This is a genomic window from Dechloromonas sp. ZS-1 (assembly GCF_039649255.1).
GTDB lineage: Bacteria > Pseudomonadota > Gammaproteobacteria > Burkholderiales > Rhodocyclaceae > Azonexus.
Window position 1 is genome coordinate 1 of record NZ_JBDIYD010000016.1, and the last position, 56,833, is coordinate 56,833.

Annotated in this window: 51 protein-coding genes and 1 tRNA gene (1 of these 52 cut by a window edge); 25 read left to right on the forward strand and 27 right to left on the reverse strand. The window is 62.7% G+C overall.

Going from position 1 to position 56,833, the window contains the following annotated elements; all coding sequences use genetic code 11:
* Window positions 1-364: 364 nt before the first annotated feature.
* The 5 genes from AACO21_RS14780 to aspA form a co-directional block, all read right to left on the reverse strand.
* Entirely contained in the window at window positions 365-1,693 is a 1,329-nt protein-coding gene (locus tag AACO21_RS14780; RefSeq protein ID WP_346193293.1) for a sigma-54 dependent transcriptional regulator, read from the reverse strand.
* Window positions 1,686-3,611, reverse strand: coding sequence for an ATP-binding protein (locus AACO21_RS14785; RefSeq protein ID WP_346193294.1), 1,926 nt, complete (start codon window positions 3,609-3,611; stop codon window positions 1,686-1,688). Before AACO21_RS14785 ends, AACO21_RS14780 begins: the two co-directional genes overlap by 8 nt.
* Entirely contained in the window at window positions 3,580-4,335 is a 756-nt protein-coding gene (locus tag AACO21_RS14790; RefSeq protein WP_346193295.1) for a sulfite exporter TauE/SafE family protein, read from the reverse strand. Before AACO21_RS14790 ends, AACO21_RS14785 begins: the two co-directional genes overlap by 32 nt.
* Before the next feature lie 113 nt (window positions 4,336-4,448).
* The gene (locus AACO21_RS14795) at window positions 4,449-5,816 is read right to left on the reverse strand and encodes a dicarboxylate/amino acid:cation symporter (protein WP_346193296.1); all 1,368 of its coding nucleotides are present in this window, start codon (window positions 5,814-5,816) and stop codon (window positions 4,449-4,451) included.
* Window positions 5,817-5,857: 41 nt separating this feature from the next.
* The gene (gene aspA, locus AACO21_RS14800; protein WP_346193297.1) at window positions 5,858-7,282 is read right to left on the reverse strand and encodes an aspartate ammonia-lyase; all 1,425 of its coding nucleotides are present in this window, start codon (window positions 7,280-7,282) and stop codon (window positions 5,858-5,860) included.
* A gap of 273 nt (window positions 7,283-7,555) precedes the next feature.
* Here aspA and AACO21_RS14805 point away from each other — a divergent pair, with 273 nt between their 5' ends.
* The 4 genes from AACO21_RS14805 to AACO21_RS14820 all read left to right on the forward strand — a co-directional run bounded on the left by AACO21_RS14805 (window position 7,556) and on the right by AACO21_RS14820 (window position 12,127).
* Complete coding sequence (locus tag AACO21_RS14805) at window positions 7,556-8,770, forward strand: MFS transporter (RefSeq protein ID WP_346193298.1); 1,215 nt, start codon at window positions 7,556-7,558, stop codon at window positions 8,768-8,770.
* A 6-nt stretch (window positions 8,771-8,776) separates the two neighbouring features.
* Window positions 8,777-9,262 (forward strand): single-stranded DNA-binding protein, encoded by a 486-nt coding sequence (gene ssb, locus AACO21_RS14810; protein ID WP_346193299.1) that lies wholly within the window; start codon window positions 8,777-8,779, stop codon window positions 9,260-9,262.
* A gap of 64 nt (window positions 9,263-9,326) precedes the next feature.
* Entirely contained in the window at window positions 9,327-10,175 is an 849-nt protein-coding gene (locus AACO21_RS14815; RefSeq protein ID WP_346193300.1) for an HDOD domain-containing protein, read from the forward strand.
* A 56-nt stretch (window positions 10,176-10,231) separates the two neighbouring features.
* Window positions 10,232-12,127 (forward strand): potassium transporter Kup, encoded by a 1,896-nt coding sequence (locus AACO21_RS14820; RefSeq protein WP_346193301.1) that lies wholly within the window; start codon window positions 10,232-10,234, stop codon window positions 12,125-12,127.
* A 148-nt stretch (window positions 12,128-12,275) separates the two neighbouring features.
* On the opposite strand, the gene gap is transcribed toward AACO21_RS14820, so the two are convergent.
* From gap to AACO21_RS14850, 6 genes are all read right to left on the reverse strand, one after another.
* Entirely contained in the window at window positions 12,276-13,304 is a 1,029-nt protein-coding gene (gene gap / locus AACO21_RS14825; RefSeq protein WP_346193302.1) for a type I glyceraldehyde-3-phosphate dehydrogenase, read from the reverse strand.
* A 32-nt stretch (window positions 13,305-13,336) separates the two neighbouring features.
* A complete protein-coding gene (gene tkt, locus AACO21_RS14830) occupies window positions 13,337-15,340 on the reverse strand; it encodes a transketolase (RefSeq protein WP_346193303.1) in 2,004 nt (667 codons plus the stop codon).
* Between the two features lie 138 nt (window positions 15,341-15,478).
* Complete coding sequence (locus AACO21_RS14835) at window positions 15,479-16,345, reverse strand: CsgG/HfaB family protein (RefSeq protein WP_346193304.1); 867 nt, start codon at window positions 16,343-16,345, stop codon at window positions 15,479-15,481.
* A 63-nt stretch (window positions 16,346-16,408) separates the two neighbouring features.
* Complete coding sequence (locus AACO21_RS14840) at window positions 16,409-17,422, reverse strand: class 1 fructose-bisphosphatase (protein ID WP_346193305.1); 1,014 nt, start codon at window positions 17,420-17,422, stop codon at window positions 16,409-16,411.
* Between the two features lie 36 nt (window positions 17,423-17,458).
* Entirely contained in the window at window positions 17,459-19,948 is a 2,490-nt protein-coding gene (locus AACO21_RS14845; RefSeq protein WP_346193306.1) for an EAL domain-containing protein, read from the reverse strand.
* An 80-nt stretch (window positions 19,949-20,028) separates the two neighbouring features.
* On the reverse strand, window positions 20,029-20,583 hold the full coding sequence (locus tag AACO21_RS14850; RefSeq protein WP_346193307.1) for a thioredoxin family protein: 555 nt from the start codon (window positions 20,581-20,583) through the stop codon (window positions 20,029-20,031).
* A 41-nt stretch (window positions 20,584-20,624) separates the two neighbouring features.
* Between AACO21_RS14850 and AACO21_RS14855 the strand changes: the two genes are divergently transcribed.
* The 5 genes from AACO21_RS14855 (at window position 20,625) to chrA (ending at window position 25,849) form a co-directional block, all read left to right on the forward strand.
* On the forward strand, window positions 20,625-21,362 hold the full coding sequence (locus AACO21_RS14855; protein ID WP_346193308.1) for a 16S rRNA (uracil(1498)-N(3))-methyltransferase: 738 nt from the start codon (window positions 20,625-20,627) through the stop codon (window positions 21,360-21,362).
* Window positions 21,363-21,366: 4 nt separating this feature from the next.
* On the forward strand, window positions 21,367-22,872 hold the full coding sequence (gene pap, locus AACO21_RS14860; RefSeq protein ID WP_346193309.1) for a polyphosphate:AMP phosphotransferase: 1,506 nt from the start codon (window positions 21,367-21,369) through the stop codon (window positions 22,870-22,872).
* A complete protein-coding gene (gene argA, locus AACO21_RS14865; protein ID WP_346193310.1) occupies window positions 22,869-24,188 on the forward strand; it encodes an amino-acid N-acetyltransferase in 1,320 nt (439 codons plus the stop codon). Before pap ends, argA begins: the two co-directional genes overlap by 4 nt.
* Window positions 24,189-24,217: 29 nt before the next feature.
* The gene (locus tag AACO21_RS14870) at window positions 24,218-24,490 is read left to right on the forward strand and encodes an oxidative damage protection protein (RefSeq protein WP_346193311.1); all 273 of its coding nucleotides are present in this window, start codon (window positions 24,218-24,220) and stop codon (window positions 24,488-24,490) included.
* 72 nt (window positions 24,491-24,562) lie between these two features.
* Entirely contained in the window at window positions 24,563-25,849 is a 1,287-nt protein-coding gene (gene chrA / locus AACO21_RS14875; RefSeq protein ID WP_346193312.1) for a chromate efflux transporter, read from the forward strand.
* Here the strand turns inward: chrA and AACO21_RS14880 are convergent, their stop codons facing one another.
* The 3 genes from AACO21_RS14880 to AACO21_RS14890 all read right to left on the reverse strand — a co-directional run bounded on the left by AACO21_RS14880 (window position 25,850) and on the right by AACO21_RS14890 (window position 28,268).
* Complete coding sequence (locus AACO21_RS14880; RefSeq protein WP_346193313.1) at window positions 25,850-26,020, reverse strand: hypothetical protein; 171 nt, start codon at window positions 26,018-26,020, stop codon at window positions 25,850-25,852.
* Window positions 26,021-26,041: 21 nt separating this feature from the next.
* A complete protein-coding gene (locus tag AACO21_RS14885) occupies window positions 26,042-27,955 on the reverse strand; it encodes a PhoX family phosphatase (RefSeq protein ID WP_346193314.1) in 1,914 nt (637 codons plus the stop codon).
* Between the two features lie 70 nt (window positions 27,956-28,025).
* Entirely contained in the window at window positions 28,026-28,268 is a 243-nt protein-coding gene (locus AACO21_RS14890) for a hypothetical protein (RefSeq protein WP_346193315.1), read from the reverse strand.
* 165 nt (window positions 28,269-28,433) lie between these two features.
* Between AACO21_RS14890 and AACO21_RS14895 the strand changes: the two genes are divergently transcribed.
* Window positions 28,434-30,272: a GGDEF domain-containing protein gene (locus AACO21_RS14895; protein ID WP_346193316.1), complete on the forward strand. Its 1,839-nt coding sequence runs from the start codon at window positions 28,434-28,436 to the stop codon at window positions 30,270-30,272.
* A gap of 55 nt (window positions 30,273-30,327) precedes the next feature.
* On the opposite strand, the gene rpiA is transcribed toward AACO21_RS14895, so the two are convergent.
* Window positions 30,328-31,002 (reverse strand): ribose-5-phosphate isomerase RpiA, encoded by a 675-nt coding sequence (gene rpiA / locus AACO21_RS14900; RefSeq protein WP_346193351.1) that lies wholly within the window; start codon window positions 31,000-31,002, stop codon window positions 30,328-30,330.
* Window positions 31,003-31,123: 121 nt separating this feature from the next.
* Between rpiA and AACO21_RS14905 the strand changes: the two genes are divergently transcribed.
* From AACO21_RS14905 to phoR, 8 genes are all read left to right on the forward strand, one after another.
* Window positions 31,124-31,720 carry a hypothetical protein gene (locus AACO21_RS14905; protein ID WP_346193317.1) on the forward strand — a complete coding sequence of 199 codons (597 nt, stop codon included), beginning with the start codon at window positions 31,124-31,126 and terminating at the stop codon, window positions 31,718-31,720.
* A gap of 99 nt (window positions 31,721-31,819) precedes the next feature.
* Window positions 31,820-32,821, forward strand: coding sequence for a PstS family phosphate ABC transporter substrate-binding protein (locus AACO21_RS14910; protein ID WP_346193318.1), 1,002 nt, complete (start codon window positions 31,820-31,822; stop codon window positions 32,819-32,821).
* Between the two features lie 85 nt (window positions 32,822-32,906).
* Window positions 32,907-33,842, forward strand: coding sequence for a phosphate ABC transporter permease subunit PstC (gene pstC / locus AACO21_RS14915; protein ID WP_346193319.1), 936 nt, complete (start codon window positions 32,907-32,909; stop codon window positions 33,840-33,842).
* A 2-nt stretch (window positions 33,843-33,844) separates the two neighbouring features.
* Window positions 33,845-34,783, forward strand: a complete 939-nt coding sequence (pstA, locus tag AACO21_RS14920; RefSeq protein ID WP_346193320.1) for a phosphate ABC transporter permease PstA — start codon at window positions 33,845-33,847, stop codon at window positions 34,781-34,783.
* 55 nt (window positions 34,784-34,838) lie between these two features.
* On the forward strand, window positions 34,839-35,618 hold the full coding sequence (pstB, locus tag AACO21_RS14925) for a phosphate ABC transporter ATP-binding protein PstB (RefSeq protein WP_346193321.1): 780 nt from the start codon (window positions 34,839-34,841) through the stop codon (window positions 35,616-35,618).
* Window positions 35,619-35,628: 10 nt separating this feature from the next.
* Window positions 35,629-36,324: a phosphate signaling complex protein PhoU gene (gene phoU, locus AACO21_RS14930; protein WP_346193322.1), complete on the forward strand. Its 696-nt coding sequence runs from the start codon at window positions 35,629-35,631 to the stop codon at window positions 36,322-36,324.
* Entirely contained in the window at window positions 36,321-37,007 is a 687-nt protein-coding gene (phoB, locus tag AACO21_RS14935; RefSeq protein ID WP_346193323.1) for a phosphate regulon transcriptional regulator PhoB, read from the forward strand. The genes phoU and phoB overlap by 4 nt, the downstream gene beginning before the upstream one ends.
* Window positions 37,008-37,009: 2 nt before the next feature.
* Window positions 37,010-38,305, forward strand: coding sequence for a phosphate regulon sensor histidine kinase PhoR (phoR, locus tag AACO21_RS14940; protein WP_346193324.1), 1,296 nt, complete (start codon window positions 37,010-37,012; stop codon window positions 38,303-38,305).
* Between the two features lie 24 nt (window positions 38,306-38,329).
* Here phoR and AACO21_RS14945 read toward each other — a convergent pair whose 3' ends face one another.
* Window positions 38,330-39,100 carry a hypothetical protein gene (locus AACO21_RS14945; RefSeq protein ID WP_346193325.1) on the reverse strand — a complete coding sequence of 257 codons (771 nt, stop codon included), beginning with the start codon at window positions 39,098-39,100 and terminating at the stop codon, window positions 38,330-38,332.
* 124 nt (window positions 39,101-39,224) lie between these two features.
* Here AACO21_RS14945 and AACO21_RS14950 point away from each other — a divergent pair.
* Window positions 39,225-39,300 (forward strand) — tRNA-Met (locus AACO21_RS14950).
* A gap of 75 nt (window positions 39,301-39,375) precedes the next feature.
* On the opposite strand, the gene AACO21_RS14955 is transcribed toward AACO21_RS14950, so the two are convergent.
* Window positions 39,376-40,233, reverse strand: a complete 858-nt coding sequence (locus tag AACO21_RS14955) for a transporter substrate-binding domain-containing protein (protein ID WP_346193326.1) — start codon at window positions 40,231-40,233, stop codon at window positions 39,376-39,378.
* Window positions 40,234-40,378: 145 nt separating this feature from the next.
* Here AACO21_RS14955 and AACO21_RS14960 point away from each other — a divergent pair, with 145 nt between their 5' ends.
* From AACO21_RS14960 to AACO21_RS14975, 4 genes are read left to right on the forward strand one after another with little or no spacing between them, the layout of a single operon-like run.
* A complete protein-coding gene (locus tag AACO21_RS14960) occupies window positions 40,379-41,161 on the forward strand; it encodes a UDP-2,3-diacylglucosamine diphosphatase (protein WP_346193352.1) in 783 nt (260 codons plus the stop codon).
* The gene (locus AACO21_RS14965) at window positions 41,162-42,346 is read left to right on the forward strand and encodes a glycosyltransferase (RefSeq protein WP_346193327.1); all 1,185 of its coding nucleotides are present in this window, start codon (window positions 41,162-41,164) and stop codon (window positions 42,344-42,346) included.
* A gap of 58 nt (window positions 42,347-42,404) precedes the next feature.
* Window positions 42,405-42,824 (forward strand): diacylglycerol kinase, encoded by a 420-nt coding sequence (locus tag AACO21_RS14970; RefSeq protein WP_346193328.1) that lies wholly within the window; start codon window positions 42,405-42,407, stop codon window positions 42,822-42,824.
* Entirely contained in the window at window positions 42,821-44,002 is a 1,182-nt protein-coding gene (locus tag AACO21_RS14975) for a glycosyltransferase family 1 protein (protein ID WP_346193329.1), read from the forward strand. Before AACO21_RS14970 ends, AACO21_RS14975 begins: the two co-directional genes overlap by 4 nt.
* Here AACO21_RS14975 and AACO21_RS14980 read toward each other — a convergent pair.
* Entirely contained in the window at window positions 43,942-45,255 is a 1,314-nt protein-coding gene (locus AACO21_RS14980) for a carbohydrate porin (RefSeq protein WP_346193330.1), read from the reverse strand. The genes AACO21_RS14975 and AACO21_RS14980 overlap by 61 nt on opposite strands.
* A 201-nt stretch (window positions 45,256-45,456) precedes the next feature.
* Here AACO21_RS14980 and AACO21_RS14985 point away from each other — a divergent pair, with 201 nt between their 5' ends.
* Window positions 45,457-47,598, forward strand: a complete 2,142-nt coding sequence (locus tag AACO21_RS14985) for a TonB-dependent receptor (RefSeq protein WP_346193331.1) — start codon at window positions 45,457-45,459, stop codon at window positions 47,596-47,598.
* A gap of 40 nt (window positions 47,599-47,638) precedes the next feature.
* Here AACO21_RS14985 and gloA read toward each other — a convergent pair whose 3' ends face one another.
* The 6 genes from gloA to glyQ are packed head-to-tail and all read right to left on the reverse strand — an operon-like array spanning window position 47,639 to window position 53,141.
* A complete protein-coding gene (gene gloA, locus AACO21_RS14990) occupies window positions 47,639-48,022 on the reverse strand; it encodes a lactoylglutathione lyase (protein ID WP_346193332.1) in 384 nt (127 codons plus the stop codon).
* Window positions 48,023-48,037: 15 nt separating this feature from the next.
* Entirely contained in the window at window positions 48,038-48,757 is a 720-nt protein-coding gene (locus tag AACO21_RS14995; RefSeq protein ID WP_346193333.1) for a SprT family zinc-dependent metalloprotease, read from the reverse strand.
* Window positions 48,738-49,493: a lysophospholipid acyltransferase family protein gene (locus AACO21_RS15000; RefSeq protein WP_346193334.1), complete on the reverse strand. Its 756-nt coding sequence runs from the start codon at window positions 49,491-49,493 to the stop codon at window positions 48,738-48,740. The genes AACO21_RS14995 and AACO21_RS15000 overlap by 20 nt, the downstream gene beginning before the upstream one ends.
* Window positions 49,490-50,041, reverse strand: coding sequence for a D-glycero-beta-D-manno-heptose 1,7-bisphosphate 7-phosphatase (gene gmhB / locus AACO21_RS15005; protein WP_346193335.1), 552 nt, complete (start codon window positions 50,039-50,041; stop codon window positions 49,490-49,492). Before gmhB ends, AACO21_RS15000 begins: the two co-directional genes overlap by 4 nt.
* 15 nt (window positions 50,042-50,056) lie before the next feature.
* On the reverse strand, window positions 50,057-52,183 hold the full coding sequence (glyS, locus tag AACO21_RS15010; RefSeq protein WP_346193336.1) for a glycine--tRNA ligase subunit beta: 2,127 nt from the start codon (window positions 52,181-52,183) through the stop codon (window positions 50,057-50,059).
* Between the two features lies 1 nt (window position 52,184).
* Window positions 52,185-53,141 carry a glycine--tRNA ligase subunit alpha gene (gene glyQ, locus AACO21_RS15015; protein WP_346193337.1) on the reverse strand — a complete coding sequence of 319 codons (957 nt, stop codon included), beginning with the start codon at window positions 53,139-53,141 and terminating at the stop codon, window positions 52,185-52,187.
* Window positions 53,142-53,253: 112 nt separating this feature from the next.
* Here glyQ and msrA point away from each other — a divergent pair, with 112 nt between their 5' ends.
* Window positions 53,254-53,796 (forward strand): peptide-methionine (S)-S-oxide reductase MsrA, encoded by a 543-nt coding sequence (gene msrA, locus AACO21_RS15020; RefSeq protein WP_346193338.1) that lies wholly within the window; start codon window positions 53,254-53,256, stop codon window positions 53,794-53,796.
* Between the two features lie 5 nt (window positions 53,797-53,801).
* Here the strand turns inward: msrA and AACO21_RS15025 are convergent, their stop codons facing one another.
* The 3 genes from AACO21_RS15025 to lnt all read right to left on the reverse strand — a co-directional run.
* Entirely contained in the window at window positions 53,802-55,862 is a 2,061-nt protein-coding gene (locus AACO21_RS15025) for an ATP-binding protein (RefSeq protein WP_346193339.1), read from the reverse strand.
* A 9-nt stretch (window positions 55,863-55,871) separates the two neighbouring features.
* Entirely contained in the window at window positions 55,872-56,654 is a 783-nt protein-coding gene (locus AACO21_RS15030) for a PhnD/SsuA/transferrin family substrate-binding protein (RefSeq protein WP_346193340.1), read from the reverse strand.
* Between the two features lie 85 nt (window positions 56,655-56,739).
* A protein-coding gene (lnt, locus tag AACO21_RS15035) for an apolipoprotein N-acyltransferase (protein WP_346193341.1) crosses the window boundary here: on the reverse strand, window positions 56,740-56,833 show its final stretch. 1,379 nt of this gene lie beyond the right edge of the window; the window shows 94 of its 1,473 coding nt (coding positions 1,380-1,473); its start codon lies off the right edge, out of view; its stop codon occupies window positions 56,740-56,742.

Sequence of the window (56,833 nt, forward strand, 5' to 3'; positions counted from 1 at the left end):
CAACACCTGTCAAACCAGGAAATCCAAAACAAAGCCAACCCATTCAAAGTCCCCGGTGGTGGGTCTGGCCCCTTGGGCGGCGCTGAGCAACGCAGGGCATTCGGGGAGGAGGGCTGGCGTTTGTCTGAGCCGAAGGCGAGTTTAGCCAGCCCCCGAATGACCGAGTAGAGGAAGGGACCCGCGGAGCGGGCGCCAACCCGGGGTCGCGTTTTCTTTGGCGACTTTCTTTTGGCGAGACAAAAGAAAGTCTGCCCGCCGGTCAGCGGCGGAATACAGCGCATCAGCAACATCAGGAACACCCGTGCCACCGGGATGCGTATTGCGCCATGAATGCCCGCCTGCCAGCGGCGAGGCGCTGCCTGTCTCAATCCCCCAGCCCGTATTTCCGAATCTTGTCGTGCAGGGTTGTCTTGGGCAGGGCCAGGGCTTCGGCCGTGCGGGCGAGGGTGCCGTGGCGGCGCAGGGCGTCGGCGATGAGGGCGCGCTCGAAGGCTTCGACCGTTTCGGCAAAGGGCCGCGGGGTGTCGCCCTGGGGTTGGCCGAAGGGCGGCGAGCCGGCTTCGATGCCGAGGACGCAGCGATCGGCGACGTTACGCAGTTCGCGCACATTGCCCGGCCACTGGTAGCCGACCAGTTGCTGGATGCGGCCCGTCGGGGTGGGCGGTACCGGCCGTTCGTGGCGGGCGGCGGCTTGCAGCAGGAAGTGCTCGAAGAGCAGCGGGATGTCTTCGCGCCGTTCGCGCAGCGGCGGCAGCGGGAGCGTGGCGACGGAGAGGCGGTAGTAAAGGTCGGCGCGGAAGCGGCCCTGCTCGGCGAGCACGGTGAGGTCTTCCTTGGTGGCGGCGACGATGCGGATATCGATCGGGATCGGCGTGTTGGAGCCCAGGCGTTCGAGCGTGCGTTCCTGCAGGACGCGCAGCAGCTTGATCTGCATCGGGACCGGCATGGTCTCGATTTCGTCGAGAAAGAGGGTGCCGCCGTTGGCGTGCTCGATCTTGCCGATGCGGCGCTTGCCTGCCCCGGTATAGGCGCCGGCTTCGTGGCCAAAGATTTCGCTGTCGAACAGGGTTTCCGGCAGGCCGCCGCAGTTGATGGCGACGAAGTTGCCTTTGCGGCGCGGGCTGGCTTCATGCAGGCAGCGCGCGACCAGTTCCTTGCCGGTGCCGGTTTCGCCATGAATGAGCACGTCGGCGGCGCTGTTGGCGAGGGCGCCAATCAGGCCACGCACGCGCACCATGGCCGCCGAATTGCCGATCAGGCGGGCGGCGAGCAGGTCGCGTTCTTCCAGTTGGCGGCGCAGGGCGCGGACTTCGAGGACGAGGCGGCGCTTGTCCAGTGCCCGCCGTACGACATCGACCAGGTCTTCCGGGGCGAAGGGCTTTTGCAGGAAGTCGTAGGCGCCGTCCTTCATGGCCTGGACGGCCATCGAGATGTCGCCGTGGCCGGTGATCAGGATGACCGGCAGTTCGGGATCGATGGCGTGCAGGTCGCGCTGGAGGGCCAGGCCATCCTGGCCCGGCAGGCGGATGTCGCTGACGACGATGCCGGGAAAATCGGGCCCGATCTGGCGTCGACCGTGTTCGGCACTGGTCGCACAGGCGGTGCGCAAGCCTTCGAGTTGCAGCGCCTGTTCGCAGCCGAGCGCGACATCGGGGTCGTCTTCGATGATCAGGATGGTCAGGTCGTCAGTCATGGCGGGGAGCGAGCGGAAGTTCGAGGGTGAAGACGGCGCCGCCGTCCGGATGGTTGCTGCCGTGCAGGCTACCACCGAAATCGCGCAGGATGCCGGCGGAAATGGCCAGACCCAGGCCCAGGCCGTCACCGGCCGGTTTGGTCGTGAAGAAAGGCTCGAAAAGGCGTTGCTGGGCTTCGTCGCTGAGGCCGGGGCCATGGTCGCGAACGGCCAGGCGGACGTGGGTGTCGTCGCCGTCCCAGGCCAGTTCGATGCGTGGTTGGGGCTGGTCGTGCATCGCATCGAGGGCATTGCCGATCAGGTTGATCAGCACCTGCTCCAGCCGGTTGGCATCGCAGAGCGCAATCGGCTCTGCGGTCGGGCAGCTGCGTTCAACCGTGGCCCCGCTGCGTCGCAGGCGGGATTCGAGCAGGCCGAGGGCGTTATCGACGGCATGACAGAGCGGGACGGGGGCTGATTGGCCACTCGACTTGCGGGCGAAATTGCGCAGTTGTCCGGTGATGCGGCCCATGCGGTCGACCAGGTCGGCGATGCGGCCGAGGTTGGTGCGCGCCGTGTCGAGATCGCCCCGCGCCAGGAAGCGCGTGGTGTTGCCGGAGAGGGTGCGCAGCGCGGCCAGCGGCTGGTTGAGTTCATGTGCGATGCCGGTCGAGAGTTGCCCGATGACGGCCAGCTTGCCCGCCTGAACCAGTTCGTCCTGGGCCGCACGCAAGGTGCGTTCGGCGCGGATGCGCTCGCCGACTTCGTCCTGGAGTTGCTGGTTGGCGGTCGACAGGTCGGCCGTGCGCTCCTCGACCTTGCGTTCCAGTTCGTCATGCGCGCGTTGCAGGGCCTCGCGGGCGCTGAGCAGGGCACGCAGGTGGCGGCGGCGTTCGTTGATGATGACGGCGCCGAGGCAGAGACAGGCGGCGGCAATGGCGGCCAGCGCGGCGCGGCTCAGGGCCAGGTCGTCGATCTGTTCGAGATGGGAGAGAACGGTCAGCGTCCAGGGCGTGCCGGGAAGCGGGCGGGATTGCGCAAGGAAGCGACCGGCCACCGGATAGACCGAGACCATCTCCGGCCCTTCCCGGGCAATGCGGACGAGGCGGGCGCCATGCTCATACTCGGCCAGTTCGCGGATGCCCAGCGGTTGCAGGGCGCGCCGGTTGTATTGCTGGGTGTGGTCGAAGGCCTTGCGTGTTTCGTCGTCGAGTGGACGCAGGGTGGTGAATTTCCAGTCGCTCACTGCCGACAGGATGACCACCCCGTTCTCATCTGCCACCAGCACGGGCGCTTCGACGGTCGACCAGGATTTTTCGAGCGATTCCAGACTGACCTTGATGACGGCGACGCCGAGCGGGCCGTTTTCGTCGCTCAGGGCGGAGGAGAGGTAATAACCGGGTTCGCCCCGTGTCGTGCCGATGCCGAAGAAACGACCGTTGCCGGTCGCCATGGCGTCCCGGAAATAGGGCCGGAAGGAGAGGTCCTCGCCGAGAAAGCTGTCGGCGCGCCGCCAGTTGCTGGTGGCGCGGACATTCCCTTGCGTGTCGATGACGTAGATCGAGAGCGTGCCGGCCCGCTCGTTGAGCTGTTCCAGGTAGCTGTTGGCGCGACTGGTGGCCGCCTCGCCGGGGCGTTTGGCTGCCAGGAGCGCGAGGATGTCCGGCGTCAGGTTCAGGGTGCCGGGGAGGAAAGCATATTTGCCGATTTCCCGTTCCAGACTCGCCGAATACAGATCGAGACGGTGCAGCCCCGTGGTCTGCAAGTCGGCGACGCCCAGACGCTGGGTGACACGATAGGCCGCAAAGCCCGCCGCCGTGGCGAGAAACAGGCTGAGCAGCAGGAGGGTCAGGGAGCGGGCGCGCATCATGGTCTCGGTCTGGACGACTGCGATGGTAGCAGCCGGCTCAGGCAAGGAGGTCGTGAACTTGTTTGACAATCAGGATCAGCACGACCAGCAGGAAGGCTTTGCGGATGAACGCGGCCCCGTGCTTGATGGCCAGATGGGTGCCGACCCAGGAACCCAGCAGGTTGCAGACCGCCATGACCAGACCGATTTGCCAGAGTAAGGGGCCGTGGCTGGCAAAGAAGGCGATGGCGGAAAGGTTGGTGGCGAAATTGATGACCTTGGCGCTGGCCGAGCCCTGCACGAAATCCATGCCGAAGAGCCGGATGAAGCCAAAGATCAGGAAGCTGCCGGTGCCCGGTCCGAAAAAGCCGTCGTAAAGACCGATGACGCCGCCAAAGAGGGCAGCTTTCCAGCGGTCACCGCCCTCAACGACGCGCGTGACCTGCTGGCCGAAATCCTTCTTCATGAAGGTGTAGACCGCAACCACGATCATCAGGATGACCACCAGCGGGCGCATCGTCTCGCGCGGCAGCCAGGCCACCAGCGCGGCACCGCCCCAGGCGCCGATCAGGGCGGCCGCCGTGGCCGGGAGAACGATGATCCACGGAATGCGCACGCTTTTGGCGTAGCGCCAGAGGGCAGCACCGGTACCGGCAATGCTGGACAGCTTGTTGGTGCCGAACAGGGTGGGGATGGCCGTTTGCGGAAACTGTGACAGCAGGACGGGAATCTGGATGAGACCGCCGCCGCCGACCACGGCATCGACCATGCCGGCGAAGAAGGCCGCAGGCGCAAGGATGTACCAGTCAATCATGACAAATGTGTGTGCTGTTTGGAACGGAAAAAAAGCCCGGTGCACGAAGCACCGGGCCGGCAAATGGGTTCGGCAACCGAGGGCAGGACCGAACCCGGAGGAGATCGGTTGCGTTAGGCGCCCTGGGTCACGGCATTTTCAGGAACCGGTGCGGCGGCAAAGGCGGATGCCTGAGCTTGGCCAGCCGTGCTGATGCCCGTGTACTCGGGTTCCGGCAGGGATTCTTCGGATTCGGCCAGCAGCGGATCGACCGGCTCGATCGCATTTTCCCACTTTGCGACGACGGAAGTGGCGATCGCGTTACCGAGCACGTTGGTCACGGTGCGGCCCATGTCGAGGAAGTGATCGATGCCGAGGACAAGCATGATGCCGGCTTCCGGCAGGTTGAACATCGGCAGCACGGCGGCGACGACGACCAGCGAAGAACGCGGCACACCGGCGATGCCCTTGGAGGACACCATCAGCACCAGCAGCATGGTGATCTGGGCGGTCAGGCTCATCGGGATGTCGTAGGCCTGGGCGATGAACAGGGCCAGGAAGGTCGTGTACATCATCGAGCCATCGAGGTTGAACGAGTAGCCCAGCGGCAGCACGAAGCCGGTGACGCGGTTTTTGATGCCGAACTTTTCCAGCTGTTCCATCAGCTTCGGGTAGACCGATTCGCTGCTGGCGGTCGAGAAACCGACCAGCATCGGGCCGCGCACCAGCTTGAGCAGGCGGAAGATGTCCTTGCCGAGGATCAGATAGCCGGCCAGGATCAGCAGGCCCCACAGCACGGCCAGGGCGATGTAGAAGCTGAGCATGAACTTGCCGAAGATGGCGAGCATGCCAAGGCCGTTGGTGGTGATGGCGCTGGCCACGGCACCAAAAACGCCAAACGGGGCGAAGCGCATCACGTAGTCCGTGACCTTGAGCATCACGTGGACCACTTCATCCATGGTGTTGACCAGGGAGCGGGCAGCCTGGTTGTGCAGGTTGCCCAGCGCCAGGCCAAAGAAGACGGCAAACACCAGAATCTGCAGGATTTCGTTGGCGGCCATCGCTTCCATGATGCTCTTCGGGAAGACGTGGGTGATGAAGTCCTTGAGGTTCAGCGCGCTGGTCTTCAGATTCAGACCGGCGGCGGATTCAGGCAGCGGGACGCTGAGGGCATCGCCCGGACGCAGCACATTGGCGAACACCAGACCGATCAGCAGCGAGCAGAAAGACGCGCCGATGAACCAGGCCAGCGCACGACCGCCGATACGGCCGACCGCCTTGGAGTCGCCCATGTTGGCCAGGCCGGCAACCAGCGTGGCGAAGACCAGCGGGGCGATGATCATCTTGATCATGCGCAGGAAAATGTCGGTCAGGATGCTGAAATAACCGGCGATTTCCTTGGCGGCAGCGGGCGACGGGGCGAGCGTGTTGCAGGCGTAGCCCACGATGACCCCGAGGACCAGCGAGATGCCGATCCAGGTAGTGAGGCGATTCATTTTCATCGGAATGTCTTCCTTCTCTCGATTGGTTTGCTTTTGGGTAATCAGTGGGCGTTGACCGTCGGAATGCGCTGCGGCTTGGTCAGGATTTCCGGTTGCAGCACTTCGGCCAGTTGCTCGGCGCTCATCAGGCCGCGCTCCAGCACGATCTCGGCCACGCCGCGGTCGCTGCGGAAGGCCTCGGCGGCGACATCGGTCGCGTTGGCGTAGCCGATGTAGGGATTCAGGGCGGTGACGATGCCGATCGAACGCTCGACGGAGGCGCGCAGCAGGTCGCGGTTGGCCGTGATGCCGCTGACGCAGTGGTCCGCCAGGACGCGGCAGCCGTTGGTCAGGTGCAGGGCGCTCTTGAACAGGCTGTGCGCGATGATCGGCTCGAAGGCGTTGAGCTGGAGTTGGCCGGCTTCGGCGGCGAAGGTGACGGTGGCGTCGTTGCCGATCACTTCGAAGGCGATCTGGTTCATGACTTCCGGAATCACCGGATTGACCTTGCCCGGCATGATCGACGAACCGGCCTGACGCGGCGGCAGGTTGATTTCGTTGAAACCGGCGCGCGGGCCGGAAGAGAGCAGGCGCAAGTCGTTGCAGACCTTGGAGAGCTTCACGGCGACGCGCTTCAGGACGCCGGAGAGCTGCACGAAGCTGCCGCAATCCTGGGTGGCTTCGATCAGGTTCGGCGCGGTGACGACCGGTACGCCGCTGACTTCAGCGAGGCGGCGGCAAACGAGCGGGGCGTAGTCCGGGTCGGCGTTGATGCCGGTGCCGATGGCGGTCGCGCCCAGGTTGATCTCGCGGATGAGCAGGGCGGCTTCCTTCAGGCGCTCCTCGTCTTCACCGAGCATCACGGCGTAGGTCGAGAATTCCTGGCCGAGGGTCATCGGCACGGCATCCTGCAATTGGGTGCGGCCCATCTTCAGCACATCGGCGAACTCGTCCGCCTTGCGCTCGAAGGATTTGCGCAGGTAGGCCATGGCGTCGACCAGGCGGAAAATGCCGACATAGGTGGCGAGTTTGAGCGCAGTCGGATAGACGTCGTTGGTCGACTGGCTCATGTTGACGTGTTCGTTCGGGTGCAGCGCCTTGTAGTCGCCACGTTGCTTGCCGAGGAGTTCGAGGGCGCGGTTGGCGATCACCTCGTTGGCATTCATGTTGGTCGAGGTGCCGGCACCACCCTGGATGACATCGACGACGAACTGGTCATGCCATTGGCCGTCGATCACTTCGCGACAGGCGGCGACGATGGCGTCGGCGCGCGTGGCATCGAGCAGGCCCAGTTGCTGGTTGGCCTGAGCGGCGGCCTTCTTGATCTGGGCCAGGGCACGGATCAGATCCGGGTACACGGCGATGGGAATGCCGGTGATCGGGAAATTTTCCAGGGCGCGCAGGGTATGGACGCCGTAATACACGGCATTCGGGACTTCGCGGTCGCCCAGCAGATCGTGCTCAAGGCGGAATTCGGTTTTCGGCATGGTGTGTCTCCAGTTCTGATTTATGCGCCGCAGGGTGGGCGGCGGTGCTTTCTTATTGCACGCGGCGTGCCAGCCTGCTGAAAGGAGAAAAATCCAATAAAAACAATTGGGTGTGGTTTTCCTTGCTCGGGTTAGGGTCGGTTTTCCGGACTTGGGGTGTGTGGCGCGTTCGGAAAGCCGAACAAGGGGCGGCGGTGGGCAGTCTCCGGCGGTCAACCCAGGCAAACCTGCTAATATTGCGGGCTTCGCTGCAACGCAACATCCGGAACCCGCATGTCCGTCCCCTCTGATCGCATGAGTCCCGAAGAGCGCCGTGTCGGTGCCTCCCTGGCCTCCATCTTCGCCTTGCGCATGCTGGGCCTCTTCCTCATCCTGCCCGTGTTTTCCGTCTATGCGAAAACGCTGCCGGGTGGGGATGACCTTGCCTTGATCGGTTTTGCGCTGGGGGCTTATGGCCTGACGCAGGCCGTTTTCCAGATTCCGTATGGCGTTGCTTCCGACTATTTCGGGCGCAAGCAGGTCATCGTTTTCGGCCTGATCGTGTTTGCCCTGGGCAGTTTTGTTGCTGCCTGGGCGCCGGATATGACCTGGATCATCGTCGGACGTGTGCTGCAGGGGGCGGGCGCCATTTCCGCTGCCGTGACCGCCCTGGCTGCCGACCTGACGCGTGAAGAGCATCGCACCAAGGTGATGGCCATGATCGGCTCTTCGATTGGGCTGGTGTTCGCGCTTTCCCTGGTGGGGGCGCCGCTGCTCTACGGCTGGATCGGTATGGGTGGCCTGTTCATCCTGACCGGCGTGCTTGCCCTGGCGGCCATCGTGCTGTTGCTCAAGGCCGTGCCGGCTGCACCGCAGCCGGCCGGGCATGTGAAGCTGCCCTTGCGGCGCGTGTTGTTCGACCGCGATCTGTTGCGCCTGAATCTGGGTATTTTTACGCTCCACCTGATCCAGATGGCGATGTTCGTCGTGATCCCGCACGCCCTGATCCAGGAAGGGGGGCTGCCGGCCGCAGCGCATTGGCAGGTATATCTGCCTGCCGTCCTCGTCTCATTTGCCGTCATGGTCCCGGCAATCATCGCAGCCGAACGCAAGGACAAGATGCGTCCGGTGTTTCGCGGTGCGATCGCCTTGCTGGCGGTGGTCCAACTCGGCTTGTGCCTGATGCATGGCAGCCTCTGGGCGCTGGCGCTCTGGCTGCTGTTGTTCTTTGTCGCCTTCAACGTGCTGGAAGCCACCCTGCCGTCGCTGGTTTCCCGGACAGCCCCGCCTTCTGCCAAGGGAGCGGCATTGGGCGTGTACAACACAACCCAGGCGATCGGTCTCTTTCTCGGTGGCACGCTCGGCGGCGCGATTGCCCAACATTTCGGTGATAATGCCGTGTTTGCCGTGTGCACCGTTCTGGCCCTGTTGTGGCTGATGGTCGCCGGTTCCATGAATTTCCCGCTGCGCGCAACGTCGACCGCAGCGAAGCCCAACCTTCAGGAGTAAACCTCAATGGCATCGGTCAACAAGGTCATTCTCGTCGGCAATCTCGGCGCCGACCCGGAAACCCGTTACACCGCAAGCGGTGACGCCGTCTGCAACATCCGTCTGGCCACTACCGAAAGCTGGCGCGACAAGAACAGCGGCGAGAAGCGCGAAATCACCGAATGGCATCGCGTTGTCTTTTACCGCAAGCTGGCAGAGATCGCCGGCCAATACCTGAAGAAGGGTTCTCAGGTTTATCTGGAAGGTCGTATCAAGACCCGCAAGTGGCAGGACAAGGACGGCCAGGATCGTTACACGACCGAAATTGAAGCCGTCGAAATGCAGATGCTGGGCGGCCGTCAGGGCATGGGCGCGCCCGCCGCGCCGCAACAGTCGTCGGGTGGTTTTGGTGGCAATGCCGGTGGCTACGATGAGCCGGATTTCTCGCCGGCCCCGCCGCGCAACAAGCCGAAGCCGTCCTTTGACGATCTGGGCGACGATATCCCGTTCTGATTTCCTGCCGTTTCGGCCGGTCACGCCTCTGTGACCGGCTACGCCTTTGTTCCGAGGTGCGCGCATGACCAAAGCCATTACCTTCCAGATTCTTGAAGACATCGCCAGTGATTTGTCCGGCGACGAAATCACCTTTCCGACCTTCCTCGACATCACCTTCCAGGTACGCACTGCGCTCAAGGACCCGAACCTGAGCGTGGAACAACTGGCCAAACTGGTCGGTGCCGAGCCCTTGATGAGTACCAAGATCATCCGGATGGCGAATTCGGTGGCGTTGAATCCTTCGGGGCGCGAAGTGGCAGACGTCAAGAGCGCGATCATCCGCGTCGGCATGGAGGCGGTGCGCACGGTCTCGTTTGCCGTGGCCATGGAGCAACTTCTGAAGTCCAAGCAGATGCAGGTTTTTGAAGGCATCTCCAAGCGGCTGTGGGAGCATACGGCGCACGTGGCGGCCCTGTGCCGGACGCTGGCCCGCAAGGTGGCCAAGATCAACGGTGACGAAGCCATGTTTGCGGGGTTGGTGCACGATCTGGGCGTCTTTTACCTGATGTCCCGGGCTGTGAACTTCCCAGAACTGGTTGCAGACAAGGCGGAGCTCCACGGTTTGCTGGTCGGGTGGCACGACAATATCGGGCATGCGCTCCTGTCGGCCCTGGGCTCGCCGGAAGTTGTCTTGCAGGCTGTTCAGGAGCATGAGACGGACCGCGAGATCAGCGAGGTCAAGACCTTGTCCGATGTGCTTTACGTGGCCAACAAGATTGCCAATCGGACGGCCTCCTGGCGCGATCCGGTGTTTGACGAGCCGGTGGATACCTCGATGCTGGATTCGGTTTTCGATGCCGAAACGCTGGCCGAAATTGTCGCCGAATCCGAAGAGGAAGTGGCGTCGTTGAAATCGGCACTGGGCGCCTGATCCGGCGTCACCTTGCTCAAGAGCGGCCATAGCCGCCTGGACTCTCAGGGAATAGCATGAGCAGCACACATCATCCGTCGGGCGAAGTCACCGGTAAGCGTCTTGCCGTTCTTGCGCTGGCCGCATTGGGCGTGGTTTATGGCGATATCGGGACCAGCCCCCTGTATGCCATGAAAGAGGTGTTCGCCGGGAACCACCCGATTCCCGTGACGGAGGCCAATATCTTCGGCAGCCTCTCCCTGTTTTTCTGGGCCTTGATCATCGTGGTCTCGGTCAAGTACGTCAGCTTCATCATGCGTGCCGACAACCGTGGCGAAGGCGGCATCATGGCCCTGATCGCCTTGGCCTTGCATGAGGCTCAAGGCAGGCCGCAGCGCATGAAGGCGATCATGATCATCGGCATTCTCGGCGCCGCCATGTTCTATGGTGACGGGATGGTCACGCCTGCGATGTCGGTGCTGTCTGCCGTTGAGGGGCTGGAGGTCATTACGCCGGCTTTCAAGCCCTTTGTGATTCCGATTACCTTGATCGTATTGGCCATCCTCTTCGTCGTGCAGCGTCATGGCACGGCCTTGGTCGGGGCTGCTTTCGGGCCCGTCATGTTGATCTGGTTCAGTACCCTTGCCCTTTTGGGCTTGATCAATATCGTCGATCATCCGGCAATCCTGGCCGCCTTGAATCCTTGGTACGGCATTGAGTTCCTGTTTGCCAACAAGGCCATGGCGCTGGTGGCCATGGGGAACGTCGTGCTGGCGGTGACGGGCGCCGAGGCGCTGTATGCCGACATGGGGCATTTCGGTCGCAAGCCGATTGAGCGCGCCTGGTTCATCTTTGTCCTGCCGACGCTGGTACTCAACTATTTCGGGCAGGGGGCCTTGATCCTTTTCGAGCCGGAGGCGGCGCAGAGCCCCTTCTTCCATATGGCACCCGATTGGGCTCAGGCGCCGCTGGTCGGTCTGGCGACGCTGGCGACGGTGATCGCTTCCCAGGCAGTGATTTCCGGGGCCTTCTCGGTGACGCGTCAAGCGATGCAGCTTGGCTTCGTGCCGCGAATGGAGGTCCAGCACACCTCGGAGAAAGAGGCGGGGCAGATTTATTTGCCCGCCGTGAACTGGGGGCTGATGCTGGCCGTGATGATTCTCGTACTCGGCTTCAAGTCCTCGAATAACCTCGCGGCTGCGTACGGCATCGCGGTGACCGGGGACATGGTGATTACCTCGCTGCTGGCCACCGTGGTCGTGGCCAAAGTGTGGAAATGGGGCTGGATTCGTGCCGGTCTGCTGTTTGCCTGTTTCCTGGTCGTTGAATTGATCTTCCTGGCAGCCAACATCCTGAAAATTCCGGATGGCGGCTGGTTCCCGCTGGTGGCCGGGATGGGCGTTTTTGTCCTGATGACGACCTGGAAGCGTGGTCGCCAGTTGCTCTCCGATCGACTCAAAGGCGAGCGTCTTGAATTGTCGATGTTCCTGGAGTCGCTGGCATCCTCAATGCCGACGCGTGTTTCCGGCACCGCCATCTTTTTGAATGCCGATCCCAAGGGCGTGCCGCATGCCATGCTGCACAACCTGATGCACAATAAGGTGCTGCATGAGCGCGTCGTTCTGGTCTCGGTCCAGTTTTTCGATGTTCCCTATGTGCCGGATATCGATCGTGTTGAAGTGCGTCCGTTGCGCGACAATTTCTGGAGCGTGATCGTCCAGTATGGCTTTATGGATGACCCAGATATTCCCTCCGCCTTGTTGCTGTGTGCCGAGGCCGGGCTTGAGTTCAGCGCGCTGGAAACCTCGTATTTCATCGGGCGCGAAACCCTGATTCCGAGCCTGAATTCAGACATGGCTTTCTGGCGCGAAAAAATCTTCATTGCCATGTTCCGCAACGCGGGCTCGGTGACCGACTTCTTCAAGATTCCGAGTAACCGTGTGGTCGAACTGGGGGCGCAGGTTGTCCTGTGATGGGGCACTGAAGTACGACGCGCCTGCTTCTACGCATTGATTGGATGCACGATACCTAACAAACAGTACCCAACAAAAAGCCCCCGAAATTCGGGGGCTTTTTGTTGGGCAGTCACCGGCGGGTGACTGCGCGTGCTGCATAGGTCGCTTACTTGGCGGCCATCCAGGCGCGGGCGGCATCGAGCATGCGGCAGGAGTAACCCCACTCGTTGTCGTACCAGGCCAGGACCTTGACCAGCACGGAACCGTCTTCACCCTTGATGACGCGGGTTTGGGTCGCGTCGAAGGTGGAGGAAACGGTGGTGTGGTTGAAGTCGGAGGAAACCAGCGGCTCGTTGTTGACGGCCAGGATACCCTTGAGCGGGCCGTTGGCGGCAGCGGTCATCAGGGCGTTGATTTCTTCCTTGGTGGTGGCGCGCTCGGCGGTGAAGGTCAGGTCGACCAGCGAGACGTTGATGGTCGGGACGCGCAGGGCGAAACCATCCACCTTGCCGACGAGTTGCGGCAGCACCAGGCCGACGGCCTTGGCGGCACCAGTCTTGGTCGGGATGATGTTGGCGGCGGCAGCACGGGCGCGACGCAGGTCCTTGTGACGGACGTCCACGGTCACCTGATCGTTGGTGTAGGCGTGGATGGTGGTCATCAGGCCCTGCTTGATGCCGACGTTGTCGGCCAGGATCTTGGCAACCGGCGCCAGGCAGTTGGTCGTGCAGGAAGCGTTGGAAACGACGGTCATGCCGGCGTTCAGGGCGTTTTCGTTCACACCCATGACGATGGTGGTATCGACGTCGTCACCACCCGGGGCGGAGATCAGGACGCGCTTGGCACCCTGGTCGAGCAGGGCCTGGGCCTTGGCCTTGGTGGTGTAGGCGCCGGTGCATTCGAGCAGAACGTCCACGCCGTGATCGGCCCAGTTCACACCCTTCGGATCCTTGGTGGAGTAGAAGGCGATTTTCTTGCCATCGATGATGATGCAGTTTTCACCTTCGGTTTCGACGCTGGTGCCGAAACGGCCGTGCGTGGTGTCGTACTTCAGCAGGTGGGCGTTGGTCGCCAGGTCGCCGGAGGCGTTGATCGCGACGACTTCAAATTCGTTCTGCAGGCCTTGCTCGTAGATGGCGCGCAGCGTGCAGCGACCGATGCGACCGAAACCGTTGATTGCAACCTTGATAGCCATAAATGTTTTCCTCTCTGCGTTGAAGTATCAAATCAGGACAGCAGTGCCTTGGTCGTGGCGACGACGTTGGCAACGTTGAAACCGAACAGGTCGAAGAGCTGGCCGGCCGGGGCGGATTCGCCAAAGCGGTCGATGCCGATCACGGCACCGTGCAGGCCGACGTACTTGCGCCAGAAATCGGAATGGGCCGCTTCGATGGCGACGCGCGGCACATGGGCGCCGAGCACCGCGATACGGTAAGCCTTGTCCTGACGGTCGAAGACATTGGTGCAGGGCATGGAAACCACGCGCACGGCAATGCCTTCGGCGGCCAGGGCAGCCTGGGCGTCGAGCGCCAGCTTGACTTCGGAGCCGGTGGCAATCAGCACTGCCTTCGGCTCGGCGATATCGGACAGGACGTAGCCGCCCTTGGCGATGTCGGCATCGCTGACCTGCTGCGTCACGGTCGGCAGGTTCTGGCGGGAGAGCGCGAGGATGGACGGGCCATCCTGACGGTCGACCGCAGAAATCCAGGCAATTGCTGTTTCGGTGGCATCGGCCGGGCGCCAGACATCCAGGTTCGGGATGATGCGCATCGACGGAATGTGCTCGACCGGCTGGTGCGTCGGGCCGTCTTCGCCGAGACCGATGGAGTCATGGGTGTAAACCATGATCTGGCGCTGCTTCATCAGCGCGGCCATACGGATGGCGTTGCGGGCGTAGTCCGAGAAGACCAGGAAGGTGGCGGTGTAGGGAATCAGGCCACCGTGCAGCGCGATGCCATTGGCGATGGCCGTCATGCCGAATTCGCGGACGCCGTAGTAGCAGTAGTTGCCGCCCTCGGTGCGGGTGACACCCTTGCTGCCCTTGACGAAGGTCAGGTTAGAGCCGGCCAGGTCAGCCGAGCCGCCGAAGATTTCCGGCACGGCCGGGACCAGGGCGGCAATGGCGTTCTGGGAGGCCTTGCGGGTGGCGATGTTCTCGGCCTTCTCGCGGCAGGCCGCGATATAGGCGGCCTTGGTGGCTGTCCAGTTGGCGGGGAGTTCACCCTTCACGACGCGGCGCTCGAATTCGGCGGCTTCGGCCGGGAAGGCTTCACGGTAGGCCGCAAAGCGCTTGTCCCAGTTTTCCTGGAAGACGGCGCCGGCCGGCTTGCGGTTCCAGGCGGCGTAAACGTCGGCCGGAATCTCGAAGGGGGCGTGCGGCCAGCCGATGTATTCGCGTGCGGCGGCGATTTCATCCTTGCCGAGCGGGGCGCCGTGGCAGTCGTGCGAGCCTTGTTTGTTCGGCGAGCCGAGGCCGATCGTGGTCTTGCAGCAGATCAGGCTGGGCTTGTCGGTCACGGCCTTGGCCGCGAGCAGGGCGCGTTCGATTTGCTCGGCATCATGACCGTCGACCGCCGGAATGACGTGCCAGCCATAGGACTCGAAGCGCTTCGGAATGTCTTCGGTGAACCAGCCCTCGACGTGGCCGTCGATGGAGATCCCGTTGTCGTCCCAGAAGGCGATCAGCTTGCCCAGGCCCAAGGTGCCGGCGAGCGAGCAGGCTTCGTGCGAGACGCCTTCCATCAGGCAGCCGTCGCCCATGAAGACATAGGTGTGGTGATCGACGATCTCGTGCCCCGGCTTGTTGAATTCAGCCGCCAGCACCTTTTCGGCGAGCGCAAAGCCCACGGCATTGGTGATGCCCTGGCCGAGCGGGCCGGTCGTGGTTTCGACGCCCGGGGTGTAACCGTATTCCGGATGGCCCGGGGTGCGGGCATGCAACTGGCGGAACTGCTTGATGTCGTCGATCGAGACATCGTAGCCGCTCAGGTGCAGCAGGGAATAGATCAGCATCGAGCCGTGGCCGTTCGACAGCACGAAGCGGTCGCGGTCTGCCCATTGCGGATTGGCCGGGTTGTGGCGCAGGTGGCGACGCCAGAGTACTTCGGCGATTTCCGCCATGCCCATCGGGGCGCCCGGGTGGCCGGAGTTGGCCTGTTGCACGGCATCCATGGCCAGGGCGCGAATCGCCCCCGTCAAAGGATTGAACTTGGGAGGATTGCTGACGCTCATGAGACTGAATCCGGTAACGCTGTCAAAACCGAAATTATCCGGGAAAAGCAGCCAACTGACCAGAGACGACACGGCCCCGGAACGGGATCAGCATCCCGCCGGGGCCGTCAAACAACACAATTGGCCGGTTATCCGGGCTTATTGCGTGGTTTTTTTCTTTTTCGTGGTGGTGGTGGCCTTGGCCGGTGCCGGCTCGCTACCCTGAACCCCGAGTTTGCCACCGGTGCCCGGGCCGCCCTGAATTTCCTGGGCCTTGTAGTTCTTCACGGCGCGCACGATGTTGTTGTAGGAGTCCATGAAGGCGGCCACGATCACCTTGCCTTCGGCCGTATTGGCGTAACCGCCGCCTACGCCACCGAAGCCGGCACCCAGCACGCCGCCCAGGAACCCGAAGTCGAAGTTGCGGGCGCTGCCTTCAGCCGCGGCGACCTGCACGCTCGAACGGTTGTCGACCAGCGTCAGCAGGGTGCTGGCTTCCTTGGCACTGATCGAGCCGCCAACCAGCGCGCCGACCGAGCCGAACAGACCGCCAACCGCCGCACCGGCACCACCGGCATTGTTGTTGCTGAACGTGATGGACGGGCTCAGGGAGTAATCCGCAGAGACCATCTGGCCCTTGCCGAAGTTGGAGTTGCGGCGCAGTTCTCCGGACTGCTCCAGTGCGCGTTCCTGCATCATGTTGTTCATGGCGCGGCCACGCTCAACCACCATGAAGCAGTTGGACTGCTGGATCATCAGCTTGAGTACGGGGGCCGTCGAGCCCAGTTTCATCTGGCCGGTCAGCACGCCATACCAGGGTGCATTGGTGTCTTCAACCACGGCGATGGTGCCGAGCGGCGAGGTGCATTTTTCCAGCTTGTTGTTGGCGTTCTGAGCATTCTGGCCGCCTGCAGAGCCGGTGGCTTCGGTCTTGGCGCCTTCCGAACCCATTTGCATGGAGGAACAGGCGGTCAGGGCGAGCACCAGCGGTGCGAGGGCGAACAGGCGGGAGCGGCGGGTGGACATGGGTTTCCTCCAGAAGGGCGTTATTGATTTGGATGGCGCACAAAGGCGTCATCCTATCAAAACTTAAATGGCATGGTAGCCCGTGACGCGGTCGACCTCGGTTTTCGAGCCGAGAATGACCGGTACGCGCTGATGCAGATGGGTCGGCTGGATGTCGAGGATACGCTGACGGCCGGTTGTGGCAGCACCGCCAGCCTGTTCGACCAGCAGCGCCATCGGATTGGCTTCGTACATCAGGCGCAGTTTGCCGCCCTTGTCGCGGACCTTCTCGTCCATCGGATACATGAAGATACCGCCACGCGTCATGATGCGATGCACATCCGCGACCATGGAGGCAACCCAGCGCATGTTGTAGTCCTTGCCGAGCGGACCGGTCTTGCCGGCGACCATTTCGTCGACATAACGTTGTACCGGGGCTTCCCAGAAGCGCTGGTTGGACATGTTGATGGCGAATTCCTTGGTTTCGGTCGGAATCTGCACATTTTCCTGGGTCAGGATGAATTCACCCTGTTCGCGGTCCAGCGTGAAGACGGCGACGCCATCGCCCACGGTCAGCACCAGCAGCGTGGTCGGGCCATAGACTGCGTAGCCGGCAGCAACCTGTGCGGTGCCCGGTTGCAGGAAGGCCTGTTCGGCGGCTTCCGGCGTGCTCAGGTCAGCCCCGTCCGGGCAGCGCAGCACGGAAAAAATGGTGCCGATGGAGACGTTTACGTCGATATTCGAGGAACCGTCGAGCGGGTCGAAGGTGAGCAGGTATTCACCCTTCGGGAAGCGGTTCGGGACCAGGTGCGGCAGGTCCATTTCCTCGGAGGCCATGGCCGCCAGGTGGCCGCCCCACTCGTTGGCGTCGAGCAGGATGTCGTTGGACAGGACATCCAGTTTCTTCTGGGCTTCGCCCTGGATATTGTCGCTACCGGCCTCGCCGAGCACGCCGCCGAGACCACCCTTGCCGATGGCAATGGAGATCGCCTTGCAGGCGCGGGAAACGATTTCAATCAGAAACTTCAGGTCGGCCGGGGTGCGGCCCTTCTCGCGCTGTGCCTCGATGAGGTAGCGCGCCAGCGTACGCTGCGCCATGGGAACTCCGTTCAGTGCAATTGCAAAGCCGGAATTCTACTCCGCCGGGGCGCAGGCTGCGCTGAGGAATGCGTAAGCGGTATGGCCATCGAGCGGTTTCGAAAACAGATAGCCCTGCACTTCGTCGCAGCCGTTGCTGCGCAGGAGTTCAAGCTGGTCCTCCGTTTCGACGCCTTCGGCGATGACATTCAGGCCGAGCGAGTGGGCGAGGGCGATGGTACCGAAGGCGATGGCGCGATCGTTCAAGTCCTGCTCGATATCGGAGACGAAGGAGCGATCGATCTTCAGATGGTCGATCGGGAAACGTTTCAGATAGGAGAGCGAGGAATAGCCGGTCCCGAAGTCGTCGACCGCCAGCGAGACGCCCATGCGTCCCAGGCGGCTGAGGATGGCGATGGCTTCTTCCGGATTCTCCATCACCGAACTTTCGGTGATTTCAAGTTCCAGCAACTCGGCCGGCAAACCGGATTCAGCCAGGGCGCCGGCGACCATCTCGCAGAAGTCGCGACGCCGCAGCTGGCGGGCCGATACGTTGACGGCAACCCGCAGGGGCGGCAGTCCGCGGTCGATCCAGGCCTGGACCTCGCGACACGCCGTGCGCAAGACCCAGTCGCCAATCTCGACGATGATGCCGGTTTCCTCTGCGACGGGGACGAAGCGGACCGGGGAGATCGGGCCTTCTTCCGGGTGATGCCAGCGAAGCAGGGCTTCGACACCGGTCGGGCGGCTGCCATCGGCCCGGAACTGGGGTTGGTAGGCGAGGTGCAGTTCGTTCCGCGCCAGGGCGTGACGCAATTTGCGCTCGATATTCAGTCGCTCTGCGCTGGCCTCGTTCATGGCCTCGGCGAAGAACTGGTAGTTGTTCCGGCCGGCCGCCTTGGCGTGATACATCGCCGTGTCGGCATTCTTCAGGATGGTGTCCCCATCCGGGCCGTCATCCGGGAAGATGCTGATCCCGATCGAGGGGCTGGTGTGCAGCTCATGCCCCTCCGCTTCGATCGGAATGGCCAGGCTGTTGATGATCTTGTTGGCAACCAGGGCGGCATCCGAGGGCTGATGGATGCCCGGCAGGATGACCACGAATTCGTCACCGCCCAGGCGGGCAACGAAGTCGGTCTCGCGAACCACTTTGCTGAGCCGGCAGGCCACTTCGCGCAGCAATTCGTCACCGATCTGGTGGCCCAGGGTGTCATTGATGATCTTGAAGCGGTCCAGGTCGAGGAACATGATCGCCACTTGCCAGTGGTGGCGCCGGGCCTCTGGCAGCAGCTGGGCGATCCGCATGAGCAGCGAGAGGCGATTGGGCAGGCCGGTCAGGGCGTCGGTCTGCGCAATGTGGCGCATGCGCTCTTCGGCCTGCTTGCGTTCCGTGATGTCGGCCACCATCCAGATGTAATGCGCCGGCAGACCGGTGTGCGGGTCGTCGACCCGGCTGGTTCGCACGCCGGCCGGAAATTCCGTGCCGGCTTTGCGTGTCACCATGAGTTCGCCGTTCCAGTTGGCATTGGCGGCGACGTCGGCGACAAAGTCCTGCGGGCTACTGTCCGGCGGCGGGCTGATCAGGCTGAACACCGTATGGCCGTTCAGCTCGAACGGCTCGTAGCCGGTCATTTGCGAAATCGCCGGGTTGGCAGAGAGAATCCGGTGGGCCTCATCGGTGAAGATGATGCCGGTCGGTGTATGGTTGAACACCTTCTCGGCCAGCTGTTCCCGTTCTGCGCTGGCGCGTTGCTCGGAAACGTCGGTGTAAATGGTGACGAAGCCGCCGCATTCGAGCGGCACACCGCGAACGTCGAGGGTGATGCCATTCGGGCGGGTACGTTCGAAACGGTGTGCTTCGGCACGGCGGGCTTTGTCCAGCAGCGTGCTGACAATCATCTGCTGGTCGCCCGGACCATACTCGCCGCGCCCGGCGTTGAAGGAGAACAGCTTTTCCATGGTGACCGGTTGATCGGTCAGCATCTTGGGCGGAATGTCGAGCAGGCGCAGGAATTCCTGATTGTAGTGCTCCAGCTCCAGCTTGCCGTTGAACAGGCTGATCGCACTCGGAATGCTTTCGATGACGGTGTGCAGCAGGTCGTGCTGCCGGCGCAGGGCATCCTCTACCTTTTTCCGATCGGTGATGTCGGTATAGGTGGTGATGAAACCGGCCAGGGTGCCGTCGATGATCAGCGGTTCCCCTTGAACCAGATGGGTCCGTCCGCTCGGACGGGTGCGCTCGACGTGATGTGGCTCGAAGCGTCTGGCCAGCTCGGTGATGCGCTGAACGTGCACTTCCGGGTCGCCTGGACCGTATTCGCCGCGCAGGGCCGGTACGCGAATCAGGTCGGAAAAAGGGACGCCCGGATAAACAGCCGATTCGGGGAGATCCAGAATGCGTAGCAGGCTGGCATTCCAGAGGCGCAGGCGCAGCTGTTCATCGAATACGCTGATCCCGTGCGGCATGCCGCCGATCACGGCACGCAAATAGGCGTAGCGTTGATCGGTGTCGGCCAGCGAGGGAGGCGTATTGGTGGAGGTATTCACCTGGAATGCACAAAAAAGGGGCAGTGGACAATCATAGCCCATGGCCCGCTTGCGTGCCACTCGCGGCTATGACGTGTGCGTTAGTCCCGCCACTTGATCGAACAGCCAATCGAAGCCTGCTGTTGCAGGGGGCCTTGACCGGTGCGGGCGATCTCGCGCAGGGCGAGCCACAATTCCCGTTCGGCATCCGGAGCTGCGGGCTGGCGGCCGGACGCATCCAGGCGTCCCCGGTACTGGAGTTCGCCCTGTGCGTTGTAGCCGAAAAAGTCCGGTGTGCAGACGGCGCCATAAGCGCGGGCAACGGATTGGTCGGCGTCGTACAGGTAGGGAAAGGGGAAATTCAGTGCGTGCGCCCAGCGGGCCATTTCATCCGGGGCGTCGGCCGGGTAGGCGGCGACGTCGTTGCTCATGATGGCAACGCAGCCGATGCCTTCTGCCTGAAGATCGCGGCAGTCGCGAATCAGGCGGTCGATAATGGCTTGCACATAGGGGCAATGGTTGCAGATGAACATCACCAGCAGCCCGTTCTGGCCGCGACAGCTGGTCAGAGTATGCCGTTGCCCATCGATGCCCGGCAGATCGAAGTCGGGGGCCATGCGGCCGAAGTCACAGACGGGGGGATGCAAAGCGACCATGATTTTCCCTGATATGGCTCATTTGCCCGATAATAGCACCGATGAATCAGCCTCGTTTTTACTGTCGGGAAGCCCTGTCGACCGGGGCGCATGTGGAACTGCCGGAGCCGGTGGCGCGCCATGCCGTGCGCGTCCTGCGTTTGCCGCCCGGGGCGGAAATGACCTTGTTCGATGGCCGTGGCGGCGAGTATCCGGCGCGTATCGAGCGTATCGAGCGGGATCGGGTGTTTGCCGTGCTCGGTGAGTGGCGCGACATCGAGCGGGAATCGCCGTTCTCGGTGACGCTGGTGCAGGCCCTGCAGGCTGGCGACAAGATGGATTTCACGATCCAGAAGGCGGTGGAACTCGGGGTGCATCATGTCGTGCCGGTCGAAAGCCGGCGCAGCGTCTTGCGCCTTGCCGGCGAACGCGCTGCCAAGCGGGTGGCGCACTGGCAAGGGGTCGTGGCTTCCGCCTGCGAGCAGTGCGGGCGCAATCAGGTGCCGCTCGTGGCGCCGGTGGAAAAACTGGAGCACTGGCTGGGTCGACCGTCGGGCAAGGCGGTACGCCTGATGCTGGCACCGGATGGCGCGTGTTCGCTGGCCGAGCTGCCGCCGGCCAGCGAGGTGGAATTGCTGATCGGCGCCGAAGGGGGGCTCGATCCGCAGGAGATGGTTGCTGCGCGCCAGGCCGGTTTCGTGCCGGTACGCATGGGGCCGCGTATCTTGCGGACAGAAACGGCCGGTTTGGCGGCGATTGCCGTCATGCAGGCCATGTGGGGTGATTTGAAGGGGGGATAAAGCGATGTTCGAGTCTGCCGAGCTGGGCCATGCCATTGACAAGGAAACCTTCAAGCGCGAGGTGCCCAAACTGCGCGCCGAATTGCTGGATGTGCAATACGACGTCCTGCAGAAGCGGGAATTTCCCGTTGTCATCCTGATTTCCGGCGTCGATGGTTCCGGCAAAGGCGAGACGATCAATCTGCTGTATTCCTGGATGGACCCCCGCCATATCTCGACCCTGGCCTTTTCCGCGCCCACCGATGAAGAAGCGGCGCGGCCCTACATGTGGCGCTACTGGCGTGCGCTGCCGCCCAAGGGCAAGGTCGGTATCTTTGCCGGCTCCTGGTATTCGCAGCCCATCGCCGACCGGATCGAAGGGCGCATGCGACGCTCCGAACTGGATGACCGCCTGGAAGATATCAACCGTTTCGAGGCCATGCTGGTCAATGAAGGGGCGCTGGTCCTCAAGTTCTGGTTCCATCTCTCCGAGTCCGGCCAGAAAAAACGCCTGAAGGCGCTGGAAAAAGACCCGCGCACCGCCTGGCGGGTGACCAAGGCCAGCTATGACCGCCTGAAGACTTATGACCGTCTGCAGCAGGTGGCGGGCCACGTCCTGCGCGTGACCAATACCGCCAAGGCGCCGTGGATCATCGTCGAAGGGACGGATGATGCCTATCGCTCGCTGACCGTCGGGCATATCGTCCTGGATGCGATGAAGCGCCGCCTGGCCCAGAAGGACATGGCGCAGGTGCCGGTTGCCCCGCCCATCCTGCCGGCCATCGATGGTCGCAATGTGCTGACCGAACTCGATCTGACCCAGTCGCTTGCAAAGAAGGTCTACGCCGACGAACTGGCGAAGTATCAAGCGCGACTGTCGGAATTGGTGCGTGATCCGCGGTTTACCGCCGGACGCTCGCTCGTACTCGTCTTCGAAGGTTCGGATGCGGCCGGCAAGGGGGGCAGTATCCGTCGCGTGGCGGCGGCCATGGATGCCCGGCAGTACCAGATCGTCCCGATTGCCTCGCCGACCGAGGAAGAGCGTGTCCAGCCCTATCTCTGGCGTTTCTGGCGACATCTGCCCCGGACCGGGCGGGCGGCCATTTTTGACCGTTCCTGGTATGGGCGGGTCCTGGTCGAGCGCATCGAAGGCTTCTGTACCGAGGCAGACTGGCTGCGCGCCTATGCCGAGATCAACGATTTCGAACACCAGATGGCCGATGCAGGGGCCATCGTCATCAAGTTCTGGCTGCAGATTTCCGCAGAAGAACAATTGCGTCGCTTCAAGGAGCGTGAGGACACGGAGTTCAAGCGCTTCAAGATCACCGACGAAGACTGGCGTAACCGGGAAAAGTGGGATCAGTACGTGTCTGCCGTGTGCGACATGGTCGACCGTACCTCAACCGGCCTGGCGCCCTGGACCCTGGTCGAGGCAAACGACAAGAATTTCGCCCGGGTCAAGGTGCTGAAAACCATTTGCGAACGCCTGGAAAAGGCGCTGAAGGACGACGGAAAGAACAGCGAACAATGAGCGACACCCCTTACGACGAGCACTTCGTCTCCTGGTTCCGGGCGGTCACGCCCTATATCAACGCCTTCCGGGGCAAGACCTTTGTCATCGCCTTCGGGGGCAAGGCGGCCGAAGGCGAATTTGCCAAGACCCTGGCCTACGATGTGAACCTGCTGGCCAGCCTGGGCATCCGCCTGGTCCTGGTGCATGGCGCGCGGCCACAGATTGAGGAAGAGCTGCGCGAGAAGAACATCGAGTCGCGCTATCACCGCGGCTACCGCGTGACCGATGCGGAGACGCTGGATTGCGTGCTCGACGCCGTGGGCAGCGTTTATCTGGAAATCGAGGCGCTGCTCTCGCAGGGCTTGCCGAATACGCCGATGGCCAACAGCCGGATTCGCGTGATCGGCGGCAATTTCATCACCGGCCAGCCGATTGGCGTGCTGGACGGGATCGACCTGCAATACGCCGGCAAGGTGCGCAAGGTCGATGCCGAGGGGATCAATGCACAGCTGGGCCTGGGCAACATCCTGCTCCTGAACTGCGAAGGGCCGTCGCCGACCGGCGAAATCTTCAACCTGCAGATGGAAGAAGTGGCCGAGGCCGTGGCGGTGTCGATCAAGGCCGACAAGCTGGTCTATCTGAGCGACAGCCGCGGGGTCTTCGAGCGCGATGGCGAACTGATCGATGCCATGACGGCCGATGAAGTCGAAGCCCTGCTCAAGAAAGGCGAATGGTTGTCGCCGGATGTGCGGCGCTATCTGCCCTGCACCATGCGCGCGACCCGTGCCGGGGTGGGCCGGGCACATCTGATCGGCTATGAACACGATGGCGCCCTGCTGCGCGAGTTGTTTACCCACGACGGCGTCGGCACCGTGATCACGCGGGAATCGCTGGAAAACGTGCGCGAAGCCAAGCCGGACGATATCGCGGCGCTGATCGCCCTGATCGAGCCGATGGAAGAAGAGGGCATCCTCGTGCACCGCCCGCGCGAACTGCTCGAACGCGAGATCGAGCATTTCTCGATCATGCTGCACGACGGCATCATCGTCGGCTGCGCCGCGCTCTACCCGCATTCGGAAGAGGAGGCGGAACTCGCCTGCCTGGCCGTCAATCCGGATCATCGCGAATGGGGCTACGGCGAGCAGCTGATGAAGCGCATCGAGCGCCGGGCCCGCCGTATCGGGATCAAGCGGCTGTTTGTGCTGACGACGCGGACCGAACACTGGTTCGTCGAACGCGGCTTCAAGCTGGGTACGGTCGACGACCTGCCGGCAGCCAAAAAGGAAATGTACAACTACCAGCGGCGTTCGAAGGTGCTGTTCAAGCCCTTATAATGCCGACCAGTCATTCCACGGAGTAACCCATGACGCGTACTGTCAATTGCATCAAGCTTGGTCGTGAAGCCGAAGGCCTCGACCGTCCCCCGTACCCGGGCGCGCTCGGTCAGCGCATTTTCGAGAGCGTCTCGAAAGAGGCCTGGCAACAGTGGATCAAGCTGCAGACGATGATCATCAACGAAAATCGCCTGAATCTGGTCGATGCCCGCCATCGCAAGTATCTGGCCGAACAGGTCGAAAAGCACTTCTTCGGCGATGGCGCCGATCAGGTGCAGGGCTACGTCCCGCCGGCCGCCTGATCCCGGCCTTGCTGCTCAAAGCCCGCCTGCCGGCGGGCTTTGTTTTTGGACCGTCCGTTTTTGAGTAAGGGCATGCGTCGACCGTCGGATTCCCCTGTCAGCCTGCGTGAAGCCGTCTGGTTCTGGTTGAAGCTGGGTTGCATCAGTTTTGGTGGCCCGGCCGGGCAGATTGCACTGATGCATCGCGAACTGGTGGAACAGCGCGCCTGGATCGCCGAATCGACTTTTCTGCATGCCCTCAATTACTGCATGCTCTTGCCCGGACCCGAGGCGCAGCAACTGGCGACCTATCTGGGCTGGCGCCTGCATGGCACCTGGGGCGGCATACTGGCCGGCACACTGTTTGTACTGCCGGCGTGCTGCCTGCTGGTGCTCCTTTCCTGGCTCTACCTGGCGCAGGGCCAGCATCCCTGGCTTCTGGCTGCCTTCTACGGGATCAAGCCGGCGGTGACCGTGATCGTGGCGCAGGCCGCCTGGCGCATTGGCCAACGTAGTTTGACAACACCTGCGCTGACGAGCATCGCCGTGGCCGCATGGCTGGCCCTGGCCGCTGTCGGGCTGGGTTTCCCCTGGGTGATCGGCGGGGCGGCACTGTTCGGCCTGTGGGCGGGGCGGTATCGGCCTGCGTTTTTGGGGCTGCAGGACGGGTTGACCGTCGGCGAGGGAATGGGGCTAACCAACTGGCGTCCGCAACTCAAGCACATGCTGCGCATAGGCGGCCTGGGTGTCGGGCTCTGGGCAGCCTCGTTGTTCCTTCTGCACCGGACACAGCCCGCGCTGCTGGGCGAGATGGGCGGCTTTTTCACGCGGGCGGCCTTGCTCACCTTTGGCGGTGCGTATGCCGTCTTGCCTTATGTGCAGCAGGCTGTGGTCGATCAGTTTGGCTGGCTCGATGCCGCCCAGATGATCGACGGACTGGCGTTGGGGGAGAGCACGCCCGGTCCCTTGATCATCATTGTGGCTTTTGTCGGTTTTCTCGCGGCCTGGCAGCAGGCCATCTTCGGGCCGGATGCCCTGCTACTGGCCGGCGTGAGCGGGGCGCTGGTGGCGACCTGGTTTACCTTCCTGCCCTCGTTTGTCTTCATCCTCGTGGGCGGGCCGGTCATTGAAGCGACGCAAGGCCGCCTGGGTGTACGGGCGCCCCTGACCGCGATCACGGCCGCCGTGGTCGGTGTGATCGCCAATCTGGCGCTGTTCTTTGCGCGTGAGGTGTTCTGGACGCAGGGACATGTCGACCTCGGGGCGGTGGGGCTGGCCGCGCTGGCCGCCGTGGCGCTGTTCCGCCTGCGCCTCAGCGTGCTGCCGGTGCTGGCGGGGGCGGCGCTGGGCGGCCTGTTGCTGCGCGGCGCGCTGGCCTGATCAGGGAAACTGCTTCAGGAGCAGGGTACACATCATGCCGGCGCCGCCGAGCATAACGCTGAGGCGTAAGGCTTTGCGCAGCATCCCTGCGGTTTCGACAGCAAAAAATTCATCCATCCCGTCAAACAGCTCGGGGAAGGCGGCCAGATCATCGCGGCGGATGGGATCCATACAGCACTGCTCCTTGTGGGTTTAGCCGGCCACGGGGTGGCCATCCTGTCGGGTAATGATGATGGTGGCGGAACGCGGGCGTCCGCCGGTGGCATGGGGAAACTGGTTGGCCGGCCAGCCTGAACGGGCGGTGGGCAGGCTTGGATCGGTACGCTCGCTGGGCGTTTCGCCCGGGTGCTGGATATTCACGAAAAGGCTGCGCCCATCCGGTGTGGCCGTGATGCCGGTCAATTCGCACCCGAGCGGTCCGGTGAGGACGCGGCGGGTCTGGCCGGTCTTCACATCCGCAACCAGCATCTGGTTGTTGCCGAAGGTTTTGAAATCGCCCTGGTTGAGCACGCCACTGGAGACGTCCGTCTGGATCCAGAGTTGCCCGCTCGGGTCGAACCAGAGGCCATCCGGGCAGGAAAAGGCATCGCCGCGGATCGTGCTGCCCTGGGTCTGGGCCGGGTCGCCGGCCAGCGCAAAAATGTCCCAGTTGAAGCGCAGGGCCGTTGCGTCGCCATCGGCTTCACGCCAGCGGACAATGTGGCCGTGAATGTTGTGGGCGCGGGGATTGGCGGCATCGGGGCCGACGCGATCAGTTTTGCCGCGCTCGCTGTTGTTGGTCAGCGTGACATACACCTCGCCGCTCACCGGATGCACCGCGATCCACTCCGGGCGATCCATCGGTGTGGCGCCGGCGATATCGGCCGCCTGGCGACAGCGAATCACGACGTCACCTTGGTTGTGAAAGCCGGCTTCCGAATTCAAGGCACCTTTGGCAAAGCGCTCGCCATGGCGGAGCGGCAGCCACTGGCCGCTGCCATCTTCCTCGAAGCGGGCAACGTAGAGGGTGCCGTCGTCGAGTAGCTGTGCCGTGTCGCTTTTGCCCGGCTGGTAGCGCGCCTTGCTGACGAACTTATAAACATACTCGAAGCGTTCATCATCGCCCATGTACACCACGATGCGGCCATCCTTGGCTTGGGTGACGGTGGCGCCTTCGTGCTTGAAGCGGCCCAGGGCTGTGCGCTTGACCGGCGGCTGGTCCGGGCGCCAGGGGTCGATTTCGACCACCCAGCCGAAACGGTTGGGCTCGTTCGGGTGGCGATTGGTGTCGAAGCGTTCATCGAACTCGTGCCAGCGGAAACCGAAGCCCTGCTCGGTCAGGCCGTAGCGGCGCTGATCCGGGCTGGGTTGGCGTGGCCCCTTGAAGTAGCCGTTGAAATTCTCTTCGCAGGTCAGGTAAGTCCCCCAAGGGGTCACGCCCATGGCGCAATTGTTGAACGTGCCGAGCACGAATTCGCCGCGTCGGTCCTGCTGCGTCAGCATGGCCGGATGCGCACGGGCCGGGCCGGCCAGGCGGCAGGGCGTGTCTGCCGTGATGCGGCGCGCCCAGCGGGAGGGGCGCACGACCTGCCAGCGCCCCTGCTCAAGCCTGACCTCGATGACCGAGACGCCATGTGCCGCTTTCGATTTGCTGACTTTTTCGGCATTCCAGGTCTGTTGACCGTCGGTGTGCAGCAGGCCGTCGTCGGTGTATTCGTGGTTGATGCAGAGCAGGCCGTGGCTGGAAGAGGGCTTGCCGTGTTCAATAAAGGGGAAGAAGTGCATGCCGTCATGGTGCATGCCGGCCTGGCGCGCCTGGTCGGCGGCGCTGTCGCTGGCGTCCGGTCGGGCATTCGGGCCATCCGAAATCGCATCGCCCCAGGCGTAGAGCAGATCGACCTTGAGACCGGGGGCCACACGCACGGCGTCGGCGGTCGAGGCCGCCAGCGGGGGTAAATCGAAGAGACTGCCTTGCGCCCGTCCGACGCTGGCGGCGAGGCTGCTCAAGGGCAGGCTTGCCGTGCTCAGGCCGAGGGCCCCCGCAGCGAGTAGGCGGCGGCGGAAGGGATTGGCGAGGCCGTCGTGGTCGGCGGACAGATCAAGCGGATCGAAGCAGGTGTTGGACATGGTGCGGGAAACTCAAGAAGTGTTGCCCGCCAATATCCAGCAGAAATGTTGCAGTGCCGTGAAGGTCGCTTCAGGTCGTATTGCGTTCGAATTCCTGTTGCAGACGCTGACGCTGTTCCGCCATGGTGCGGGCTTCCTGGCGGTTCTGCTCGGTCTGGCGACGGCCGAAGGCATCGCGTTCGCAACTGGGGGCGGTGGCCGCCTCGATGCTGCGGATGCAACGCCAGCGATTGCCCATGGCTGTCCGGAAGAGTCGCATCTGCGACTTCGGATGGTGAACACGGCAGCAGTAGCAAAACAGTGTTTCCGTCATCTCGGCCTCGTCAACAAGAAAGGACTTGCAGCGGTCATAGCATGATAAGCCGATATTTCAGCCCCATGACAGTTTTTGAAAGCACCGCGCAGAAAAAGGTCATGGGGCTGAAATATTCCCTTCCTAAACTCGACCGCTCCTTTTTGCCAGAACACAGGTTGCACCATGATTGTCCTGATGGACGACGAAGTCAGCGAATTGAACCGGATCCTCGATGAGGGACTGCTGTATCCCGTATTTCAACCCATCATCGATTTTCGCGTGCGCTCCATCCTGGGCTACGAAGCACTGATCCGGGGGCCGAAGGGCTCGCCGCTGGCCATGCCGAATGCCCTTTTTGCCGCTGCCCAGCGTGCCGGCCGCATGGCAGATCTGGAACATCTCTGCCGCGAAGCCAGCCTGCGCGCCTTTGCCGCCCTGGCCTTGCCCGGGCGCCTGTTTCTCAATGTGACGCCGAGTTGTCTGCTCGACCATCGCCTGATGAACGGACAGACCCGCGAGTTGCTGGCCGAACTGGGCATCGCGCCCAACCGGATCGTCATCGAACTCACCGAGAATCAGCAGATTGCCGAAGTGCCGGGGATTCACGAGGCCTTGCAGCACTATCGCGGACGTGGCTTCCAGATCGCCATCGACGATCTGGGCGAGGGTTTTGCCAACCTGCGCATGTGGTCGGAGCTGCGCCCTGAATTCGTCAAGATCGACCGCCATTTCGTGCATGGCATTGCCGATGACCGGATCAAGTACCACTTTGTCCGGGCCATGCAGGATCTGGCCGAAATCTGCCATGCCTCCCTGGTGGCCGAGGGGATCGAGCGGGTCGAGGATTTTTCCTGTCTGCGTGACATGGGGATTGCGTGCGGGCAGGGCTGGTTCATCGAGCGTCCCGCCACTTCACCGCAACGTGCGCTCTCCTGGAATGTCCAGAATGCCCTCGCGCAGCAGCGTCTGAGCCTCAGCCCGAGCGGTCTGGTGGCGGGCAAGATGCCCACGGCACGCACGCTCTGTCATCCGATCGAAGCGGTGCAGGCCGGGACGTGTAACACCGAGGTGATTGCCCGTTTCGAGGCCGATCCCGAACTGGATGTCCTGCCGGTCGTGTATGGCAACCAGCCGGTCGGCATGATCAACCGGAATTCCATGATTGACCGTTTTGCCCGGCCTTTCCGCAAGGAGTTGTACGGGCGCCGGAGTTGTGAGCTGTTCATGGACCCCGCGCCGCTGGTGGTGGATCAACATGCGACCATTCAGGAACTGGCAATGATGCTGTCCCTGGCCCCCAAGCGTTATCTGCTCGACGGTTTCATCGTGACCGATGAAAACGGCTATCTCGGGGTGGGCTGCAGCCATGATCTGATGGGCACCATTACCGAGATGCAGATCAGTGCCGCCCGTTACGCCAACCCGCTGACCCAGTTGCCGGGCAATGTGCCGATCAACGAGCACATCGACCGCATGCTGGAAACCGGGACGGCCTTCGTGGCCGCGTATGTCGATATCGATAACTTCAAGCCGTTCAACGATACCTTTGGCTATCGCCGGGGGGACGATGTGATCCAGTTGCTGGGCAACCTGATCTGCAAGATGTGCGACACCCGCCTGGATTTTGTCGGCCACATCGGGGGTGACGATTTCTTTGTGATTTTCCAGAGTGCGGACTGGGAAGTGCGCTGCTGGGAACTGGTCGAAGCCTTTTCGGCGCAGGTGGCCAGTTTGTTGTCGCAGGATGAGCGTGCTCAGAGCGGCTACATGGCAGAAAACCGCCGGGGGGAGTTGATGTTCCAGACCTTGCCGAGTTTGTCCGTCGGCGCGGTACGGATCGGGCCGGGTGAGTGCGAATCGCACCGCGAGGTGGCGGCCGCGGCTTCCGTCGCTAAAAAACAGGCCAAGAAACAGGCGAAGGAGCAACCGGGCAAGTTGCCGGGGAGCCTCTTTGTCGAACGGCGCCGGATTGGTGCCGGGGGTGAGCTGACCAGCCTGGCACCGCAGCGTTGCTGGAACTGAAGTCAAAAGCCCGGCCAGTAGCCGGGCTTTTGGATTGTGTCGGGGGTGCTTAAGCTCAGGCAGCCGTCACGCTGTGCACGCCGTCGGGCGTACCGAGCAGCAGCAGGTTGGCCGGGCGGCAGGCAAACAGACCGTTGGTCACGACGCCGGTGATCTGGTTGATCTGTGCTTCCAGCCCCTTCGGGTCGGTGATCGACAGGCCATGCACATCGAGGATCACATTGCCGTTATCGGTGACAAATCCGGCCCGTTCCACCGGTTGACCGCCGAGCTTGGCCAGGGCGCGGGCGACATGGGCCTTGGCCATCGGAATGACTTCGACCGGCAGGGGGAATTTGCCCATCGTGGCAACCTGCTTGGACGCATCGCAAATGCAGACGAAAGTCGTGGCCACGGCCGCGACGATTTTCTCGCGCGTCAGTGCGCCGCCGCCGCCCTTGATCATGTTCAGGCCGGCATCGATTTCATCCGCACCGTCGACATAGATCGGCATCTCGCTCACGTCATTCAGGTCCAAGACCGGAATGCCGTGGCCTTCGAGGCGTTTGCGGGTGGCTTCCGAACTGGCCACGGCACCCCGGAAGTGATGCTTGATCGGGGCCAGCGTATCGATGAAGCAGTTGGCGGTCGAGCCGGTGCCGACGCCGATGATGCAGCCTGCCGGTGTGTTGGCAGCGACATAATCGGCGGCGGCCTGGCCGACGGCTTGTTTGAGTTCGTCCTGGGTCATGCGGAAATGCTCCTGATTGGGGGTTGGGCGCATTTTACAGGCTTCGGTTTGTCAAAAAAATTTCATAAACACACCTATTTGAACGGTATAAACTGTTTATACCGTTTTTTAGGAGAATTGCATGAGCCAGACCAAGAAGCCTGTTGCCGCGAAAGCCCCGTCTGCACCGGTTAAACCGGTTGCCGCCAAGCCGGCGCCGGCCAGCGTGGACAAGCCTGTGGTGACGCCGGCTGTCGAGCAGGTTGCAGAACAAAACCAGGCGACCATTGCGGCCGCGCAGACCGCCGCCAAGCCCGCGAGCCGTGCACCGGCTGCCCGCGCCAAACCGGTGGTGAAGGCAACGGCCAAGCCGACGCCGGCCAAACCGGTCGCGGTGGCGGTTCAGGGCGACAAGCCGGCCAAGGCCGAGAAGGCTGCCAAGCAGGAAAAACCGGCCAAGGCGGATAAGGGGGTCAAGCCTGCCAAAGCAGCCAAGCTTGAAGCCAAACCGGAAAAAACGCGTAAGCCCAAGCTGGTGCGCGATAGTTTCGCCATGCCGGAAACGGAATACGGACGCATTGCCGAGCTCAAGAAGCGCATGCAGGCCTTGGGCAATCCGGTCAAGAAAAGCGAGCTGCTGCGGGGTGGGATTGCTGCGCTGGCTGCCCTCAACGATGCTGAGCTGAAGGCCGTGATGGGCCGTGTGGAGCGCATCAAGACGGGGCGTCCGGCCAAGTAAGGCGGCCGGATTCCGAAATATTACAGTCTGTCACGGCGCTGTAATAAAGCCTGAGTAACCTGCACGGGTCCTCATACCAACCCCGTGCAGGAGTTCCACATGTTCAAGCAATCCAAGCTGTTTTCTGCCCTGACCGTTGCCGGTGTCGCCCTTCTGGGTGCTCAGGCCGCCCACGCTCAGGTCATCAAGATCGACGGTTCTTCGACCGTGTATCCGATCACCGAAGCTGTTGCCGAAGAATTCCAGAAGGCCAAGAAGAACGCCATCAAGGTGACGGTCGGTATTTCCGGTACCGGCGGCGGTTTCAAGAAATTCTGCCGTGACGAGACCGACATCTCCAATGCGTCCCGTCCGATCACCAAGAAAGAAATGGAAGACTGCAAGGCCGCTGGCGTCGAGTACTTCGAAATGCCGGTTGCTTTTGACGCCCTGACCGTCGTCATCAACCCGAAAAACACCTTCCTCAAGGAAGGCAAGCTCGAAGAGCTGAAGGCCATGTGGGAGCCGGCTGCTCAGGGCAAGATCACGCGCTGGAACCAGATCAACCCGGCTTACCCGGATGCGCCGATCAAGCTGTTTGGTGCTGGCGCCGACTCGGGCACCTTCGAATACTTCACCGAAGCCATCGTCGGCAAGGCCAAGTCTTCGCGTGGCGACTATACCGCCTCGGAAGACGATAACGTCCTCGTGCAAGGTGTGTCGCGTGACGTCAATGCCATCGGTTACTTCGGTTACGCCTACTACGCAGAAAACCAGGCCAAGCTGAAGGCGCTGCCGATCGTCTCGCCGAAGGGCGGTGCTGCCGTTGCTCCGTCCGAAGAGGCGGTGATCAAGGGTACCTACCAGCCGCTCTCCCGCCCGATCTTCATTTACGTCAAGGCCAAGTCCCTGCAGAAGCCGGAGGTCAAGGAGTTCGTCGAGTTCTACATGAAGAACGGCGCCAAGCTGACCAAGGAAGTGAAGTATGTACCGCTGCCGGCCGCCGCTTACACCGGCAACCTGGAGCACGTGAAGAAGAACAAGGTCGGGACCGTCTTCGGTGGCCACAATGAAGTGGGCATCACCATCGAAGAGCTGATGAAGCGCGAAGCCAAGATGTAATCTGGCGCTGGCGGAATACCGCCAGGCGCGCGGGGCGGCCGTGTGGTCGCCCCGATCCCGAAAGGACTCTTCTGTGAATCAAACCATGTCTGCCAATACGCCTTCCGATGTGCCGGTCGTCAGTGACCGTCTGGCCAAGAATGCAATGCGCCACACCAGCGAGCGCATCATCGAAATGCTGCTCTTCTCGGCAGCCGCTGTCTCCGTGCTGACGACGGTCGGGATCATCTACGTTCTGGTGACCGAATCGATCCATTTTTTCCAGAATGTCAGCATTGTCGATTTTCTGACCGATACCCAATGGACGCCCCTGTTTGATGATGCCCACTTCGGCATCATGGTGCTGGTCTCGGGTACCGTTGTCTCTTCCTTCGTGGCCCTTGCAGTGGCCATCCCGATGGGCACCGTGATCGCCATCTACCTCTCCGAATTTGCCGGTGGCAAGGTGCGCGAGGTGGCCAAGCCCATTCTCGAACTGCTGGGCGGCATCCCGACCATCGTCTTTGGTTACTTTGCCCTGCTCATGGTGACCCCGCTCTTGCAGAAGGTTTTCCCGGAATTGCCGGGTTTCTCCCTGCTCTCCGCCGGTCTGGTCATGGGCATCATGATCGTGCCTTACATCGCCTCCCTGTCTGAAGATGCCATGCGCGCCGTGCCGATGAGCCTGCGCGAAGGGGCGTATGCGATGGGCGCGACCCGCCTGCACACGGCGATCACCGTGGTCGTCCCGGCCGCTTTCTCCGGTCTGGCTGCTTCCTACATCCTGGCCATTTCCCGCGCCGTGGGCGAGACCATGATTCTGGCTGTGGCCGCCGGGATGCAGCCGAACCTGACCTGGAACCCGGCCGAACCGGCTGCGACCATCACCTCCTTCATCGTGCAGGTGGCCCTGGGTGATTTGCCGCACGGCTCGATCGGCTATCAGACCATCTTCGCTGCCGGACTGACCCTGATCCTGATCACGCTCTGTTTCAACATCCTCGGCCAGTGGCTGCGCCGCAAGTTCCGGGAGAACTATTAATCATGCAACAGACTGCACTGACCACCGACGAAATCCGCGCCCTGATTGCCAAGGGCAAGCTCAAGGACACGCTGTTCAAGGCGCTCGGGATCTTCTTCCTGGGCCTGGGCCTCGTCATCATTTTCCTGCTCGTCGGGGACATGGTGATGCGCGGCTCGGAACGCCTGAATCTCGATTTCTTCATGAATTTTGCGTCGCGACGCGCCACGCAGGCCGGCATCCTGTCCGCCTGGGTGGGCTCCCTGCTGGTCATGACCGTGACCGCCTTTGCGGCCGTTCCGCTGGGCGTGGCGGCGGGGGTGTATCTCGAGGAGTACGCCAAGCGCAATTGGGTGACGGAAATCATCGAGATCAACATCACCAACCTGGCCGCCGTGCCGTCGATTGTGTACGGTCTCCTCTCGCTCGGGATCTTCGTCTACCAGTTCGGCTTCGGGCAAAGCATCCTGACTGCCGGCCTGACCCTGGCGCTCCTGATCCTGCCCATCGTCATCGTGTCGACCCGCGAGGCCATCCGGGCCATTCCCGTCGCCATCCGTGAAGCCTCGATGGGCTGCGGTGCGACCCGCTGGCAAACCTGCCGTTACCACATCATTCCGTATGCCATGCCCGGTATCCTGACCGGCGTCATCATCGGTCTGGCCCGCGCCATCGGGGAAACGGCACCGATCATCACGATTGGCGCGCTGACCTTCATCGCCTTCCTGCCGCCGCTGCCTTTCACTGCGACGGAAATGGGGGCCACCGCAGGCTTGTTTGAGTGGCTGATGTCGCCCTTCACCGTGATGCCGATCCAGATCTTCAACTGGACCTCGCGTCCGGACCCGGCCTTCGAAGTGAATGCCGCCGCTGCAGGTTTTGTCCTGATGGTCATGGTGCTGTCGATGAACGGCATCGCCATCTGGCTGCGCTACAAGATGCGCAAGAACATCAAGTGGTAATCCGACGGTCAACCCCGGAAAACCACCCGAAAACGAATACGATATGGAGTCTCCAATGCAGATTCACGACCAACCGACCCTGAAGGCGGAAGCCCGTAACCTCAACTTCTATTACGGCGAAGCGAAGGCCCTGAAGGGCATCAACATGCCGATCTACGACAAGAAGGTCACCGCCCTGATCGGCCCTTCCGGTTGCGGCAAATCGACCTACCTGCGCAGCTTCAACCGCATGCACGACTTGTACCCGGGCAATCGCTACGAAGGCGAAATCCGCTTCTACCCGGACAACACCAACCTGCTGGCACCGGAGGTCGATCCGATCGAAGTGCGCATGCGCGTCGGCATGGTGTTCCAGAAGCCGAACCCCTTCCCGAAGTCGATCTACGAAAACGTCGCCTACGGTCTGCGTGTGCGTGGCGAAAACAACAAGCGCGTGCTCGACGACAAGGTTGAACATGCCCTGAAGGGCGGCGCCCTCTGGGAAGAAGTGAAAGATCGCCTGCACGACCTGGCATCCAACCTCTCCGGCGGTCAGCAGCAGCGTCTGTGCATCGCCCGCGCCCTGGCCACCGATCCGGAACTGCTCCTGTTCGACGAGCCGACCTCGGCCCTGGACCCGATCGCCACCGGCGCCATCGAAGAACTGGTGCATGAACTCAAGAAGCGCGTCACCATCCTGATCGTGACGCACAACATGCAGCAGGCTGCCCGCGTCTCCGATTACACCGCCTACATGTATCTGGGCGAGTTGATCGAATTCGGCAAGACCGATGAAATCTTCATCAAGCCGAAGGACAAGCGCACCGAGGACTACATTACCGGCCGCATGGGCTGAGGAGAACGACATGAACGAAAGCCAGCATCTGTCCAGCCAGTACGACGAAGAACTCTCCCGCCTGCGCACGCATGTGCTGCAGATGGGCGGCCTGGTCGAGACCCAGGTTTCCGCTGCCATCGAGGCGTATTCCAGCGGTGAAGTGGCGAGCGTGAAAACGATCGTCGAGTCGGACCGCAAGGTCAATGACCTGGAAAAGGCCATCGACGACGATTGCGCCCACATCATCGCCAAGCGCCAGCCGGCGGCCTCCGACCTGCGTCTGGTGTTCGGCATCAGCAAGATCGTGACCGACCTTGAACGGGCCGGTGACGAAGCCAAGAAAATCGCCAAGGGCGTGCGCCGGATTTATGAAGCCGGCCACATGCCGTCGCAGTATGGCGTCGGTGTCCGTCACATTGCAGAAGCCGCCCTGGCAATGATCCGCCAGGCCCTGGATGCCTTTGCCCGTCTTGATGCGGCCCAGGCGGCCTCGGTCATCCGTGCCGATGACGACGTCGATGTCGAATTCAAGTCGATCATGCGCCAGCTGATCACGCACATGATGGAAGACCCGCGCACCATCACCACGGCCATGGACATCATCTGGATTGCCCGTGCAGTCGAGCGCATCGGCGACCATGCCAAGAATGTGGCCGAGCATGTTATTTTCATCGTGGAAGGGCGTGATATCCGCCACATGAAAAACAAAGGGAGTGAAGCGTGACCCCGACGATTCTGGTCGTTGAAGACGAACCGGCCATTCAGGAACTCGTCACCATCAACCTCAAGCACGCCGGCTTTCTGGTCGTGCGTGCCGGCAGCGCCGAAGAAGGCGAGTCCGCCATCCGCGCCGCGTTGCCGGATCTGGTCATCCTCGACTGGATGTTGCCGGGACAGTCCGGTGTGGCGCTGGCCAAGAAGATCCGTGCCGCTGAACGGACGCGCGAACTGCCGATCATCATGCTGACCGCGCGGGTACATGAAGAAGACAAGGTGCAGGGCCTGGAAGCCGGGGCCGATGACTACGTCACCAAGCCTTTCTCGCCGAAGGAACTGGTTGCCCGCGTGCGCGCCGTGCTGCGCCGCCGTGCGCCGCATCTGGCTGGTGAAGCCGTCGAGGTGGGCGATCTGACCCTGAATCCGGCCACGCACCGCGTGCTGGCCGGGGGCATCCCGGTTGAACTGGGGCCGACGGAATTCCGCCTGCTCTTTTTCTTCATGACCCACGCCGAGCGCGTTTACACCCGCGCCCAGCTGCTCGATGAAGTCTGGGGCGACCATGTCTTCATCGAGGAACGGACGGTGGATGTGCATATCCGTCGTCTGCGCGCCGCGCTGGAAGCGAGTGGTCATCACGAACGCGTCGAAACCGTGCGCGGTACCGGTTACCGCTTCCGCGGAGCCTGAGGGTGTCGGGACAACTCGTCCGTTCCCTGTTGATTGCCCTGGCCACCGCCCTCGTGGCGGTGCCGCTCGGCTACTTTGTGGCGCCCTGGCTGGGCTGGGGGGTGTTCTGCCTTGGGCTGGGCCTGCAACTGCTCTTCCACTTCCGGAATTTCGCCCGTCTGGATCGCTGGTCGCGTCATCCGGTGGTGGATGCCAGCCTGGAGGGGGAGGGCGAGTGGGACGGTGTCTTTGGGCGTCTGTATCGCCACGAGAAGGAATTGCGCCAGCAGATCGCCCAGCGCGAGCAGGAAATCGCCATGCTCATCGCTGCCGGTCAGGCCCTGACCGATGGCGTCGTGCTGCTCGATCTGGAGCATCACATCCTCTTCTGCAATCGCACGGCAGAAGCCCAATTGGGGCTCAAAATCGAGGTCGACCGTGGCCAGTCCATCGTCAATCTCGTGCGCCAGCCGGAGTTTGCCCGCTATCTGTCGGACAATGATTTTTCCCGGCCGCTCAGCCTGCGCCCGGAGCGTTACCGCGAGCGGGTCTATGCCATCCATGTGATTCCGTATGCCGGCAGTCGCCGGCTCATGCAGATCAAGGATGTGACGCAGGAAGATCGGCTCGATCAGACCCGCCGCGATTTTGTGGCCAATGTGTCGCATGAGCTGCGTACGCCGCTGACGGTCCTTGCCGGTTTTCTGGAGACTTTGCAGGAAATCGAGCTGGATACGGAGGAGCGCCAGCGTTATCTGCAGATGATGAGCGATCAGGCCGGGCGGATGCAGTCCATCGTGCAGGATCTGCTGACCTTGTCATCCATCGAGTCGGCGCCGCCGCCCGAGGATGAAGTGGTGGACATGAGCCGCCTGCTCGACAAGCTGCGGCGCGATGCCGAGGCCCTCTCCGGCGGTCGACATACCGTGGAGCTCGAAATCGACGGCAAGGCCGACCTGCTGGGGGCGGAGCCCGAACTGGTCAGCGCCTTTGGCAATCTGGTCACCAACGCCATCCGCTACACCCCGCCGGGTGGGCGTGTGCGGATTCTCTGGAACAGGACGCCGCTGGGTGCCGAGTTTGCGGTCGAGGACACCGGGCCCGGTATCGATGCCAAACACATCCCGCGTCTGACCGAGCGCTTCTATCGCGTTGACCGTGGCCGTTCGCGTGATTCGGGCGGGACCGGGCTGGGCCTGGCCATCGTCAAGCACTCGCTGGGCCGTCATCAGGCCCAACTCGATATCCGTAGCGAGGTCGGCAAGGGCAGCCGTTTTGCCGCCCGTTTCCCCTTGCACCGGGTAATCGCCCAAGGTTGAGGTGGGGGCTGCTGAAAACGCTGTCTAGCGCAGCGTTTTTAGCACGTCGCGCAGGGCATCCGTCTGGATGCTGTCGAGCATCTGATAAATCCGTTCGCTGCTGCTGGCCAGATTGCGCTGCGCCCGCGGGTCGTCGATCCGGCCCAGGGCATTGTCGAAAAAGAGCCACTGCTGGCGTGCCAGCATGACGGCCTCCCGCATGCCCGGCATCAGCTCCGGGTTCTTTTCGAGTTGGCCGAGGGTCAGCGCAAATTCCTTGCGCGCCTGTTCGATATCGACCTGACGCCCGACGCTGCGATCCCCTGCGGCCGCTTGCAAGGTAAGGCGAGTGGTGCGCTGGAGCAGCATGTTGAGCCGGGCCACATCGTTGATCAGGCGGGCTGCAGGCTGGTCAACCGATGGTTCAAGCCGCGCCAGCAACTGGCTGGCACTCAGGCTCAGGCTTTCAGCGAGATCCTGCGTTTCCGGCAGGCTGGCGGCCTGGCCGAGCGGACGCTGCATGAGTGCGTCGCCCTGATTGCGCAGGCGCTCCAGGCGTTTATTGCCTTCCTGGCTGCGCCCGATCCGGCTCAGCGCCTCCTGAACCCGCTGCCGGCTTTCCTGGATCAAGGCGGGCGAACTGCTTAGGGTGAGCTGTTGTTGCAGATGCAGCTTGCCCAGCCGCTGGGCTTCGACGCTGAGGACGGCCGCGGCTTGGCGTTCCTGCACCTGTTCGCGTGCGGTGTTGGCGTGCACGGGCAGGGCCAGGCTGATCAACAGGGGCAGGGCACTCAGACGGAAGGGCAGGGCGGGCATGGCGCGGCAAAAAGGGTGTCAAACGGGCCGGCAGCTTAGGTGGTTTTCGTGACAATTCGATGAAATCAGGAATCGTGCTTGACCAAAATGCTGCAATGCACGATAATCTCGCTCCTACGACGGACGCGGGGTGGAGCAGTTGGCAGCTCGTCGGGCTCATAACCCGAAGGTCACAGGTTCAAGTCCTGTCCCCGCAACCAACGCCGTGAAATCAAAGTCGACGCCGAGTCGGCTTTTTTTTCGTCCACGGTACTGGGCCTGGGTCGCGCCCACCTTCAGTGTTTGGGTGCGGGCGGGCTGTACCACAGCTCTTTGCGCTTGAGCGGTGTCTCCGGCGGCAGGTAAGGGTTGTTCAGCTCAATGCGCCGCCGCTCTTCCAGGCGTGCTTGTCGCAGTGCATCCCGGTTGTGGCGCAGGAATAGCCGGTCAAAACTGCCATCCCGGATAGCGGCCTCCAGCCCGCGCTCCAGCAAGGCGGCGAGTTGCGGATTCTGCTTGCTGACGAAAAAATAAAACGCAGTCGGGTAGTGCAGCACCGTGTGTGTTTCTGCAACCAGATTTTCCTGTTTGGCGACCCGCAGCTCCTGCCAGATTTCGACCACACTGCGCGGGAAATACTGAATGCGGCCACGCTCCAGCATCGAAAACAAGGCATCGTATTGCGTCGCGACATGTACGTTGAAATGGTTGGCCTTGAGAATGTCGGTATCCGGCCAGTCGCGTAATTGCCCAGCAACCAGTTGGGCAATCTCCGTATCGCGACGTCCTTTGAAGAGTCCTACCTGTGCTTCCTGAACGATGGCGATGCGCCAGCCCATGAGTCCCTTGTAAAGCGGGATGCGAATGGGCTGGATTGCCTGTTCGCGCTCGCTGGAGGTCATGGCCCAGAGCAGGTCGATACGTCCCGTGCCTGCTTGCAACTCGCGTACGGCCCGGCCTTGGGTCATGACGTCGGCGCTTGAGCGAATATCGAGCGGCTGACCGGTCTTCTCCCCGATCAGTCGCAGGAGATCCAGCATGTAGGGAACGTGCGGATCATCGCCTTGGTGACGCGGATAGCGGAGGATGTATTCCGCCGCGCCGGCCTGTAGGGTCAGCAGGAAGAGCGACAGAGCAAGCCAAAATCGACGCATGAGCACGCTGCTTCGTGGAAATCGACAGTGCCTATTCTGATCTTTTTTCGTGTGAAAAAGGGTGAAAAATGCGGGGGCCGGGCGTGTCATCTCGACGTCATGGGGCGGTCATTTGGCTTTCATCTGCGCGCTCTATCGTTCGCGCATGCCCAAGGTCCGATCCGTCTTCCTCTCCGACATCCACCTCGGAACACGCGCCTGCCAGGCGGAGCGCTTGCTCGATTTTCTCCGCCTGCATCCGGCGGAAAACATTTTCCTGATTGGCGACATCATCGATTTCTGGGCCATGCGCCGGGGCATCTGCTGGACGCCGGCACAAAACACCGTGGTTCAGAAAGTGTTGCGGCGGGCGCGGCACGGCGAGCGTGTGGTGTTCATTCCCGGTAATCACGACGAAGCCCTGCGCGATTATTGCGGGGTGGCGTTCGGTGATATCGAAGTGGCCGATGAACTGATCCATCAGGCCGCCGATGGCAAGCGTTACCTGCTGATCCATGGCGATCAGTTCGATCAGGTGACGCGGCATCACCGCTGGGTCGCCTTGCTGGGCGATCAGGCTTACGAGTTGCTGGTCCGCCTCAATCTCTGGTTGTCCTGGCTGCGCCGCAAGCTCGGCATGCCGGGGTACTGGTCGCTGGCGGGTTACGCCAAGCGCAAGGTCAAGACGGCCCTGAATTTCATTTTCGATTTTGAGGAATCCGCCATCCGGCATGCCCGCGAGCGCGGCCTCGATGGCGTCATCTGCGGCCATATCCACTGGGCTGCGCTGCGCGAGATCGAGGGCCTGCGTTACGTGAATTGTGGGGATTGGGTGGATTCCTGTACGGCGATCGTCGAGCACTTCGACGGGCGTCTTGAGCTGGTTACCTGGGATGCCGCGACGTCGCACCCGGTGTCGCCGACGGTCGACGATGTGGTGGAGGTCTAAATGCGTGTGCTGATGGTGTCCGATGTCTATTTCCCCCGGGTGAATGGGGTGTCTACCTCGATGGAAACCTTTCGTCGCGTGTTGATGGCGCAGGGGATCGAGGTGCAACTGGTTGTGCCGCGTTATGGCGACGAGTCGGATGAGCCCGGGATTCATCGGGTCGCAGGACGTCCCATTCCGGGGGACCGGGAAGATCGTCTGGTGAGCTGGTCGGCCATGCAGCCTGCGGTGCAGGCCGCCGCCCGGACGTGTGATGTCGTGCATATCCAGACGCCGTTTGCCGCGCACTATGCCGGACTCAAAGCCGCCCGTCAGTGGGGCAAGCCGGTACTGGCGACCTATCACACCCTGTTCGAAGCCTATTTCGAACACTATCTGCCCTATCTGCCGAAATCCTGGTTGCAAGGGGCTGCCCGCCGTTTTTCCCGGCAGCAGTGCAATGCACTCGATGCGCTGGTGGTGCCGTCCAGCGCCATGCAGCAGCGTCTGAGCGCGTACGGCGTGCGCACCCAGATGCATGTTTTGCCGACGGGGATTCCGTTGGGGCAGTTTCGGGGCGGGGATGGGGCGGCCTTCCGCACCCGTTTGGGGATTGCGCCGAAGCGGCCGCTCGCCTTGTTTGTCGGGCGGGTAGCGCACGAAAAAAACATCGGCTTTCTCATTGAGGCCATCCGGCATGCGCGTCTGGCCTGTCCAGATGCCTTGCTGCTGATTGCCGGGGAAGGGCCGGCCCTGCCCGCTTTGCAGGTGCAGGTGGCACGCCTGGGCTTGCAGGACGCGGTGCGTTTCGTCGGTTATCTGGATCGGCGTACCGACTTGCCGGCCTGCTATGCCGCCGCCGATGTCTTCGTCTTTGCCTCGCGTACCGAAACGCAGGGTTTGGTGCTGCTGGAGGCCATGGCGGCCGGTCTGCCTGTTCTCGCGCAGGCCGAAATGGGGACCGTCGACATCCTGGCCCCGGGGCGTGGCGCCTGGGTGCTGCCGAATGATCCGATTGCCTTTGGCACCCAGTTGGGCGCCTTCCTGAAGGATCCCGGTCTGTGGCCCGGCATGGCGCGGGAGGCGGAGGCGTATGCGGCAAGCTGGTCGGACGCGGCGATGGGCGTCCGCTTGGCAGGGCTGTATGAACAACTCTGCGGGCGACTCAATCCCGTACCGGACATGCTGGCCGTCGTCCCGAACTGACTTTCTTTTCAACGCAGGCAGGGGCGCCCGGCGCTTGCTGCCGGAAGCTGGAGTTTGCATGCACGATCCTGCCCCGGAGTCTCTGGGTCTTCATCCGGAACACGAGTCCCCGTTCAAGGGAAAGACCGGCTTGCGCCGTGTCTGGAATGCCTTCAACTATTCGCTGGCCGGCCTGCGGGCGGCCTATCTCTGCGAGGATGCCTTTCGTCAGGAGGTCTGGCTGGCGGTTGTCCTGATCCCCCTGGCGTTCTGGCTGCCGGTCGATTGGCAGGGGCGGGCGCTGATGCTGGCCAGTGTGCTGCTTGTCCTCGTCATCGAACTGCTCAATTCTGCGGTGGAGGCGGTGGTTGACCGCGTCAGCCTGGAAAACCACCGCCTGGCAAAGCGGGCCAAGGATATCGGGAGTGCCGCCGTGCTCGTCAGCCTGCTCATCGTGTTGGCCGTCTGGGGCTGTGTCCTCGCGGGGAGTCTGGGATGAGCCTGAATATCGTGTTCGTCACGGAAACCTATCCGCCCGAGGTCAATGGCGTGGCCATGACGGTGGGCCGTCTGGTGCAGGGCTTGCGGGCCGCGGGGCATCATGTGATGGTGGTGCGTCCCCGGCAAAGCGGTGAATCGCCGGAAAAGGCGGGTTATGAACTGGTCCGCAGTTTGCCCATTCCCGGCTATCCGGGCTTGCGCTTCGGTTTGCCGGCGGGCGGGTTGTTGCGGCGTCTGTGGCGGCAGCAGCCCCCGGATGTCGTGCATGTGGTGACCGAAGGTCCGCTGGGCTGGTCGGCGGTCAACGCCGCCCGGGCCCTGAAAATCCCGGTGACCTCGGGCTTTCATACCAATTTCGACCGCTACAGCGTGCACTACGGGCTGGGGTTCCTGCGCCCGGCCGTGGCGGCGTATCTGAGAACCCTGCATCGTCGGACACGGGCCACCATGGTGCCGACCGAGGCGCTGGCGGCGGACCTGGCCGGGGAGGGGATTCAAGGCGTGCGCGTGGTCGGGCGGGGGGTGGATACCCAGTTGTATCGGCCCGAGCAGCGTTGCGAGGCGCTACGCCAGCGCTGGCTGCAGGGCGGGCGTGGGCCGGTCTGTCTCTATGTCGGACGTCTCGCCCCGGAAAAAAACCTGGCCCTGGTCGAAGCAAGTTTTGCCGCGCTGGCTGCTGTACAGCCGGATGCGCGCATGGTCTGGGTGGGGGATGGGCCGGCCCGCAGTGCGCTCGCGGCGCGCCATCCGACACATCTTTTCACGGGGCAGCAGGTGGGCGAGGATTTGGCCCGCCATTACGCCAGTGCCGACCTCTTCCTCTTTCCGAGCCTGACCGAGACCTACGGCAATGTTGTGGCCGAGGCGATGGCCAGCGGGCTGCCGGTGGTCGCCTATCGGAGTGCAGCGGCCGCCGCCCTGATCGTGAACGGGGAGAATGGCGTAGTGGTGGCGCCGGGGGATGAGGCGGCCTATGTGCGGGCGGTGCTGGACTTGATGGCTGCACCGCAGAGCGGGCCGCGCCTGGGGATGGCTGCCCGCGAACGCATGCTGTCGCACAGCTGGTCGCGGGTGGTTCAGGATTTCCTCGCCGTACTCGACGAGGCGATCTCCGGTCAGAACTCGGCGTGTGCGCGCAGCGAGGTGATGGCAGCAGGCCCGCGGTCTGCGTTGTAGCCGGGGTTGGCAATGCGCTGATAACCGGCGCTCAGCCACAGGCCACGGGTGGCTTGCAGGCTGTAGTAGGTTTCGATGCTGTTTTCGGCCCGGTAATTGAGTTGACCGTCGCCGATGAAGAAAGAAATCCCGCCCTGCGCCAGGTAGTTGCGGCGGTCTTTGGAGAGGCCGTTGCGCATCCAGGCCAGGCCGAAGGTGTCGTCCGGACGGCCCCAGGCGCTGCCCTTGAGGGCGAAACCGGTCGCCATGCCGCTGTCGGCCTCGGTGAAGGCGTAGGTTTCGGTGCGGCCGTCGCTGCGCGACAGGCGCAGAAACACGCCGAGATCGGCGGTAATGGCCTGTTCCAGATTCAAGACCAGGCCGTACTTGATGCGGGCACCCTCGCGCACGTTCAGGATGGCCTGCTGGTCCGGACCTGGATTATTGGCGAGCCAGCGGCTCGCATCGCTGTAGCGGGCCACCTGGGCCCGGTTACGCCAGGCCAGCAGACGGACTTTGCCGGGTTGGTCGCCGAGCATGTGCTGGCGCTCCAGCTCGATCTGGTCGCCGTAGTATTTGCCGATACGGTAATCGATCGGCAGACCATTCGGGACTTTCGGGCCGGTCATGCGTCCGAAGCGCAGCACGTAATTGTCCTGATACCACTCGCCGGCAAAACCCCAGCCGAAGCCGCGCGCATCAGCCGCGTAGTCGTAGGCGATCGGAGCCATGTTTGCCCAGTTCATGAACTGGGTGCGGGGGTCCTTGGCGTAGGCGTTGTCGTCAAAGATGTCGAGGACGGAAAAGTTGCCGACGGTCAGGACGAAACGGTCCTTGGCCACGTGGCCGGCCATCTGGTTGAAATCGGATGCCTGATACTCGGTGTCCTGACCCAGTGCCCAGGTTTGCCGGACAAAAGCGCGCTGGCGGTAGATTTTCAGCTGATTGCCGGAGGCGCGGGTGGCCTCGCCATTGGTGAAGCCGCCCAGGCCGGTCAGGCCGGACATCGCGTCGCCCTGGCCGGCTTCAATGTTCAGATAGGCTTCCCCGCCCTGCCAGAGGCGCGCGCCGAGGAAAGCAGTGCTCGTGAAGGTATAGGCATCTTCACCAGCCCCATTGAGACTGTTGCGGCCGTTGTAAGGGGAGCGGAAACTGCTGCTGTGCTGGCCGATGTAGGTGGCTTGCCCCTTGGCCTGCCAGGCTTCGGTGGGTTGCTCGGTCTCGGCATGTGCGACGAAGGGCAGGCAGGCAAGTGTCAGGAGTAGGCAGCGCATGAGTCAGTCAGAATACGATAGCCCATCATTATAGTTCGTCGGGGATGACTGTCTGATGACATCGCTGCACGTCATGGACTACGACTTTAGTATTGTTTTCATAAATCGAACTTTATAATGGCTGTTCTCGACCCCGTTCGTGCATGTGGGCATTGGATGCCGGCGTGGGCAACTTTCTCGTTTGCTTTGTCCTGGTGAGCCATGCGCAGCATTCCGTCTTTGCCGTTTCTCGTTGGCTGCACGCTGCTCGGTGCCGCTGTTCCCATGGCGTACGCGGCGAGTGCTGACGAGGGGGCAGATCTGTATTTCACCGATCTGCCGGTGGTGGCTACCGTCAGTCGTCTGCCGCAACGCCTCGACCAGGCGCCGACCTCGGTCACGGTGCTGGACCGGGAGCTGATCCGGGCTTCCGGCGCACGGGATCTGAACGATGTCTTCCGGCTGGTGCCGGGTTTCATGACCTATCCCGCCAATACCGACTCATCTCGTGTGGCCTACCACGGGATGAGCGACGAGGATTATTCGCCGCGGGTGCAGGTGCTGGTCGATGGGCGTTCCATGTATTCCCCGCTGTTTCGCAACGGGGTGAATTGGTCGCTGATCCCGGTCAGCATTGCCGATATCGAACGCATCGAAGTGGTTCGGGGCAGCAACAACGTTTCCTATGGCGGGAATGCCTTTCTCGGGGTGATCAACATCATCACGGTGGATCCGGCCATGGTGCGCGGCGTCTCGGTCTCTACCAATCAGGGCAATCAAGGCGTGCAGGATTACAGCGTGCGCGGTGGGGGCGCCTTGGGTGAGGTGGGCCATTTTCGCCTGACCTACGAGCAGCGCGATGATCGCGGCTTGACCGACCGTTATGACTGGCGCGACTACAACCGCTCCCGCCTGCTCTCGCTGCGTGCCGATGTGCAGGTCAGCAGCGAGGACCTGATCGAGTTCAGCCTGGGCCGTGTCGAAGCGAGCAATCTTTCCGGGCGTCTGGATCGCAGCGGTACGACGGTGCTGTCCACCGGCAAGGCGGATGATCCGCTGCGTGACTACCAGCAAGCAAGTACTCACCTGCAAGTGCAGTGGCGACGGGCCATGGGGGCGGATGCAGAGTTCCGCTTGCGCTATGCCGTGACGGACGACTGGGCCAATGATGCGCACCAGGAAACCAAGAGCAGCCCGTTTACCGGTGGGCCCTATTATCAGACTGTCGATGCCTATGGCGGACACAGTGTGACGCACGAGCTGGAGGCGCAGCATGTCTTTTCTCCCGTGCGGGACACGCGTCTGGCCTGGGGGGGCAGCTGGCGCTACAGCAGCCTGAGTTCGCCGGATTACCTGTACGGCTTGGGCGACGTGACGCGGGAGACCAGCCGTCTGTTCGGCAACCTGGAATGGCGACCCCGGCAATGGTTTACCGGCAACCTGGGGTTGGCGGTCGAGCGGGACAGTTTCGCCGGGACGCATCTCTCCAACCGGGCCAGTGCCAACTTCCACCTGGATGAGCAAAATACCCTGCGCCTCGGCTATGCGCGGGCTTACCGGGCGGCCAGCATTGTCGATTACGTGGGCGATCGCCGCCATCTGCCGTATGCCACGGTATCGGGCACGCCGGTCGAGGCGGGCAGCGTCTATCGCCGCCGTTTTCTCGGTGACGGATCGCTGGGGGTCGAGCGTCTGGATACCTACGAAATCGGCTATCTCGGCGAATTGAAATCCTGGCGGATGTCGATGGATGTACGGGCCTTCATTGAGAAGATTCCCAATCGTTTCATGACGCCGATCGAGCGGACCCTGGCCGATGGTTACTGCAACGTGCTCGGCATCGGTGCCGTGCCGGTATGTACCGGGGTCAAGGCCGATTACACGACGCCCATTCAGGCCGTGCAGATCAGCGGTCTGGAGTACCAGTGGCGCTGGCAGCCGCTGGAGGGAACGCGGCTGATGCTGAGCCAGGCCTTTGTCAAAATCACGGCGGATTTCCTGCCCGGGGTCGCGTACAAAGAGTCGCTGCGTCTGCTGACCAATGAATCTTCGCCCACCCACAGCACCTCATTGTTCTGGATGCAGAAATTGCCGCTGGGGATGGAATTGTCGCTGGCGGGTTACTGGGTTGGCCATCACCGCTGGTCGCAAAACACGGCGGTGCCCGGCTACCGGCGCCAGGATGCGCGCCTGGCCTATCCCTTCCGTTGGGATGGCCTGCGTGGCGAACTGTCCTACACCGTGCAGTCCCTGGATGGCTCGCAAATTGAATACAAGGGAGCAGTTCCGAGTAGTGTCGATTCAGTGCTGGCGGCGCGGATCGTCGAGCGGCGCCAGTGGGTCGGGGTACGGCTGGACTTCTGAGTGCCTTGCAGCGGCCCGAAGGCCGCTGTCTTCCGTGCGCTCAGGCGCGCTGGATCAGTTCGATCTTGTAGCCATCCGGGTCTTCGACGAAGGCAATGATGGTGCTGCCGTGCTTCATCGGACCGGCTTCGCGGACCACCTTTCCGCCGCGCGCCTTGATGTCGGCGCAGGCCTTGGCCGCATCCGGCACGGCGAGGGCGATATGGCCGTAGCCGTTACCCAGGTCGTAAGACGGCGTATCCCAGTTGTGGGTGAGTTCGAGCACGGCGTCGGTATCCTCGTTGCCGTAGCCGACGAAGGCCAGCGTGAAGCGGCCTTCCGGGTAATCCTGGCGACGCATCAGGTGCATGCCGAGGATTTCGGTGTAAAAAGCGATGGCGCGATCGAGATCGCCGACGCGGATCATGGTGTGCAGAATACGCATGCTGTTTCCTTGGTTTTAAGCGTAAATTGGGAGTTGACCGCCGAGCTGGCGCAGCGCGAGGCGCTGGGCTTGCCAGTCGGGGCAGAGTGCTGCCACCACAGACCAGAAACGCGGGCTGTGGTTCATTTCCTTCAGGTGGGCGAGCTCATGGCAGACCACGTAGACGGCAGTCGGCAACGGTAAAAAGACCAGTCGCCAGTTAAGTGCGATGTGGCCCCGGCTGTTGCAGCTGCCCCAGCGCGTGCGGGCCGATGACAGCCGGAGCGGCGGCGTCGGCACGCCGAGGCGTGCGGCATGTTCTGCCAGCAGGCCGTGCAGCACCTGCCGCGCATGGGCCTTGAGGACGGATTCCAGGGCTTGAGGCGCGTCGACCGTCGGACTCGTCGTGAGATGCAGCTGGCCACCTTCAAGCCGGCCGCTGGCACGCTTGCCCTGCGTCAGGTGCAGCGGGGTGGGCAGGCCGAAGACCGGGATGAGCGCACCGTTATGCAAGGGTGTCGTGGCGGGCTGGGGGCGGTTTGCCCAATGGGTGAGTTTGTCGAGCACCCAGTCGGCGTGCTGCCGGATCAGGGTTTCAATGTCGCTGAGGCGGGCCCGCACCGGGGCGCCGACGCGCAGGCCGCGCTGGTCGATGGCAAGGCCGATGCTGCGGCGGCTGGAGCGCCGCAGGCTGTAGGTAATCGTCCGGGGGCCGAGCTGAATCTGGTGCTGGGCTTCAGGCAGCCTGGATGGCATCCGGATTCGGGTAGCGGTGCGGGGAAATACGGCGCATCTCGGCTTCGATCCAGGCTTCGGCGCGCTGATTGACCTCGGCCTCGCTGAGACCGGTGGCGTCGAAGGCCGGGCCGATGCTGATGGTGACGGTGCCCGGCTTCTTGATGAAGGCCTGACGCGGCCAGAGTTCGCCGGCATCGTGCGCGATCGGCACGACCTTGCAGCCGACGTGCGTGGCGAGATAGGCGCCGCCTGCCTTGTAACGCTTGGTCTGCCCGGGGGCGACACGCGTGCCTTCCGGGAAGATGATGACGTAGAAACCTTGCTGCAGGCGCTCACGCCCCTGGGTCACCACTTGGTCCAGCGCTTCCTTGCCAGCCTTGCGGTCGATCGAAATCATCTTCATGGCGGCCAGGCCCCAGCCGACGAACGGCACCTTGAGCAATTCCTTCTTCAGCACGAAGACGCAGTAGGCGCCATCCGGCACGCAGTCCTGCAGGGTCATCGTTTCCCAGGCCGATTGGTGCTTGGCGAGAATGACGCAGGCTTCCTTCGGCATGTTTTCCAGGCCGATCACCTTGGGACGGATGCCGAGCAGATGCTCGACGCCCCATTGCGTGCCCAGGCGCCACAGACGCCCGAAACGGTAGGCCCAGGCGCCGCCGAGCAGCGGGCCGGCGATGATGACGAGCGGGGCGCTGAGGATGGACCAGATCAGGGCATAGGCCATGAACAGCGTCGAACGGATCAGATTCATGCCTTGCCCCCGGCGAGGATGGCATCGACGGCCGCCGCGAGGTCGGGGAATTCACGCGTGCCTTCCGGCAGGTTGCCTTCGGCCTTGGTTTTTTCGCCTTTGCCGGTGAGCACCAGCATCGGCTGGCAGCCGGCGGCAGCGCCGGCTTGCAAATCTCGCAGAGAGTCGCCGACGGTCGGCACGCCGTTCAGGTCGATATTCAGGGTGTCGGAAATGCGCTTGAACATGCCGGGCTTGGGCTTGCGGCAGTCACACTTGGCATCGGCCGTGTGCGGGCAATAGAAAATGGCATCGACGCGACCGCCGACATTGAACAGGGCCTTGTGCATCTTTTCATGGATGGCATTCAGGGTGTCCATGTCGAACAGGTTGCGGCCGATGCCGGACTGGTTGGTCGCCACGACCACCCGGTAGCCTGCCTGATTGAGGCGGGCAATGGCTTCCAGGCTGCCGGGGATCGGCTTCCATTCGGCCGGGCTCTTGATGAACTGGGCGGAATCGAAATTGATCACGCCGTCGCGGTCCAGGATGACAAGCTTGGTGGGCATGGCGAGGGTTCCCGGTTAAGCGGAGAGCTTGGACAGATCGGCCACCTTGTTCATGGCGGTGTGCAGCTTGGCGAGCAGGCCCAGGCGGTTGGCCTTGAGCGCCGGATCGTCGGCATTGACCATGACGCCATCGAAGAAAGCATCGACCGGGGCGCGCAGGGCAGCCAGCGCCGAGAGCGACTCGGTGTAGTCGCCGGTGGCAAAGGCGGCATCAGCCTGCGGCACCACATCGACCAGCGCGGCATGCAGGGCGACTTCGGCGGCTTCCTTGAGGAGGGCGGCATCGACCACGGCTTCCACCGGGTTTTCGACCTTCTTCAGGATGTTGCCGACACGCTTGTTGGCGGCGGCCAGGGCAGCGGCTTCCGGCAGGGCCGAGAAGGCGCGCACGGCAGCGAGGCGCTTCGGAATGTCGCCCAGGCGTTGCGGACGCTGGCTGACCACGGCATCGACTTCCTGCGCGGTATAGCCTTCATCGCGCAGGCTGCCGGCGAGGCGGTCATAGATGAAGTCGGCCAGTGCGGATTCGGCCGGCTTGAAGCCATCGACCGTCGAGAAGGCACGACCGGCGACGGTCAACAGCCCGACGAGCGGCAAATCCAGATCGTTTTCTGCCAGCATGCGGATCACGCCCAGCGCGTGACGGCGCAGGGCGAAGGGGTCCTTGTCGCCGGTCGGAATCTGGCCGATGCCGAACATGCCGACCAGGGTTTCCAGCTTGTCGGCCAGCGCGACGACGGTGCCGACGCGGTTGCGCGGCAGGCTGTCGCCGGCGAAGCGCGGCTTGTAATGATCTTCGATGGCATCGGCGACGTCGGCATCGAGGCCGTCGTGCTGGGCGTAGTAACGGCCCATGATGCCCTGCAGTTCCGGGAACTCGCCGACCATGTCGGTGAGCAGGTCGGCCTTGGCCAGCACGGCAGCCTGTTCGGCGTGAGCAGCCAGCGCACCGCCGCCCAGCTGGTCGGCAATGGCGCGGGCAATGGCGGCCACGCGCTGGACGCGTTCGCCCTGCGTGCCCAGCTTGTTGTGATAGACCACTTTGGAGAGGCCGATGATGCGGGACTCGAGCGACTTCTTGCGATCCTGATCGAAGAAGAACTTGGCGTCGGCCAGGCGCGGGCGCACGACGCGCTCGTTGCCCTGCACGATGGCGCTCGGATCGGCCGGGCTGATGTTGCTGACGACCAGGAACTGGTTGGTCAGCTTGCCCGAATTTTCCACACTGCCGTCGAGCAGCGGGAAGTATTTCTGGTTGGCCTTCATGGTCAGGATCAGACATTCCTGCGGCACGGCGAGGAATTCGGCTTCAAACTGACCGATCAGCACGTTCGGGCGCTCGACCAGAGCGGTCACTTCGTCGAGCAGGGCGTCGTCTTCGATCGGCTTCAGATTCGCGCCGGCCTTGGCTGCGGCGGCGGCCAGCTGGCGGGCAATTTCCGCCTTGCGCTCGGCAAAGGCGGCGATCACGGCACCGTCGCGGCGCATCGTCTCGGCATAGGCATCGGCATTGGCGATGACGACCGGCGACACAGCGGCTTCAAAACGATGGCCTTGCGTCGTGTTGCCGGCATTCAGGCCGAGCACGGCGACCGGCACGACGCTGTCGCCATGCAGGGCGATCAGGCTGTGGGCAGGGCGGACAAAATTGACGCTGCTCCAGCCATCCTGCAGCTGGTAGGTCATGACCTTGGGAATGGGCAGCGCGGCCAGCGCTGCTTCGATGGCCTTCTGCAGCCCTTCGGCCAGCGTGGCACCCTTGGCCAGGCTGTCGTAGAAGAGGATGTCGGCCTTGCCGTCGTTCTCGCGGCGCAGGCTGGTCACGGCAGACGCGTCGGCTCCCAGGGCGGCCAGCTTCTTGAGCAGGGCCGGGGTGGCGTTGCCATCGGCGTCCAGACCGACGGCCACCGGCATCAGCTTCTGCACGACCGGCTTGTCGGCGGCGACGGCCAGGACATCGGTGATGTGCGCAGCCAGACGGCGCGGTGAGGCATAGGCGGTGACGGCGGCGGTCGACGGGGCCAGACCGGCATTTTTCAGCGAGGTCACCAGCGCGCTGGCAAAGGCATCGCCCAGCTTCTTCAGCGCCTTGGGCGGCAGTTCTTCAACGAAGAGTTCAACGAGGAGATTTTTCGACGACATATCAGGCAGCTTTCTTGGCGTTCTGTTCTTCGAGCTTGGCCAGCACATCGGCGGCCCATTCCTTCGGCGCCATCGGGAAGCCGAGGCGGGCGCGGGAATCGAGATAGGCCTGGGCCACGGCGCGGGCCAGGTTGCGGATGCGGCCGATGTAGGCGGCACGCTCGGTCACCGAGATGGCGCCACGGGCATCCAGCAGGTTGAAGGTGTGCGCGGCCTTGAGCACCTGCTCGTACGCCGGTAGGGCCAACTGGGCATCCATCAGATGCTGGGCCTGCTTTTCGTGCGCGCCGAAGGCGGTGAACAGGAAGTCGGCATCGGAATGCTCGAAGTTGTAGGTCGACTGCTCGACCTCGTTCTGGTGATAGACGTCGCCGTAGGTCAGGCCCTCGGTCCATACGAGGTCATAGACGTTCTCGACGCCCTGCAGGTACATGGCCAGACGTTCCAGACCGTAGGTGATTTCGCCGGTGATCGGCTTGCAGTCGATCCCGCCCACCTGCTGGAAGTAGGTGAACTGGGTGACTTCCATGCCGTTCATCCAGACTTCCCAGCCCAGGCCCCAGGCGCCCAGCGTCGGGTTCTCCCAGTCGTCCTCGACGAAACGGACGTCGTTCTTCTTGAGGTCGAAACCGAGGGCTTCGAGCGAGCCGAGGTAGAGTTCGAGGATGTTGTCCGGCGCCGGCTTCAGCACCACCTGGTACTGGTAGTAGTGCTGCATGCGGTTCGGGTTCTCGCCGTAGCGGCCGTCCTTCGGGCGGCGCGAGGGCTGGACGTAGGCGGCTTTCCACGGCTCCGGGCCGATGGCGCGCAGGAAGGTGGCGGTGTGGCTGGTGCCGGCGCCGACTTCCATGTCGTACGGCTGGAGCAGGGCGCAGCCCTGGTCGCTCCAGTATTGTTGCAGGCGCAGGATGATTTCCTGGAAAGTCGGTTTCTTCGTGGCGGTGTTGCTGGTGCTCATCGGACGCACTCGATCTGGATTCGAAACGCTCGATTTTACTTGCTTTTGCCCCGGCTTGCGCGGAACGAAGGCAGCGCAGTGCTGTCGGATCAAATGCTTAAGGAGGAAATGAATGATGGCAGTTGAAAAAGCGACCCTGGCCGGCGGCTGCTTCTGGTGTCTGGAGGCGGCCTTCGAGCAACTGGAAGGCGTGCTCTCAGTGTGTCCCGGCTACATGGGCGGGCCTTTGCCCAATCCGACCTACGAGGCGGTGTGTACCGGCGGAACCGGCCATGCCGAGGTGATACAGATCGAGTTTGATCCGGCCCGGATCGAGTTTGAAACCCTGCTCTCGGCTTTTTTTGCCTTGCATGACCCGACGACCCTGAATCGCCAGGGGAATGATGTGGGCACGCAATACCGCTCGGCCATCTTCTGGCACACGCCGGCCCAGCGCGATGCCGCGCAGGCGATGGTGCAACGGTTCAATGCGGCCGGGATCTGGCCGGATCCGGTGGTCACGGAGATTGTGGCGGCCAGCCCCTTTTATGCGGCGGAGGCGTATCACCACCAGTATTTCCGCAAAAATCCGTACCAGGGTTACTGCATGGCCGTCGTGGCGCCCAAGGCGGCCAAGCTGCGCGAACTCTTTCCGAGTCGGATCAAGCCGGACTGAGGGTTTCAGGCCGTTTCCGACGGTCGACCGTCGGACGCGGGTGTTTTTAGCCAGCCGTCGAGTTTCTCGAAAAGCTGCGCCGCGTTGATCGGCTTGGTCAGATAGTCGTCCATGCCGGCCTCGAGGCAGCGTTCGCGGTCGCCTTGCATGGCATTGGCCGTCATCGCCAGGATCGGCGTGTGGGCCAGCTGGTTGGCGGTTTCGCGCTGGCGGATGCGGCGGGTGGCTTCGATGCCATCCATGACCGGCATCTGCATGTCCATCAGGATCAGGTCGTAATGTTCGGCGCCGCTGAAGGCGAGGGCCTTTTCCCCGTTGTCGGCCACATCGGTCCAGTAGCCGCGGCGCTTGAGCAGGGTGAGCGCGACCTTCTGGTTGACCGGGTTGTCCTCGACCAGCAGGATGCGGGCGGTGGCCATCGGCGTTTGAGTGCTGGCAACTTGGCCGCTCTGCAGCGTCGGCGCAGCCTCGATGACTTCGGCAGGCTGGCGTAAGGGCAGCGAAAAGTGGAAGCAGCTGCCTTGGCCGAGTTCGCTGTCGACCCAGAGGCGGCCGCCGAGCAGACGGATGAGCTGACGGGTGATGCTCAGGCCAAGGCCGGTTCCGCCGAATTTGCGGGTGATCGACGCATCGGCCTGGGCGAAGGCTTCGAAGATGTGACTGAGTTGTTCGCGGGAAATGCCAATACCGGTATCGCGCACGGCAAAATGCAGTTCTTCGCCCCCGTTGCGGGCGGGGCGGCGACTCACACTGAGGCGGATTTCTCCCTGTTCGGTAAATTTCAGCGCGTTACCGAGCAAATTGAGCAGGATCTGCCGCAGGCGAACCGGGTCGGCCACGATGTGGGTCGGGCAGTCTGCCGCAATATCGACCTTGAGCGCGAGGCGTTTTTCGGTGGCACGAATGCCGATCGGGCCGCTGACTTCGCCAATGCAGGGACGCAGTTCGAAGGGAATCTGCTCGATGGCGAGCATGCCGGCTTCGATTTTTGAGAAGTCCAGGATGTCGTTCAGGATAGTGAGCAAATTGTCGGCGGATGATTTGACGAGGCCGAGGAAGTTGCGTTGCTCGTCGTCCAGTTCGGTGTCCAGCACCAGTTCGGTCATGCCGATGATGCCGTTCATCGGGGTGCGAATCTCGTGGCTCATGTTGGCCAGGAACTCGCTCTTGGCGCGGTTGGCTGCCTCCGCTGCTTCCTTGGCCTGTTCGAGTTCGATGCGGCCCGATTCGCGTTCGGCGACCAGGCGGCTGACCACCAGACTCAATTGGTTCAAGTCCTGGGCGCCGCTTTCGTCGTGAGCGATTTCGCTGGCTGGCAGCAAGGTGGTGACCACATGGCGCAGGGCGGTGAGTGCGGCTTCGCGGCTTTCGAGCTCGGACTGCAGGCTGTGGGTGGTGCGTTGCAGGAGTTCGAAGGCGGGCCGGAATTCGCTGGGCAGACTGTCGAGATGAAGCGCAAATGTGTCTGATTCGGCGGCGGCTTTAGCGCTGTGTTCCAGATGCTGGACGTTTTCCAAGGCCCCGAGCCAGCGCTTGAGCGGCAGGCGGATGAGCAGCAGGCCGCCGAAGAGGCTGGTGCAGGCGAGCGCCAGGGCGATGATGATCTGTTCCCAGAGTGCGCTGGCGATATTTTCAACAGCAAAACTCAGGCGCAGGATGCCGTAGTCGACACCGCCGGCGGCAATCGGGCGATTGATGTCGGGCAGTTCGTCAGCCAGGCGCTGTACCAGCCATTCCGGCGCTTGATTGACGTGTCCGGCATTCAGGTTATGGCTTTCAACCGAGCCTTCCTTGAGATCGATGAACCGGGCTTGGTCAAAGGCGGAACGCAGGGTGACGTTGTCGAGCGTGCGATGAATGGTGTCGTAGTCACCAATCACCGCACTGTCGGAGACAGACTGCGCAGCGACCTCGAGGAGGACGGAAGAGGCTTGCTGGGTTTCTTCGACGACCTTGTGATATTCGGCGCTGAAGAAGAGCAGCAGGCCGCCGCCGACGAAGAGCACCAGCGTCAGTGAATACAGTGCATAAATGCGACTGCTGAGGGAGTGGGGAAGCCAGCGCACGAAGGTCGATCAGCGCAACGAGGCGGGGGCCGATTTATAGAAACGGCGATAGGCCGCGTAGTCATCCATGCTGGCCGGCAGGAAATAGGCTTGAGGGTCCAGGCCGACTTCTGCCGAGGCGCGGGTCAGGATGGCGCGGCCTTCCGGGTTGCGGTGCATGTTGATGAAGGCCGAAGCGACGGCTTTCACATCTTTCTCGGGGACTTTGCTGGACGCCATCAGCGCGAGGTCGTGGAAGCCCTCGGAGGTCCAGAGCACCTTGAACTTGCGGTTTTCACGCGAGGCGTAGCCATCCACGAGTGCGGAATTGCTGCCGACCGCCTTGGCTTTGCCGGCAAAGAGCTGGGCAAAGGCGGCATTCTGGTTGCCGGCAAAAACCGGCTTGACCTTGATGTCCTTGCCCAGCAGGTAGGCGTAAGGGACTTTGTAGCCGATGAAGGCCTCCGGGCCGGCAATCTGCCCGTGGATGGGCGGGGTCCAGCGGCGGCCAAAAACCTTCCAGCCCAGTTGTTCGCGCTCCGGGCTGAAGAGATGGTTCGAGAAAACGAATTCGACCTCTTTGGCGAGGACGTAGGAGGTGGTGTCCGCCGAGGTGCGGCCGATTTTCAACTCCAGTTTGACGCCACTGGCGTTGCTCACATATTTGATGATCGGATTCCAGTAAGCGGCGGTATTCTGGATGTCCCACTGGTTGACCGGCGAAAAGCGGTAAGTGGGCGTATCCGCTGCAAAGGCGGTGTGGGCGAGGCCGACGGTCAGGGCCAGGGCGAGGCGGCAGAGTGTGCGGATCATGGTGCTTTCGTCAATGCATTCCCACTGAGTACGATAATGACAATAGCGGCTCGCTGCAACGGTTGGCTGGCGTTTTTCCTGCTTTTTATATTTTGCTGTCGCGCCGACGGTAGAGCAGGCCGATCCCCGCGCCGAGCAAGGCCAGGAAGGCGCCATCGCCCCAGCGCCCATAGGGCGTG

Bases quoted from the DNA above. Each gene is read 5' to 3' on its own strand.
- aspA (WP_346193297.1), bottom strand. From the start codon at position 7,282: ATGCCGAAAACCGAATTCCGCCTTGAGCACGATCTGCTGGGCGACCGC.
- AACO21_RS14835 (WP_346193304.1), bottom strand. From the start codon at position 16,345: ATGTCCACCCGCCGCTCCCGCCTGTTCGCCCTCGCACCGCTGGTGCTC.
- AACO21_RS14980 (WP_346193330.1), bottom strand. From the start codon at position 45,255: ATGCGCTGCCTACTCCTGACACTTGCCTGCCTGCCCTTCGTCGCACAT.
- AACO21_RS15000 (WP_346193334.1), bottom strand. From the start codon at position 49,493: ATGAATCTGATCCGTTCGACGCTGTTCATGGCCTATGCCCTGATCTGG.
- AACO21_RS14840 (WP_346193305.1), bottom strand. From the start codon at position 17,422: ATGGCGCAGCGTACGCTGGCGCGCTACCTCATCGAGGCACAGCGCGAG.
- AACO21_RS14815 (WP_346193300.1), top strand. From the start codon at position 9,327: ATGACCAAAGCCATTACCTTCCAGATTCTTGAAGACATCGCCAGTGAT.
- gloA (WP_346193332.1), bottom strand. From the start codon at position 48,022: ATGCGTATTCTGCACACCATGATCCGCGTCGGCGATCTCGATCGCGCC.
- AACO21_RS15030 (WP_346193340.1), bottom strand. From the start codon at position 56,654: ATGATCCGCACACTCTGCCGCCTCGCCCTGGCCCTGACCGTCGGCCTC.
- phoU (WP_346193322.1), top strand. From the start codon at position 35,629: ATGAACGAAAGCCAGCATCTGTCCAGCCAGTACGACGAAGAACTCTCC.
- pstB (WP_346193321.1), top strand. From the start codon at position 34,839: ATGCAGATTCACGACCAACCGACCCTGAAGGCGGAAGCCCGTAACCTC.
- AACO21_RS14820 (WP_346193301.1), top strand. From the start codon at position 10,232: ATGAGCAGCACACATCATCCGTCGGGCGAAGTCACCGGTAAGCGTCTT.
- AACO21_RS14885 (WP_346193314.1), bottom strand. From the start codon at position 27,955: ATGTCCAACACCTGCTTCGATCCGCTTGATCTGTCCGCCGACCACGAC.
- glyS (WP_346193336.1), bottom strand. From the start codon at position 52,183: ATGTCGTCGAAAAATCTCCTCGTTGAACTCTTCGTTGAAGAACTGCCG.
- argA (WP_346193310.1), top strand. From the start codon at position 22,869: ATGAGCGACACCCCTTACGACGAGCACTTCGTCTCCTGGTTCCGGGCG.
- AACO21_RS14805 (WP_346193298.1), top strand. From the start codon at position 7,556: ATGTCCGTCCCCTCTGATCGCATGAGTCCCGAAGAGCGCCGTGTCGGT.
- glyQ (WP_346193337.1), bottom strand. From the start codon at position 53,141: ATGAGCACCAGCAACACCGCCACGAAGAAACCGACTTTCCAGGAAATC.
- AACO21_RS14795 (WP_346193296.1), bottom strand. From the start codon at position 5,816: ATGAAAATGAATCGCCTCACTACCTGGATCGGCATCTCGCTGGTCCTC.
- tkt (WP_346193303.1), bottom strand. From the start codon at position 15,340: ATGAGCGTCAGCAATCCTCCCAAGTTCAATCCTTTGACGGGGGCGATT.
- gap (WP_346193302.1), bottom strand. From the start codon at position 13,304: ATGGCTATCAAGGTTGCAATCAACGGTTTCGGTCGCATCGGTCGCTGC.
- AACO21_RS14880 (WP_346193313.1), bottom strand. From the start codon at position 26,020: ATGGATCCCATCCGCCGCGATGATCTGGCCGCCTTCCCCGAGCTGTTT.
- AACO21_RS14905 (WP_346193317.1), top strand. From the start codon at position 31,124: ATGAGCCAGACCAAGAAGCCTGTTGCCGCGAAAGCCCCGTCTGCACCG.
- gmhB (WP_346193335.1), bottom strand. From the start codon at position 50,041: ATGCCCACCAAGCTTGTCATCCTGGACCGCGACGGCGTGATCAATTTC.
- chrA (WP_346193312.1), top strand. From the start codon at position 24,563: ATGCGTCGACCGTCGGATTCCCCTGTCAGCCTGCGTGAAGCCGTCTGG.
- AACO21_RS14995 (WP_346193333.1), bottom strand. From the start codon at position 48,757: ATGCCATCCAGGCTGCCTGAAGCCCAGCACCAGATTCAGCTCGGCCCC.
- AACO21_RS14910 (WP_346193318.1), top strand. From the start codon at position 31,820: ATGTTCAAGCAATCCAAGCTGTTTTCTGCCCTGACCGTTGCCGGTGTC.
- AACO21_RS14960 (WP_346193352.1), top strand. From the start codon at position 40,379: ATGCCCAAGGTCCGATCCGTCTTCCTCTCCGACATCCACCTCGGAACA.
- rpiA (WP_346193351.1), bottom strand. From the start codon at position 31,002: ATGACCCAGGACGAACTCAAACAAGCCGTCGGCCAGGCCGCCGCCGAT.
- AACO21_RS14955 (WP_346193326.1), bottom strand. From the start codon at position 40,233: ATGCGTCGATTTTGGCTTGCTCTGTCGCTCTTCCTGCTGACCCTACAG.
- AACO21_RS14855 (WP_346193308.1), top strand. From the start codon at position 20,625: ATGAATCAGCCTCGTTTTTACTGTCGGGAAGCCCTGTCGACCGGGGCG.
- AACO21_RS14985 (WP_346193331.1), top strand. From the start codon at position 45,457: ATGCGCAGCATTCCGTCTTTGCCGTTTCTCGTTGGCTGCACGCTGCTC.
- msrA (WP_346193338.1), top strand. From the start codon at position 53,254: ATGATGGCAGTTGAAAAAGCGACCCTGGCCGGCGGCTGCTTCTGGTGT.
- AACO21_RS14895 (WP_346193316.1), top strand. From the start codon at position 28,434: ATGATTGTCCTGATGGACGACGAAGTCAGCGAATTGAACCGGATCCTC.
- AACO21_RS14870 (WP_346193311.1), top strand. From the start codon at position 24,218: ATGACGCGTACTGTCAATTGCATCAAGCTTGGTCGTGAAGCCGAAGGC.
- pstC (WP_346193319.1), top strand. From the start codon at position 32,907: ATGTCTGCCAATACGCCTTCCGATGTGCCGGTCGTCAGTGACCGTCTG.
- AACO21_RS14970 (WP_346193328.1), top strand. From the start codon at position 42,405: ATGCACGATCCTGCCCCGGAGTCTCTGGGTCTTCATCCGGAACACGAG.
- AACO21_RS14850 (WP_346193307.1), bottom strand. From the start codon at position 20,583: ATGGTCGCTTTGCATCCCCCCGTCTGTGACTTCGGCCGCATGGCCCCC.
- pstA (WP_346193320.1), top strand. From the start codon at position 33,845: ATGCAACAGACTGCACTGACCACCGACGAAATCCGCGCCCTGATTGCC.
- AACO21_RS14890 (WP_346193315.1), bottom strand. From the start codon at position 28,268: ATGACGGAAACACTGTTTTGCTACTGCTGCCGTGTTCACCATCCGAAG.
- AACO21_RS14790 (WP_346193295.1), bottom strand. From the start codon at position 4,335: ATGATTGACTGGTACATCCTTGCGCCTGCGGCCTTCTTCGCCGGCATG.
- ssb (WP_346193299.1), top strand. From the start codon at position 8,777: ATGGCATCGGTCAACAAGGTCATTCTCGTCGGCAATCTCGGCGCCGAC.
- AACO21_RS14965 (WP_346193327.1), top strand. From the start codon at position 41,162: ATGCGTGTGCTGATGGTGTCCGATGTCTATTTCCCCCGGGTGAATGGG.
- AACO21_RS14945 (WP_346193325.1), bottom strand. From the start codon at position 39,100: ATGCCCGCCCTGCCCTTCCGTCTGAGTGCCCTGCCCCTGTTGATCAGC.
- AACO21_RS14975 (WP_346193329.1), top strand. From the start codon at position 42,821: ATGAGCCTGAATATCGTGTTCGTCACGGAAACCTATCCGCCCGAGGTC.
- AACO21_RS14780 (WP_346193293.1), bottom strand. From the start codon at position 1,693: ATGACTGACGACCTGACCATCCTGATCATCGAAGACGACCCCGATGTC.
- pap (WP_346193309.1), top strand. From the start codon at position 21,367: ATGTTCGAGTCTGCCGAGCTGGGCCATGCCATTGACAAGGAAACCTTC.